Origin of the sequence: Laceyella tengchongensis (assembly GCF_900182735.1) — a bacterium.
GTDB lineage: Bacteria > Bacillota > Bacilli > Thermoactinomycetales > Thermoactinomycetaceae > Laceyella > Laceyella tengchongensis.
Genome location: NZ_FXTU01000004.1, coordinates 230687 through 286824, shown reverse-complemented (window position 1 = coordinate 286824; position 56138 = coordinate 230687). Strand labels below are relative to the sequence as shown.

Here is a 56138-nt window from a genome sequence, read left to right as displayed (position 1 = left end):
GGCCCGATTATTTCAACTTGGGCCGCATCGTCACCCAAGCGACGCCATTGATCGAAGCCGGAGAACTTACACCCTTCGCCATGATGGCGATTCCGGTGAACAAAGAGCGCCGCACCAGCGAATATTCACCGATCGGAGAGCGGCAAGCGTCGCATATGAGCATGGTGGTTGAAGAATTGCTTCCCTTGGTGCGGAGCCGTTACCCCATCAGTCCGAAACGGGATGACCTGGTGATAGGCGGCTCCTCTCTTGGCGGCACCGTCTCATTGCATTTGGCGCTTCAATATCCTGATGTCTGTTCCCGCGTTTTATCCCAGTCAGGAGCATTCCTGCAACAAACCATTGATGAAGTGATGCGGCAACCCAGCCTCTCACACCTTCAGATCTATCAATCGATCGGCTTGTCGGAGATTGCGGTTCCCACACATATGGGCACCCTTGACTTGGTCGCACGCAATCGCGAAATGAAACGCCATTTGCTTGAAAAAAATGCAAAAGTGGCCTATTACGAGGAAGAGGGAGACCATACATGGGGGTTCTGGCAACGTGAACTGCCCCGTGCCTTGCGCCTATTTTTCGGGCAATAACAAAAAATCCATGACAAGTTTGCTCACTTGTCATGGATTTTTGTTTATGATGAGCTACCGCAACTAGAGCTGGAACAGCTGGAACTGGAGCAACTAGAACTGGAACTTGAGCAACTGGAGCTCCCAGAATCAGAATCACCAGAACCACCAGAATCTCCCCCGTCGTCGATGCTGGCACATCCAAATTCATCCGAACCGGAGGTCGAATGATTGGCTTTCGCGGACTGTGATTGGAGCCGTGCCAGTTGCGTTGCAAAGTCCTCATCATGATAAGCGGATAAAAACAAGACGCTTGTCAACATGAGCAACGCCTCATTCGATTGCGGTACCAAGCTCTTTCGGTAGCGCTTGAATTTCGTCACAGTGTGTCCTTCTTTGGCGACCGCCCCATCAATTTTGGCCAATTGCCCTTTCAGATACGCGATCAAGGATGAAACCAGCTTAGCCACATGCGGTACCTGTTCTTGAGTACGAGTATTGAAATAGCGGCTCGCAATCTCTTCCACATCATCTTCCTTTAACGCCCAGATCAGCTCACGGCGAAGCGGGTGACGCAAAAAGGCGCCCCATGTTTGCGAACTGTATTTGGTCGGTTTGAACAGGCAGACATAGATCACATCAAACCATGCCCGCTCGTAGGGGTCAGGCGCTTGATCGCCATCATTTGGGGAGTGATGCAAGGTGGTTCTTAAGAAACGGCGTGAGAAATCTTCGTATTCGCGGGTGAACATCAGCATCTCATGCCACACTTCATCCACTTCCCGGCTGTACATGGGAACACTCTTCAACAACGCGGTCATCACCAAGTACCGTTTCCACTCAAACCAGCGGTTTTCCCATTCGGTCAAACCCACTTTATGCTCGCGGAAAACGCGTTCCTTTACGCGCGCCACATAGGTTTCATCTAACGCGTTGTCCAAGTGGCCGATGAGCGCTTTCAATTCTTGCGCAAACTCTTCACTGTGCTCTTGCATCCCCAAGTCGGGTAAAATATACGACTGGCTGGGGCGGGGCTTTTTAGCTGAGCGGTACAGCGCATTGACCAAAATGATAATCGCAATGAAAAAGGCCAGTAAAATAAACGCTACTACCTCCACGTGAACCACCCTTTCGCTTTCACTGTCAAGGCTCCCTCGTCCTGGGGCTTTCAAAAAAGAGAGCACTCCCCGAAAAAACAGGGGAGTCCTCACATCAATCGCAATATTTGTCGTAAGCGTTGGTCAGATTGGCCGCAATCTGTTCAAGCGGCACATTCTCAATCTCATGACGGTGAACCATATGTACCAGTTGGCCGTCTTTCAACAACGCAAACGACGGAGATGACGGCGGTTGACCTACCAAATAGGAACGGGCCCGCTCCGTCGCTTCGCGGTCTTGGCCGGCAAACACCGTATACCAATGATCGGGAACTTTATCATGCTTCAACGACAGCGCGACGGCAGGACGAGCCAAACCGGCGGCACAGCCACACACCGAGTTGATCACGAGCAAGGTGGTTCCTTTGGCCCCTTCCCCTTTCAGCGCCTCATCCACTTCTTCAGGGGTGCGCAACTCCTTCACACCGATCGAAGTCAACTCATCGCGCATATGTTGAACCATTGTCTGCATTTGTTGCAAGTAGAAGTTTTCAGTCACTTATTCTTCCCTCCTTTGCCCTTATTGTATCCCATCCCAGCTGGAACTTAAATCCCTTTGATCACTGCCATGGGATGACATTTGGCCACGACCGACGCCAAACCTGCGCCAACGACGGAATCGATGATTTGATCCACATCTTTGTACGCCTGGGGGCATTCATCCAAGATGTCGCGCAACGTGCGTTGATTCACCATAATCTCCTCTTCCGTACCTACTCTCATCGACTGGGCAAATTGGTCGATAGTAACCACCTGTTTGGTCGCTTTGCGTGAGCGGACACGGCCCGCTCCATGGCAAATCGAATAGAAATTCTTTTCTCCCGCCTTTTCCCCGACCATAATGTAAGAAGCCGTTCCCATCGACCCGGGGATGAGTGCAGGATGACCCGTCTCTTTGTACGGTTTGGCGTTGAGGAAATGACCGGCCGGCAAAGCGCGGGTCGTCCCCTTGCGATGTACCAGCATCGCTCTGTTGCGATGAAACTCTTGCAAGGCATAATTGTGCATCAAGTCATACAGAACCGGCATCTCAAGTGCGGAGCCAAACACATCTTTCAAACCTTGACGCACACCAAACGCGATCATGTGACGGTTGACGACTGCATAATTCAAAGCCGAATACATCAGGTTGATGTAGCGTTGCCCCTCAGCGCTCTGGATCGGTGCGTATACCAAGGTAGGATCAGGATTTTCAATTCCCCATAAATCCATCGCGTTGCGGAAGTCGCGGGTGTACTGTTTCCCCATCATCCCACCCCAGGCACGAGAACCGGAATGGATCATCACCACCACTTGCCCATCAAACATCCCCCACTTGGCGGCGATGTCACGCTTCGCTTCATTGATTTCCAAGGTTTGAATTTCGACGAAATGGTTGCCGCCCCCTAATGTCCCAATCGTTTGCCAAGCGCGTGCCCACACCTTGTCCGAGACGTCGGACAAGTAATCTTTGTCAAACTTGAACTTGGCATGTTCCACATGGGTGAGGGATCTGCTTTTTTTCGACGGCTTTTCGTCGGGGATGTAGGAGACCGGCAGGCCTTCAATCCCCTCGGTTACCACCTTTTCCACCTCTATATCGCTATAGGACGAAGATTGCCGTTCATTGACGGGTACGTATTTCTCGATTGACTCAATCATTTCACGCCGCAACGACTTCGACTGGATGTCGGCCTTGGTGAGCGGTGTCAGATGCACCCTCATGCCGCAACCGATATCGGACCCGACGATGGACGGAGAGACAAATCCATCCTTCATGTTCCAGACTGCCGTTGTTCCGATGCACGTGCCCACCCCCACGTGGGCGTCGGGGGTGTAGCTCATATAGACATTGCGCGGAATGCGCAAATTGTTGTCAGCCATGTCGTAGACGCGTTGTTCCAAGGATGCGAATACTTCATCATTGGCAAACACATGTAATGTGCCGTGCGCCAATGACAGTTCGCGATGATTGTTTCCATGATGTTTAATCATACCTTTTCCCCTTTGCACCAGTTGCCGCTGCGACCAGACGGGTGAGAAACACCCCTGGCCCGGCTTATCGCGTAAGGGGCAACCGGTGATTTGAATAATTATGCGTGAGCTTTTGTAAAGAACGATATTTTCCGATGATTTTTTTAAAAGTAAAATAGCCGGCGAGTCAAAAAAATTTTTTTTCAAAAACTACGATTACCCATGAAGAACGTCCACATGTTCCCCTCTGGTTTTCCACGTGCATCCACTTTTGAAACGTCTAAAGCAAAAACAAAATCACACAAAAAACCCCCGAAGCTGGCTCGCTCCGAGGGTGACATCCTCACCGGTTATCCACGCGTTCAGGATAGAGATCATGTTGCGCCAATCGTTGTTCGGCGATCCGTTCCCACCGCGTCCCCGGTTTGCCGTAATTGGCATACGGATCGATGCTGATCCCGCCCCGCGGCAGGAATTTTCCCCACACCTCAATATATTTGGGGTCCATTTTCTTAATCAAGTCTTTCATGATCGTCACGATGCAATTTTCATGAAAGTCTCCATGGTTGCGATAACTGAATAGATACAGCTTAAGCGATTTGCTTTCAACCAGTTTCTGGTCCGGCACGTAACTAATATAAATCGTAGCGAAATCCGGCTGGTTGGTAATGGGGCACAAGCTGGTGAATTCCGGGCAATTGAATTTCACGAAATAATCCGTGTCCGGATGCTTGTTGTCGAAGGTTTCCAACACATCCGGATTGTATTGGAACACATAATCGGTTTTAGCGCCGAGGGCATGGAGCTGGAGCTCCTGTCGCTTCTCACTCATCTAGTTGCCTCCTTACACCCGTTCATAACGGGCAAACGCTTCATTGGTTTCTTCTACTTCCACCCATTTCACAATGGGGCGATTTGATTTTTGCTCGCATAATTCTTCAATCGCTAAAAAGAACACTTCCGCCACTTTCTCCGTGGTCGGGGCATGTCCCCCTTGCGCGGGGTCAAACTCAGGGAACTCATTTAACAGATGATGATCATATTTCTTCTCGATGGCGTGTTTCACTTGACGAAAATCAATCAACATCTGCTGTTCATCCAATTGCGTCCCTTCTACGCAAAAAGTGATTTTGTAATTGTGCCCGTGCAATCGATCACACTTGCCCGCACCAGGCACGCGGTGGGCGCAAGAAATCCAAAAGTGCTTGACCAACGTATATTTCCCAGGCATGATTCTCACCCGATCTTCGTTTTATATGGGATAGGATCTTGTACGCCGTTCTCCTTAAAGCCCTTCAATCGCAAGAGACAGCTGTCACACTCCCCGCAAGCCTCCGCTTCCCCTTGGTAGCAGGAGGTGGTCAATTCATATGGGACGCCTAGTTCCAGGCCCCGCGCGATGATTTCGCCTTTGGTCAGCGAAATGAGCGGCGTCGCGATCCGCAATTTCTCATCTGAGGTGACGCCCAGCTTGGTAGCCAGGTTAATGGTTTCTTCCATCGATTTGATGAATTCCGGACGGCAATCGGGATAGCCGCTATAATCGACGGCCGTGACGCCGGTGTACAGCACTTGCGCACCGATCACTTCCGCATAAGCCGTCGCCAACGACAAGAAGATCAAATTGCGGGCAGGCACATAGGTGGACGGAATCCCCTCACCCACTCCCTCCGTGGGCACTTCCATCGCCGTGTCGGTCAGGCTGCTTCCGCCGATCTGGCCGAGGAAGGAAACATCCACCACCTTGTGGCGTTCTGCCACCCCATAGTGCGCCGCAACTTTGCGGGCATGCTCCACTTCCTTGTCATGGCGTTGGTTATAATGAAACGTGATGGGGTACAGCTCATATCCTTCCGCCAAGGCTATCCCCATGCAAGTGGTGCTGTCTAACCCCCCGCTCAACACGATGACCGCTTTTTTGCTCATTCCTGCTCACACTCCTCTAGCATTTGGGTCCCAAATCACTTTATGCAATTGCAAATTCAATTTCACTTGCGTCAAACGCTCTGCTAACATCCGCTCGACCAAGCGGGCCGGCGGCATGCTCTCCCACACCGGGCTGAACAGTGGGACGCCCCGTTCCATCCGCCGTCTCACCACTTCAACCGCCACGTCAAAATCCGTATCGTCGGCGATCACAAACTTCACTTCGTCCGTATCGCGCAAAAAAGTGAAGTTTTCTTCGATCATCTTGTCCTGTTCCCCGCTGGCTGGCAGTTTATAGTCGAGGACAAACCGCACCTTTTGCCCCCACTCGGGATTGGCTTCCCGCCAGGCATGAAACGGAGCCAAATGAATGGCGCCATTGGTCTCGATGTGGATGTCCACCACTTCTTCTAGCTGCGCCAACGCCTCAATGAGCAAAAGCGATTTCTCCCCGTAGATGAGCGGCTCCCCGCCAGTCAAGCAAATACGGGGGTGACCGTACCTTTTCACTTCTGCCACAATCTCGGCAATGGTAGCGAAAAACTCCGGCTTGGCCGGCGCATAACTGTAAGGCGTATCACACCACGTACAGCGCAGGTTGCAGTTGAACACCCGCACAAACGTCGTCGGATACCCAGCCTGTGTCCCTTCCCCCTCTACGGTCTCAAACAATTCCACCATAGGGATTTTCACTTCATCTATCGTTTGATGCGCTTGTGGCACGAATGCACCTCTTCTCTTTTACAACAAAATGGGGCAACACCCTGCGGTCGCCGCTATGAAAAACATCTACTAGCCATGCTAGCAAAAGGGCTTCCCTCTTAGCAATAGGAAGATGATTGGCAATGCCAAAAAAGAAAAACAGCGGGCCGTAGCGATCTCTCGTCATACATTAAGCAAACTATACCACTTGCTTCAACACGCGAGCGATCTCTTCCTCCGGTGGTGTGGAAATACCGGACAGGAGAAACATCCCTGGCACACGGGTAGCCGCTCGGATGCGCTCCAACAGTTGAAATCGATTTTGCTCGCGCCTGGGGGAAACGAGCGGCACATGAACCGACAATCGCGGATTAACCACCGTACCATGGCGGGGGGCGGCTGATGATCCAATCTTCCTCTTGCAAGATGCGGTAGGCTTTTTGCACCGCTAGAGGAGGAAAGCACATGAATCCCAATCGGTCTACTTGCCCCTTTCACGCGTTGCTCAACAAAGAAACAAGCCGCCCGATCCGCCGCAAAACCAAACGTTTGCATGACGAAGAGCGGGTGCGGCAACTTCTTCATTCCACCCGCGTCGGCTATCTGGGCCTCGTCGATGCGGAAGGGACGTATGTCGTTCCGCTCAACTATGTCTGGTATCAAGATGCGATTTATTTTCATGGAAGCGAAATCGGTCGGAAGGCGGATGCGCTAAGCACCGCCGCCGGCCCGCTCTGTTTCACCGTAGCCCAAGAGTACGGAACCATCGTGTCCACCGTCCCGGCCAAGACCGGCACGTCTTACACCAGCGTCATGTTGTTTGGAAACGTTGCTCCCGGCATCGATCTCGCCAAAGCCACCGCGGCGCTGAATGCCATGCTAGCCAAATACGTGCCGGGGTATTTCCCAACTCCCTTGCGTGAAGCCCATGTGGAAAGATACCGTTCGACCATGGGTAGCAAAACCATCGTCTACCGCCTCGTACCAGACAAAATCATAGCCAAGCAAGACGTCGCAGAACCGGAAGCGCTTTTCTACGGCGGTCGTACCCAGCGAGATGACCTGAAAAAATCTTGACCGGCATGGCTAACTGCCCACTTCCTTGTCCAGACTGAAAAAGAGGAGGGAGTCAGGTGGAAAAAACGACCGATGATATGTATACATGGACTTTTACCGCCGATGAGGCTGAAGTGATCAAGTTCGCCTTGGACCAAACTTACAAACAACTAAAAGACCATCGTGATGAATGGCACCAGCAACAGTGCCAGCGCATAAAGCAATTACTGTTAAACCGGTTTGAAGCCGAGCTGTAACGATGATAGGAACGCCGCTTTGCCAGGCGTTCTTCTTTTATTTTTACGTGGAATCGCGCCATGCCCATGGCTATCTTCCTCAGTCATCGTCGTTGTCATGCTTGCGCTTTTTTTTATTCTCATCTTTATCGTGCTTGTCGTCATCCTCAAGATCATCGCTAGCCGACGTCCCTTTTGCGTCGATATCCGACTGGGAAGCGGGTGGATCAGAAACAGCCGGTTTTGCTTTGCCGTCATCCATCCCTTTGGCCGCTAGCAACGCGATAATGAAAATACCAAGAAACACAAAAGATGAGACATACATTTTACGGTATTTGGCCTTGCTCAAGGAAGGAAGTTTCCCATGTTTCGCTTTTTCCACTTGGGACCTGTACAAAGTGAAAAGAAAAGTGAAGATAAATCCCAAAAAGCATCCCATCGCCGCCACTTTCATAACGCCATGTTCCCCTTTCCCTTTTGCTCTCTAGTTTTTATATCACAATCGAAGCGCCTCTCTTCCCATTTTTCACGAACCCTCACCACACTGTCACAAGTGCGTGAGGCCCCTTTGTGTTTTTAAGGGGCCTCACGCACGCACCAACTTGCCCATCCGCTGGGCTGACTCTTTGAGACTGGGAACACACTGCACCATTTTTTTGACATTCATGCGGGAAACAGGGCCGGACACCGCCAGCGCCGCCACCAATCTCCCTTGCCGTGAAAATACAGGCACACTGACCGCCGCGGTGCCCGCTTCCCGCTCTTCAACACTGATGGCGTAGCCGTCGTCGTGGATGCGCTGCAATTGTTCCAAATACACTTCCTTGTTGACGCTGTCGGGCCAATCGGGATCGGCCAGCAACTCCTGTAGCTCTTCCTCGCTGGCGTAAGCCATCAGCACTTTGCTGGAAGCCCCCACATACAATGGCAACCGCGCCCCGACCGGCGCCACGCGGCGAATGGCTTGTTTGCTCTCGATCGCCTGGACGCGGACTCGCTCTTTGCCGATACGGTAATACAGGCTAACCGTTTCATCCAACTCATCTCGCAACCGTTCCATCTCCGGTAAAAACAGAACGGCCGGCTCGTCTGATTGGTTGAGGCTAGTGGCTAGTTCCCACACGCGGAAACCGAGCTGATACTTGTCCGTCTCCGAATCCCGCTTCACAAACCCCTTACCTTCCAGCGTCGCCAGCAAGCGAAATACTGTGCTTTTATTCAATCCGGTACGCTCGGCGATCTCCATCATGCCCAGGCTCCCTTCATCCACAAAGCAGAGAAGGATATCCAAAGCTCGTTCCGCCGCGCGCACGGTTGACTTTTTCTCATCACTCACCGTTTACCCCTCCGGTTTCACTCTACGAAACAACTTTTCACCCATTATACCAAAAACGCGGGATAAACCTACAAGCATGTTTAAGACCGCAAACAATCTCCTCAAACGGGCAGGATAATTGCGAAAACCCTTGTCAATACTGCATTCCGACCTTCTGAAAATAAAGGCCGCTCGTCGCTTGCACAAAGATTCCGGGATTTTTCAATGAAAGCACTCTATACAACTTTTCAAAACCGTTGTATAATGAAAGCGAATTTAGAAACTGAGTTTCACTAGATGAAACTCGCCTGCATCATTTTGCGTTCGCTAAAAGGAGGTTCCACGATGACAAACGACCTGTTTCACGTTCGTTCCAAACTGAAAGTCGGGGAGCAAGAGTATGTTTACTATCGTCTGAACGGATTGGAAGAGCAAGGAATCGGCCCTGTCTCCCGCTTGCCTTTCTCCATCAAAGTGTTGCTGGAAGCGGCCGTGCGTCAATACGACGGCAAAGCTGTAACCAAAGAGCACATCGAACAATTGGCCACTTGGGCCGACAAGCGCTCCGACAAGGAGATCGCATTTAAGCCTGCCCGCATCGTATTGCAAGACTTCACCGGTGTTCCGGCCGTGGTGGACTTGGCCGCGCTCCGTTCGGCTATGGCGCGCGTCGGCGGCGACCCAGAACGCATTAATCCGCTTATTCCCGTTGACCTGGTGATCGACCACTCAGTCATGGTTGACAAAGCGGGAACCCAAGACGCACTTGAGTACAACATGAATTTGGAGTTTGAGCGCAACGAAGAACGTTACCGCCTGCTCAGATGGGCAGCTGAATCGCTTGACAACTTCCGCGCCGTACCGCCGGCAACCGGGATCGTGCATCAGGTCAACTTGGAATACTTGGCCAATGTAGCAGCTACCCGTGAAGTCGACGGTGAAACTGTCGTTTTCCCTGATTCCCTAGTCGGAACCGACTCCCATACGACGATGATCAACGGCTTGGGCGTCGTCGGTTGGGGTGTAGGCGGAATCGAAGCAGAAGCTTGTATGTTGGGGCAACCGCTGTACTTCATCACTCCGGAAGTCATCGGTTTCAAACTGACCGGACAATTGCCAGATGGTGCCACCGCCACTGACTTGGCACTCACAGTAACCGAAATGCTGCGTAAAAAAGGAGTCGTTGGTAAGTTTGTCGAGTTCTACGGACCGGGACTTTCCAATCTCAGCCTAGCAGACCGGGCCACCGTCGCTAACATGGCTCCTGAGTATGGTGCGACCATCGGCTTCTTCCCCGTCGATGACGAAGCGTTGAACTACCTCCGCAACACCGGCCGGGATGAAGAATTGGTCACCTTGGTGAAAGAATATTACCAAGCGCAAGGCTTGTTCCGCACCGACGATACGCCAGACCCAGTCTTCACCGACACCGTGGAACTGGATCTCAGTACCGTCGTCCCCAGCTTGTCTGGACCAAAACGCCCGCAAGACCGCATTGAACTTACCGCTATGAAAGAAGCTTGGAATGAAACATTGCGCAAGCCTATCGATCAACGCGGCTTCGGCTTGAGCGAAGAAGAATGCGCCAAATCAGCGCAAGTCAGCCTGCCGGACGGTTCCACCTATCAATTGGATCAAGGCGCAGTTGTGATCGCTGCGATCACCAGCTGTACCAACACCTCCAACCCGTCCGTAATGGTCGGCGCCGGCTTGGTGGCGAAAAAAGCGGTTGAAAAAGGACTCACTGTTAAACCATTCGTCAAAAGCAGTTTGACACCTGGTTCCAAAGTGGTAACCGATTACCTCGATAAGGCCGGTTTGATCGAACCATTGGCCAAATTGGGCTTCACTGTCGCTGGTTACGGTTGCGCCACTTGCATCGGCAACAGCGGCCCGCTGTCTGATGAAGTGAGCAAAGCGATTGAAGAAAACGACTTAACTGTGGCATCGGTCCTGTCCGGAAACCGGAACTTTGAAGGACGGATTCATCCGCTGGTCAAAGCCAACTATCTGGCATCCCCACCACTGGTAGTTGCTTACGCGCTCGCGGGAACGGTCAACATCGACTTCGCTACGGAGCCCATCGGCCACAATGACGCGGGTGAAGCCATCTATCTGAAAGACATCTGGCCAAGTTCGCACGAGATCAGTCAAGTGATGAACTCCGCTATCAGCGCCGAGCAGTTCCGCAAACAATACGCGCAAGTCTTTGACGCCAACGAACGTTGGAACCAGTTGCCAACCCCCAAAGGCGTGCTGTATGAATGGGATCAAGATTCAACTTATATCCAAGAGCCCCCATTCTTTGTCGACATGTCCGCCGATGTGGAAGAAATCAAGCCGATCACGGGTGCGCACATCCTGGCGCTGCTCAACGATTCCGTGACCACCGACCATATTTCTCCCGCCGGCAGCATCGCACCGACCAGCCCAGCTGGACGCTACTTGCAAGATAAAGGCGTGGCCATCAAAGATTTCAACTCGTACGGTTCCCGTCGCGGTAATGACCGGGTAATGACACGCGGAACCTTCGCCAACATCCGCATTCGCAACCAAATGGTACCGGGGTCGGAAGGTGGCGTAACCAAACACGTGCCATCCCAACAAGTCATGTCCATCTACGATGCAGCGATGGAGTACAAAAAGTCAGGCACGCCATTGGTCGTGATCGCGGGCAAAGAATACGGTACTGGCTCTTCCCGTGACTGGGCCGCCAAAGGTACCAACTTGCTCGGGGTAAAAGCCGTCATCGCGGAAAGCTTTGAGCGGATCCACCGCAGCAACCTCGTCGGCATGGGCGTGTTGCCGTTGCAGTTTGCCAACGGAGCTAACTGGCAATCGCTCGGCCTTGACGGCACAGAGAAAATCGATATCGCCGGCTTGAACGACGAAGTGACTCCAGGTCAAACGCTCACCGTGACCGCAACCAAACCGGATGGCTCTTCCGTCCAATTTGATGTGACTGTGCGCCTGGACAGTGTTGTGGATATTGAGTACTACCGCAATGGAGGCATTTTGCAAACGGTATTGCGCCAAATCCTGGCCAACCAAGAAGGAAGCAAAGCGTAACCATGGAGATTCGCGATCTTCACCACGCGCAAATCACGATTCCCAAAAGCGGGGAAAAAGATGCCCGACACTTCTACTGTGAAATCCTCGGACTACCAGAACGCGCCAAACCAGCTTCCCTTCAAGGACGCGGCGGCTTCTGGCTTCAGGTTGGCTCCAAAGAGGTACATGTGGGCATCGAAGAAGGGGTGGATCGAAACCGCACCAAAGCCCATCTCGCTTACCTTGTTGACGATTTGGCCGCGTGGCGCGCGCATCTTGAGCAACACGGGGTCAAGATCTTGGATTCAATACCCATCCCCGGGTGCGATCGTTTTGAGTTTCGCGATCCATTTGGGAATCGCGTTGAGATGATACAAATGCTATGATAAAAGCAGTGCCGACATGGCACTGCTTTTTTCTATATGCAATCCATTTGAGATGACAGGTGATAACCATGGATTTTTTGTCTTATTTCTCAGCCACGCTCAATCAATTGCCGTTTTTGCTGACAGCGGTATTGATCGGGTTAACCGTGCATGAGTTCGCTCACGCTTTTGTAGCGACCCGCTTCGGGGATCCAACCCCCCGGAACGATGGACGCCTAACTCTGAATCCGGCCGCCCATCTCGACCTGATGGGAACATTATTCTTCATCTTCTTCCATTTTGGTTGGGCTAGACCCGTCTTGGTCAACCGCCGCCACTTTCGCCGACCGCGACTGTACAGCATTCTCGTCACCTTTGCTGGCCCATTCAGCAATCTTCTTGTCGCATTGATCACCATGGCGCTCTGGATGGTAGCCACCGCCGCGGGCCTAATAGAAGGGATGTCTGCGCAAGTCGGTTATATCGTCAACACCCTGTTCGGCACCATCGTCCATATCAATGTGTTGTTGTTCTTCTTCAATCTATACCCGTTCCCACCGCTGGATGGCTATCGCATCGTGGAAGACTTGGTCTCTCCCCGCCTACGAGCCAAGATGGGACAATATGAACAGTGGGGCATTTTTGTATTTCTTATCTTGGCCATCACACCGCTAGGTCAATTTGTCTTCGGACCTATGTTCAACTATGCGATCCCCATGACCATCGAGGCGATGGGTAATCTCCTCTCATTGCTGTTCGCGTGAACAACCTTCGCTATGGAAATCCAGCTTGCTTTCTAAAAAACAAAGCCTTGCGCGAGCCAATTCACCAGTCAAAAGGCAACCCTCCCCCCCTTCACGCACACCGTCAAGTGGGGGCGTTGCCACACCTTGCATATTCGCCGTCACCATGCCTTCGCCAGCTCTAACTCATCGCGCAAAGGAATCCCATGGTGCCCGATGACCGGAATGGTCGGCTTCATCCGGCGTGCGGCATCGACAGCCCCTGGAAACAGGCGCACCAACCGATAGCCCTGCTTTTGATAAAAAGCAAGCGCATGCAGATTGTCATTGGTGGTGATCAGGTACAGGCGCGTCGTCCCCATGGATTTCACTTCCTGCTCTGCGCGTGCCAGCAATGCCCCGCCGATGCCTTGACCTTCCCGAAAGGCATTGAGGCTCATCAGTTCGGCATCTTGTTCGTCCATGCGCCAAGTGACCGCTCCCACGGGTTCCCCGCCACTGTAGGCGATCACTGCCTGCACATCCGCCAAAGCGGTGCTACGCCCGCGCGTGATCATCGTCGTTCCGCCCCATTCCTTTTTCCATAACGCTTCCAGCCACTGTCTTTCCTCATCCGTCTCCGCCAGCCTTAATTCCAATTCTGCCATGCTGGTTCCCTCATCCCGTTATCGTTCTTGTTGATAGGAAAAAGTCTGCATCGTCCGATACCATGCACTAACCGTGCCTTCCTTAACACCAGCAGTCAGCCATTTTCGCTTGCCGTGACGCCGGCATTGGCCACATTCCATCAAAATCAATTGATCGGCCAGTTCAGCCAAAGCCATATCCCGTTCTGTGGCGATCAGCGTAATCCGGCCTTTGGACGGGTGCCGCAATTCTTGCCACAACAATGCCCGCCCCAAAGGGTCCAGCCCCTCTGTAGGCTCGTCCAAGATCCATATGCGCGGCTTGCCGATCAATCCGTGCGCCAATAAAAAGCGCTTCAGCGCCCCACCGCGCAGTTGGTACAACGGCGTATGGCGCACACCGGCCAATCCCCAACGCGTCAGCAGTTCCATCGCCCGTTTGCGAGACCGCAACACCCGCTTGCTCCGCGCTTGCATGATCAGCGACTGTTCCACGGTCATGTCATTGTCAAGCTGCTTAGCATGCGGAATATAGCTAATGATTTGTTTGAGCGGCGACACACTGGATATTCCCGATGCCATCAAGCGTCCCCGCGACCATTCCACCGTTTCTTTGTCCGTCAGTTGATACAGCACATTGCCATCATCCGGCACCATCACTGTCGCCGTCACCCGGAGCAAAGTGGACTTGCCCGCTCCCCGCGGCCCTAGAACCACTGTGATCCCTTCACTGACCGATGCTGAAAAATCAAGTAAGCCGATGTTTTTCATTTGGTTCCGAGCTGGGCGGGTCCGTGTATCAGATATTTCATAACATTTTCTGACATGAGACCATTCAATCCGCATGATTCACCCATCCCTTCCTAACCCAATTACGCTGAAATTCCATGTATGATTGTGTATGTTTATGTTCTAATCCCAGAATAAATTTCACTCTCCAACCAAACACTTACAATTTAAGTATAGCTTGATAAAATCAGGCACCAACCCGCTTTTTTCGCAAAATAATGACAAATATGTGAACGGCATACCTATTCTTTGTTGACAGAAAATTATTGTCATGATACTTTAATTTTGGACACCTTCATATGTGAAAGACGGGAGCTTGGAGTAAGCCAGGCTGAGAGGGCGGAGCACTCTGCCGCCGACCGGTTAACCTGATCTGGGTAATGCCAGCGTAGGGATGGGTTGGAACCGCTTCATTGTGGGATCCTTGTCGGGACAAGACCGCTTGTCGACGGATTTTCCGCTATGATGCGCTCCTTCACACTTTGACCATTCAAGTCATACGCGCTGGGCGTATGGCTTTTTCTATGCACACATACACACCACCGCATTCTCCTCACGGCGCATCGACTCGCCGCACAGGTCGGATGCGCTTGCACGCACCGCCATTTCCAATCGCCCCCCGACCATCGCCTCCGTTTGCCCCTGCGCGCCAAACTCCTGTCCATATGACCGTCCGAACAAGAGCGCAAGGAGTGTTGTGATATGGAACGATATTTTTTTCCAAATAGCCGCAAGGTATATGTGCCCGGTTCACGCCCGGACATTCAGGTGCCAATGCGGGAGATTCGATTGTCACCGACCGCCCATGCCCAGGGAGAAACCCCAAATGAACCGTTGCGCGTCTATGATACCAGCGGCCCGTACACCGATCCAGACGCTCCGATCAATTTGGAGCAAGGTTTGCCCAAACTGCGGCGGCAATGGATTCTGGAACGCGGGGACGTGGAAGAATACGAAGGCCGCAAGGTGCAACCGATTGACAATGGGTTCAAATCCGAGGAAAAAGCGAATCTCTTCCGCACCTTTCCCCAAACGGGTTCACACCCATTGCGCGCGCGCCCTGGCCAAAGCGTAACCCAGATGCACTACGCGCGTAAGGGCATCATCACGCCGGAGATGGAATTTATCGCTATCCGTGAAAATGTGACGCCTGAATTCGTTCGGGAAGAAGTGGCTAGCGGACGCGCAATCATTCCGAGCAACATCAACCATCCAGAAGCGGAACCGATGATTATCGGCAAAAATTTTCACGTCAAAATCAACGCCAACATCGGTAACTCCGCCGTAACCTCTTCCATTGAAGAAGAAGTGGAAAAAATGACTTGGGCTACCCTGTGGGGTGCTGACACGATCATGGATCTATCCACAGGGAAAAACATCCACAACACCCGGGAATGGATCATCCGCAACTCACCCGTGCCAGTGGGCACCGTGCCTATTTACCAAGCGCTTGAAAAAGCGGGTGGCGATCCGGCCAAGCTCACTTGGGAAATGTACCGCGACACGCTGATCGAACAAGCCGAGCAAGGCGTTGACTATTTCACCATTCATGCGGGTGTATTGTTGCGATACATCCCGCTCACTGCCAACCGTACGACAGGTATTGTGTCTCGCGGCGGTTCGATTATGGCAGCTTGGTGTCTCGCCCATCACCAGGAAAACTTCTTGTACACGCATTTCCGGGAAATCTGCGAGATCCTGCGGAGCTATGATATTTCCGTCTCTCTCGGAGATGGATTGCGTCCCGGATCGATTGCGGATGCCAATGATGAGGCGCAGATGGCTGAACTGTATACCTTGGGCGAACTGACCAAGATCGCTTGGGAATACGATGTGCAAGTGATGATTGAAGGGCCTGGCCACGTGCCGATGCATAAAATCAAAGAAAATGTGGACATTCAACAAGAAGTGTGCCAAGAAGCTCCCTTCTACACGCTAGGCCCATTGACGACCGACATCGCGCCAGGCTACGATCACATCACTTCAGCCATCGGCGCGGCAATGATCGGTTGGTTCGGGACAGCCATGCTTTGTTATGTCACCCCGAAAGAGCATCTGGGGTTACCTAATAAAGAAGACGTCAAAGAAGGGGTAATCGCGTACAAAATCGCCGCTCATGCCGCCGATCTGGCGAAAGGCCACCCTGGCGCCCAAAAACGGGACGATGCCTTGTCCAAAGCGCGGTTTGAGTTCCGCTGGCGCGACCAGTTTAACCTCTCTCTCGATCCCGTACGGGCGCAGGAATACCATGATGAAACCTTGCCAGCGGAACCGGCCAAGACGGCCCATTTCTGCTCCATGTGCGGCCCCAAGTTCTGCAGCATGCGGATTACGCAAGATATTCGCGAATATGCCGAGCAAAACGGGTTAAGTCTGGCCGAAGCAGCGGAAGTAGGCTTGAAGGAAAAAGCGGAGGAATTTAAAGAGAAAGGTTCCTCTTTATACCAGTAACCCTGCCAACAACAAAGAAGAAACGCTGATCACGGCGTTTCTTCTTTTTTATGTTCAAATGGATACCAGCCGATTGCCTCATACATGGGAATGCGACCCAAGTGGGAGCGGTACAAGACCACGCCCTCTACCAACCAAGGCTCTTCAATCTCTGGCGACAAGCTTATTTCGTTCAGGCGATCATAGGGAAACCGACTTTGTCGGTATTTACGGGCCAAGGTGATGTGTGGGCGGTATGGACGATCATCGGGCTTAAAGCCGAGTGGACGCATTCTAGCTGTCACCAGCGATTGCAGAGCATGCAAGCGCTCCAGCTCACCTGTTGCACCTACCCATAAAATGTGGGGGCGATCTGGACGCCCAAACGTTCCGATCCCCTCCATTGCCAGCCGAAACGGAACCGTTTCCCGTGCCAACAGCGTTAACGCTTCTTTGACTTGATTTAGTTGCTGCGCAGCAACATTCCCCAAAAACTGAAGGGTGAGATGATAATCCGCCTCGTGCACCCATTTGGTAAACGGCCATTCTTCCTTCTTTTCGTATACCCACGCCTTCAATCCGGCTCGTTGTGCCGCCGGGATGGGCAAAGCCACAAAATACCGCTCAGTGGATGCTTCCTTCATCGCTCTTCCCTCCTGTTTAAAAACAAAGCCCAGCTATGCGGGTAGCTGGACTTTGGGTGCATATGTAGATTATGCATTTAATGCTTTTTTAGCCGCCAACACAGGCGCCTCATAATCAGGATGGTTGGTCACTTCTGGTACATACTCCACATAAACGATCTGATCGTTGCGGTCAACGACAAATACCGCGCGAGCCAACAGGCGCAGTTCTTTAATCGCTACACCATATGCGGTACCAAAAGAGAGGTCGCGATGGTCAGACAGGGTTTGGACGTTTTCCACTCCAGCCGCACCGCACCAACGCTTTTGGGCAAATGGCAAATCAACGCTGACGGTCAGCACTTTTACCCCATCCAATTTGGCGGCTTCTTCATTGAAACGGCGTGTTTGCATATCGCACACGCCCGTGTCCACAGAGGGAACGACACTGATGATGCGCACAGAACCCTTGCTGCTGTCCAGCGTCACCGGGCTCAGATCATTGGCCAACACCGTGAAGTCCGGCGCTTTGTCACCCACTTTTAATTCCGGTCCCAACAGGGTCACCGGGTTTCCTTTAAAGGTCACTGCTGCTTGGCGTTCAATCGTCATGGTATATAGCCTCCTTTTTTTTGGCTCGTCTCCATCTTACCATGAGGCCGAGATCAGGAAAATCCCCCACCCAAGGCGGATAAGCCCACCCCACTTGAATTCATCTACAGGATATCCACTTTTCCTTTGAACATGCCTGTTGCGCCCCCATTTTTCATTCTTCTTCATCCATGCTATAGTGACAAAGAAAATGATCTAAAGGGGAGCGATACCGGAATGAATATCCAAGTGAGCGAATTGGCATTGGCAAAGATGAAATGGCTGATCTGGCAAGAACAAAGCACGGCGCCGCTGGTGTTCCGGGTCATTTCCCTGACCTCGGGTTGCGGTGCACCAACGTTTGCCTTGGAAATGACCGAACCCACACCTGCCTTTCACACCAAACGCATCGACGGCGTCCTGTTCGCATGGTTGCCGCAAGACGCCAAGTGGATGGATGGCTTGGTCATTGACCTCAATCGGGAAAACGGCAAATTTTCCATTTATCATCCCCACCCTTCATTCATGTCTTCGTGCCCATTTGAATGAAATAAATAGAAAGGGAAGCGGCCTAGTCAACGAATCGCTATTCCCCGTCAACAGATGTCAAATAGGAGTGGATAAAAGATGCTGGCCAATAAATGGATGATCAGCGGAGCGATTACGCTCATCGTCTTACTCATCCCATTTTGCACTTTGTGGAACCTCGTCTCGCGTTATGACCATTCAGAACCGAGTGCAGAGCATCACCGCATCGCCATTGTCCTAGGAGCCGCCCTTTGGGATCAACAGCCCAGCCCCGCCCTCAAAGAACGGTTGAACCTGGCACTTCGCTTGTACAAAGAAAAGCGGGTTGATTATCTCTTGCTATCTGGAGGATTGGGCGTGGGCGGGATCACTGAGGCGGAAGGCATGAAGCGTTACCTCGTCGCACGCGGAGTGCACGCTGACCACCTCATATTGGAAGACCGATCTAACAACACCAAGGAAAACTTAAAGTACGCCGCCGAATTACTAAAACAATCAAAGGGGGAAAAAATCGCCCTCATCACCCACGATTACCACATGTACCGAGCCCTCAATTATGCACGGCAAGCGGGTGTGCGCGCCACTCCTGCACCGGTTCATTCCCAAGTGCTGTTCACACCTTACCACAAAGCGCGTGAATGCCTGGCCTTAATTAAGCAGAAACTGCTGCGGATGTAAGCTTGGCGCGGGTTCCACCATAACGGGGAACCCGCGCTTTTTCACATTCCGCGCTCGGCTGTAGCCTTCCGTCACTCGCCTTCCTCCGCCATGAAACGTTGCCTTACTGCGCTCCGCAACCTCTCATCAACGATGCGGATTTGCATCGTGCCACATGTGCCAGGACGTCCTTCTTTGATAGCCGCCAACCGCGCTTCGGTCTCTTTTATCACCCCGGCCATATCAATTCCCATCCACTCCGGCTCAGGGTACGCCGCCAGCTTTTCCAGCGCCGCCGTCCACAACTTAACCGCCCCTCCCAGATTTCCGTTGCGTTGGTGGTACAAACCGACAGCCACTTGCAACAACCCTTGGTAAAAACGTTCCCGTCCTTCCTCTAGCCAAAGCTCTTCCAACACTTCATGACACTCATAATAATCTTGTTCCACGTTAAAATAATAAAGAAAATCAACATACAATCGCGGATAAGCCATCTGTTCACCTCTCGTGGGAGCAACCACCAATTGCTCCTATGTTTTTGCCCACGCTTCCGCTAGAATAGATAATAAGCGAACGACAGAAAGGATGGCGTCTACGTGAATTTGGAAACAGCCACGCGCGAAAATCTCGAACACATCGTTAAGGAGATCAAAGACAGCCTGAAAATCGTCAACGCCGCAATCATCACCGCGGATGACTTTAAGCTGGAACAATACGAGGAATTGCTAGACATCTATCGCATGATTGAAAAAAAACAGGGCCGTTTAACCATGATGGAAATCGAAGGCGTCTTGGACGAATTGCGAGATCTCAAACAAAACGGATAGCCCTGCTTTTCACACCATTGGCGCGCGAGCCGTTAAGAAAAGCCCCTCTCCAACCGCTGACCGGTTTGGGAGAGGGGTTTATTTCATCTATTTCATTTAGGCAAAGCATTGCGCCAAGGCATCCGGCAACGGCACTGCCTTACGCTCTTTCAAGTCGATGGTGCAACTGATCACTTCCGCATCAGCAACCAATTCTTCACGCTCATTCACAATCTCGTGCTTCAGCACAAAGCTGGTGCGCCCTTTGCGGATCGGCTCAGTGCTGACAGTCAGTTTCTGGCCCAACCGCGCCTCTTTTCGATAATTGATGTTGATGTTGACCGTGACCGTGCCCACGTTCTGCTCCGACAAAAGATCAAAGGGCAAGCCCGCCCGGTTGTACCAATCTTCCCGGCTCCACTCCATGTATTCCAGGTATTTGGCATTGTTCACATGCCCCATCACATCAATCTCCGTTGGACGAACTTCGATTTGAATCACCGTTTTCATATCGCATGCCTCCGCTTTCTCGCTTCTCACTCGTATCCGGCCTGTTCCAACGCATCCAGCAAATCAAGCAATTCCACCCATCCTTGCCGGTCGCGATGTGCCCCCATCTTTTCCGTCAGGTGTTCTTGGTTCCACAAAAAAGCCCGCAAAGTGAAAATGTTCATTTCCAACCCCACTTCATGGTACTCCTCATGGAAACAAGCCTCAAATAGGCCGGCCAGCTCCGCATACGCATCATGCGGCGCCAGACGCTCCAAGTAGAAAGCCGTTCGAATCTTGCGCCAACCATGCAGTAGCCGTTGCTTCAAAAAGCTTTGCCGATAGCGCGACCATTCTCCATGCAACAACATGTCCGTCTCAGGTTGGTGGTCTGCGATTTCATTGATGATGTGAAAAACGGTGTGCATTTGGTCAGGATTTAATTCCATTGTGCTGATTGATTGTACTTTAATATTCAACTTCTTCAACGATGGAATCAATTCCCTCATTTTCATTATGGATGCCCCCTATAATAAAACCGAAAACCATGTCACCATTTGCTTCATCTCTTGCGAATGCAATGTGCGGCTGCCAAGTCGGCCCCGGATGAATGAAAATGACAAATACAAGGGACGCCGACGGCAACCGCTTTATTCGCCCTGACTTTTTGCCTCAATATCCGCTTCGCTTATTCGTTCCGATGTATTCGTTGTTTTCGTTGATTTGCGTTAAGTTGAAATGAACAGGGAAGCTGAATTTTTTCCCTGTTCAATTTATTATTATATCTGAAAACCTTTCCAATAAGAGGAACGGGGGATTATTTTTAAATTTTCGTCAAATGTGCAAAGGAAAAAGCCCCCAAGACAGGTTGGGGGCTTGTTTTGGCGCTGTGCGTTACTTCTTGTTCACCATGTGAATAGCGTGTCCCAACACACCTTCCGCCGCTTCCATGATCGTCTCTGGCAGGGTCGGATGAGCATGGATGGTCAGCGCGATGTCTTCGGCGTTTGCACCCATCTCCACCGCAAACACAGCCTCGCCAATCAAAGTGGACGCTTCTGGACCGACAATTTGCACACCCAAGACTTGCTTGGTTTCTTTGTCCGCCACGATTTGCACGAAGCCGTCCGCATGGTTCATGGACAGAGCCCGACCGTTAGCCGCAAAGGCGAAACGGCTTACCACCGGATCATACCCTTCCTCCTTGGCTTGTGCCTCGGTGAGACCGGTATAAGCGATTTCCGGATCGCTGAAAATGACAAACGGCATCGCTTGATAATCGATCACGCTGTTCATTCCGCACATCACTTCCGCCGCGATTTTCGCTTCATAGCTCGCTTTGTGAGCCAACAGCGCGCCACCTGCGCAATCGCCAATCGCGTAAATGTGCTCTACATTGGTGCGGCATTGTTTGTCGATTTTGATGAAGCCGCGTTCGTCCGTCTCTACTCCCGCGAATTCCAAACCTAATTCATCGGTGTTGGGTTTGCGGCCGACGGCAACCAAGCAATAGTCAGCAGAGAATGTTTTTTCTTCGCCATTCACGGTTGCGCGGACAACAACTTCGTCGCCAGTGTTTTCCCCACCTTGCACCATCGCTTCGGTGATCACGGTAACACCCAGTTTTTTCAGCTTGCGGGTAACCATTTTGGTCAAAGCTTCATCCGTGCCAGGCAACAACGATTTGGTTCCTTCCAGAATCGTTACCTCTGCGCCAAGTTTGGCATAAGCGGTACCCAGCTCCAAACCGATGTAGCCGCCACCCACCACGATAAAGCGTTTTGGCACTTCTTGCAGGTTGAGCGCTTCGGTGGAGGAAAGAATCCGCTTGCCGTCAAAAGGCAGGATTTTCAGTTCGGCTGGACGGGAACCGGTAGCGATGATCACATCATTAAACTTGTATGTTTGGCTAGCATCTTCGCTCACCACGCGCAGGGAGTTAGGTCCGCTGAAATAAGCTTCCCCGCTGATGATCTCCACTCCATTGCCTTTGAGTAGGCTGTTCACGCCGCCGGTCAATTTTTTGACCACGCCGTTTTTCCACTCGATCAATTTCGGCATGTTGACGTTGACGTCGCCGGACACTTCAATGCCCATCTCACCCGCTTCTTTGATCCCCATATACCGCTCAGACGCGGAAATGATCGCTTTGGAAGGGATACAACCGCGGTTGAGGCAAACGCCGCCAACCGTATCTTTATCTACAATCGCTACAGAACGTCCCAGCTGGGCCGCACGAATGGCCGCAACATATCCTCCTGGGCCGGAACCGATGACGAGAACATCCACTTCTTGTGCCAAATCACCTACTACCATCTTATCTCATCTCCATCATCAAGAGTTTTGGATTTTCCAAGAGCTGTTTCAAGCGGCTTAAGAACCGGGCAGCGACATCTCCGTCGATCAGGCGGTGGTCAAAGCCCAAGGAAACGTGCAGTTGCGGACGGATGACGATTTCTCCGTTATGCACAACCGGCTTTTCTTTGATCGCTCCGACACCCAAGATGGCCACTTCCGGATAGTTGATAATCGGGGTGAACAATTGGCCCCCTAGATTACCCAAGCTGGAAATGGTGAAGGTGCTTCCTTTCATCTCACTTGCATCCAGCTTCATTTGGCGCGCGCGGCTCGCTTTGTCAGCCGTTTCTTCCGCCAAGTCAAACATGGATTTGCGATCCACATCTTTGATGACTGGCACCAGTAGCCCATTGTCGGTCGCCGCGGCCATACCGATGTGGTAGTAATGCTTAATGACGATCTCTTGGTTTTCATCATCAATCGAAGCATTTAAGGTCGGGAACTCGCGCAGGGCCGCAACGACCGCTTTCATGATAAACGGCAGATATGTCAATTTGATGTTGCGCTCTTGCGCGATGCTTTTGCCCCAGCTGCGCAACTCAACCAGTTCGGTCACATCAAATTCATCCATGATGTGCACATGCGGTGCGGTGTGCTTGCTTTCCACCATGCGTGTCGCGATGGTGCGACGAATACCACGCAATGGGATGCGCTCTTCTGTGCCGACGGTTTCGATGGCTGTTTTGGACGGTGCCACACCAGATGCCGCTTTGGTCGCAGGCGCTTCAGCAACTGTTTCCGCCGGAGCAGCTGCTTGTTTGCCGCCAGCCGCAAAGTTGCGCACATCTTCAGCCGAGATACGTCCATGTTTGCCCGTTCCCGGCACTTGTGTGATGTCTACGCCCAATTCGCGCGCCAGCTTACGCACGGACGGCATAGCCGACACATTGCCGCGTTTAGCCGGTGTTTCCGTTTTGGCCGACTCCACTTGAACCGGTTCAGCCGGAGCTTTTTCCGCTTGCGCCGCTTCCTCTTTAGCAGGCGCTTCGGTTGCCGGAGCCGGTTCGGCGCCTTCCACATCGATCAGAGCGATGGTAGAGTGAACGAGGGCAATATCCCCTTCTTTCACTTTCAGTTCGCGAACCGTGCCCGTGACTGGTGAAGTGATTTCCACTACCGCCTTGTCGGTTTGCACCTCAGCGAACACGTCAAACTCTTCGATTTTGTCTCCCACATTGACATGAAGCTTTACTATCTCACCTTCGTGGATTCCTTCACCAACATCAGGCAATTGAAATTCGTATGCCACGAGAGCAACCTCCTATCTGACTCAGCTACTTAGTTTTGTTCAATCTCGTCATGAAAAAGAAGGCGGTGACCCGACCACTGATTTCGTGGCGGGTATGACCACCGCTCATTGCTATGTACCATGCCAAACATGCAACAGTACACAGGTTGTCCGTTCCAATCTCATCAGAAGTCGAGCACTTCGTTGATCGCCTTCACAACGCGCGCGGCATCCGGCACCCACTGATCTTCGATCAATTGGTAAGCCAAATGCGTATCCGGCGGTGTCACGCGTTTTACCGGCGCTTCCAATTTGAGAATAGCGTGCTCGTTGATCAGCGCAATCACATCTGCGGCCACGCCAGCAGAGTATGGCGCCTCTTGCAAGACGATGGCACGGCCGGTTTTTTCAACCGAGCTGACGATGGTTTCAACATCCAGCGGGCTCAGGGTGCGCAAGTCAATCACTTCTACTTTCGTGCCACGCTCTTTTTCCGCTTGCTCTGCTGCTTTCATCGCAGTATGCACCATCGCACCGTACGTGATCACGGTGATATCTGATCCTTCCCGCACAACGTTGGCTTTGCCAATCGGTACGGTGTATTCGCCTTCTGGCACTTCACCTTTCAATGCGAAGTACAATTTCAAATGCTCCATGAAGAAGACCGGGTCGTTGTCGCGGATCGCCGAGATCAACAATCCTTTGGCATCATAAGGGTTGGATGGGCAAACCACTTTGATCCCCGGAGTTTTGGTCAACCACGCTTCCAAGCTGTCGGCATGCAACTCTGGCGCCTTCACACCCGCGCCAAATGGCGTGCGGAATACGATTGGAGCGGAATAACGGCCACCGGAGCGGTAACGCATCCGCGGAGCTTGCACCGCGATAGAGTCAAACGCTTCTGGAGTAAAACCGATGAACTGAATCTCAGCAATCGGACGGAAACCTTGGACAGCCAGGCCTACAGCCAGACCGCCGATGCCAGACTCCGCCAGCGGGGTGTCAAGCACGCGGTGTTCACCAAACTCTTTTTGCAAACCGTCGGTTGCACGGAAAACGCCGCCGTTGGTTCCCACATCTTCACCAAATACCATGACGTTTGGGTCGCGCTTCAGTTCCACGCGCATGGCATCATTGATCGCTTTCACCATTGTCATTTGTGGCATGGTTTATTTACCCTCCTTTGCGAACTCTGCTTTCTGTTTTTCCAGATGCGGAGGAGTAACTTCGTACATCGCATCGATCAATTGATCCACCGTCATCTTCTCATAAGACTCGGCTTTCTTGATCGCATCTGTTACAGCTTGTTTCGCTTCTTCAATCACTTGGTTTTCATCCGCTTCCGTCCACAGACCTTTGGATTCGAGGTAACGGCGGAAACGAACCAACGGTTCTTTCTCGTCGTACTCAGATGGCTCATCTTTGGCGCGGTAGCGGGTTGGGTCGTCACCCGACATCGAGTGCGGTCCAAGGCGGTAGTTGATCGCTTCGATCAATGTTGGGCCTTCACCGTTGCGGGCGCGTTCTGCTGCATCGTGCACAGCTTGGTACACAGCCAGCACGTCAAACCCGTCTACTTGAATGCTGCGAACGCCGGCGGCTACCCCTTTTTGCGCAATAGAAGCAGCATTCGTTTGTTTCTTGAACGGTGTGGAGATCGCATAACCGTTGTTTTGCACCACGAAGATAGCAGGTAGCTTATAGACGCCAGCAAAGTTCATTGCTTCATAGAAATCCCCTTGCGAGCTACCACCGTCTCCGGTGAAGGTGATGGCCACACGTTTCTCACCGCGCTGTTTGAAAGCCATCGCTACGCCGGAGGTTTGCACGTATTGTGCACCGATGATGATTTGCGGCATCAGCACATGCACATCTTCAGGGATTTGTCCGCCGTGGATATGCCCTTTGGACCACAGGAACGCCTGGTACATCGGATAACCGTGCCAGTACAATTGCGGAATGTCACGATAGCCCGGCAGGATGAAATCGTCTTTGTTAAGCGCGAATTCACTACCGATCATCGTCGCCTCTTGACCCGACACAGGCGCATAGAAACCAAGACGCCCTTGTCGAGCCAGGTTGACCGCGCGCTGATCCCAGACGCGGGTAAACACCATGCGTCTCATCAATTCCCGCAGTTGCTCGTCGCTCAACTTTGGCATTGCATCTTTATTCACCACTTTACCTTCTACAGACAGAACGGCAAACGGCTCAATCGGTTGTAACCGAACTTCAGCATTTCCAAACATGTTGCGTTGTTTGGTCTTCGCCATGGTATCACCCCATTTTATAAGTCTCAGTGAAAACGTTTCACTGTTATAACTATAACCGCAATCTGTTTTAGTACAGGATGAGGATCACTCCGGAAATCAATTGCTATTCTTCAATTTCCCCTGTTGAAACAAACGCTCATAATTCAATAATACAACTGATAAAAAATTTGTCAATCAACCTCTCTCCTTTAAGATGTACATTAAACTTTTAAATCATGACATGACTGTTTTCTGTTTCACCCTCTTGAATAAATTTACCAACCATAAAAGATTCCCTGCTCTTTTATTCTTCCTTAAACCGCTTCGCTATTTTCGCATAAACGCAGAGAAAAATAAATACAGAATAATCATAATAATACAATTGCATTTGCACGATAAAGTAATAATTAGAAAAATGGATTGTCGCTATATAAAATGCATTTACTAATTATATTGAAAATTTGTTTCGAATTGAAGTACAATTACATAACAAAGACATAATGGATGTATTTCGCAGCAAAAGAGGTGACGTTAGATGAATTTTATTTTAGAAGCAGACCCTCCAAGCAGTTAAAACAATAAATGAACGGGTGTAGCCAATCAGCGCCATCTCCCTAATAATTACCAAGCCAAACTCAGGAGCCCTTTCCTGAGTTTATTATTTTATGGGATATAAAAAAAGGAACCCAAACTGGGTTCCAAACATCCCCCTAGGAAGAAGTCGGCAACAACTTCTCATCGGGCGCTTGATCCTCTTGCGTCAGCGGTGACGCCATAATTCGGGAGATCCGCAACTGATCCATTTCTTCCACAGTGAACAGCCATTCTCCAAAAGCGACCTGGTCACCCACGCTCGGCACCTTCTCCAATTCCGAAAACAACCAACCACCGATCGTGTCATTATCCTGGTCTTCAATCTGAATGTGAAGCAATTCATTCACATCTTCAATCAACAACCCCGCATCAATGGACGCATTACGTCCCTTCCGCAGGATATGAGGCCGTTCATTGTCAAACTCGTCTTGGATCTCACCGAAAATCTCCTCTATGATATCTTCGGTAGTCAAAATGCCGGCCGTTCCGCCATATTCATCAACGACAATCGCCATCCCCGCGCGATTTTTTTGCAATTGGCGCAAGATGTCCTTCACTTCCATCGTTTCTGGCACAACGGTAGCCGGCCGGGCCAACTCCAAGAGATTCGGCTCTATTCCTTCTGTCATCAGCTGATACACGTCGCGAATGTGCACAATCCCCTTGATGTCATCCTTGTCCCGGCCGCATAATGGGAATCGCGTATGCGGCGTCTGTTTGATCCGCTCCAGATTGGCATGAAACGGCTCATTCTCATACAGACAGACGATTTTGACGCGCGGTACCATCACTTCCCGGGCAACCCGTTCCGTGAAGTCAAACACGTTATCAAACAGGGTCAACTCGGTTTGATCAATCACGCCGCTCTTATGGCTTTGCGCGATCAGCATCCGAATTTCCTCTTCGGTGTGCGCCTGGTGGGTTTCATTGGATTCGACGCCAAACCACCGCAAACACAAGTTGGATGCATTGTTCAGGACGTAGATAAAGGGTCGGAAAACGACATAAAACCAGTTGAGCGGCATGGCCGTCCACAAGGTGACGGATTCCGCTTGGCGAATCGCCCAGGACTTTGGCGCCATCTCACCCAAGACGATGTGCAAAAAAGTGATGAGGGTGAAGGCGATGATCACCGCCACCGCATGAATCATCCATTCGGGCATGCCCAGATAGATGAACAGCGGCGAGATCAATTTGACGATGGCTGGTTCCCCAATCCAACCCAACGCCAAGGAAGCCAGTGTAATCCCTAGTTGCGTCGCCGACAGATAGGCGTCCAGATTGGCCAGGATTTTCTGCGCGACCCGGCCGCGCCGGTCTTCCAATTGGGCGATCCGTGTCGATCGCACCTTGACTATGGCGAATTCGGCCGCGACAAAAAATCCGTTAAGGAATACAAAAAACACTACCAAAGACATCATAAGAAGCGGTTCTATCACGTCTTCCAATCAAGTTCTCCTCCTAAGAGCGCGAAAAGATATGTTTTCTCTGTATTATATCACCTTTTCTCAAGGTATGTTCAGTCCCCAACAAACTTGTGAATCGCATGCGCCACACCGTTTTCCGTGTTGGTTTTAGTCACGAAACGGCAGATCTGTTTCACTTCGTCCTCAGCATTGCCCATCGCCACCGGAACACCTGCCACTTTCATCATGGATCGGTCATTCTGGTTGTCACCGATCACCATGACTTCTTGCATGGGCACACCGTAACGCTCCGCCAGCTTTTGCACCGCGATCCCTTTTTGCGCCTTTTGATCGTTCACTTCAAAGTTGTAGACAGAAGAAGCAGAAACCGCTACACCTGAAACGGCTTCGGCACGCTGCCTGACTCGCTTCAATTTAGGTAAGTCACTCGACAGCGCCACTGCTTTGTAGATGCCGATTGAGGGATCAGCCAGAATGTCTTCGGCGTACCGCCCTTTCACCCGATCTTCGATCCGATTACGCCTGCGTTCAGTGAAACTCTCCAACCATTGGTGCAATGAAGTGTCAACATGTTCAAGCTTGTCCATTTCCGCTTTGATGATCTCAATCCCGTCACGGTTGCGATAAATTCCATCTCGAGTGTAAAACTCATAATATGTCCCACCGTCTTTAAGCAAGTGCGCCAGTTCGTCTACTTTGCCCGGGGGCATGAAGATCTCTTCAACCAATTCACCATCTGGCAACTGAGTGCAGGCGCCATTCAAATAAATGAGCGGTCCCATAAATTCGATTTCATCCAACACCCTGCGGGCACCATGATACGAACGGCCCGTCGCGATGGCCACCACCACGCCTTTGGCCTGCGCCGCGGCGATTGCTTGCCGATTGGCCTCACTTACCCGCCCTTCATGGTCCAACAGGGTTCCATCCATATCGATGGCGATTAACTTCACCATACCATCCACCCTTTCCCTTCTTTATAACAAGCGTTTCATTCCCTTGTTTCATTCCGACTAAACAGCTTTAACGCACAGCGCGTCGCTGTTTAATCTTTCCATTCTGTCAGGAGCCGATGTGCTTCATGGTTTTAAACCGCATGGGCCGGGCAAATTGTGTATAATAGGGACAGACCTTTAATGGACAAGGATGAGTGCAATGCAAACGACAGAACAACAAACTCCCCGCCTGTGGGGAGATAAACGTTTTCATACATGGAACCACCATCTGCGCCAAGTATTCGGCGAAAAGATCTTCAAGGTGTCCTTAGATGGCGGGTTCACCTGCCCCAACCGCGACGGCAAAGCCGCTATCGGAGGATGCACCTTTTGTAGCGCCCGCGGTTCGGGTGACTTCGCGGGGAATCGCCGCGATGACTTGCTCAAACAATTTCACGATGTAAAAGAGCGCATGCACACCAAGTGGCCCGACGCCAAGTACATCGGATATTTCCAAGCATTTAGCAACACGTACGCGCCGGTGGAAGAACTACGGGAGATGTACGAAGTGATTCTGGAGCAAGAAGGGGTGGTCGGCTTATCGATTGCCACGCGCCCCGATTGCTTGCCGGACGATGTGGTCGAATATCTGGCCGAACTGAATCAGCGCACTTACCTGTGGGTTGAGCTGGGCCTGCAATCGATCCACGAAGAGACATCTAAACTCGTCAACCGCGGGCATGATTACGAATGTTTCCTAGAAGGCGTAGCAAAGTTGCGCAAGCACGGCATCCGCACATGCGCCCACATCATCCACGGCTTGCCGGGCGAAACAGAAGAAATGATGCTCCAGACAGTGGAAGCTTGCGCCAACATGGATATTCAGGGCATGAAAATCCACTTGTTGCACCTGTTGAAAAACACCCCTATGGTCAAGCAGTACGAAGCGGGGCTAGTCCAATTTTTGGAGCAAGACCAATATGTCCGGCTGGTAGCTGACTCCTTGGAAATGCTGCCTCCCGACGTGGTGATCCATCGCGTGACTGGGGATGGCCCGCCTGATTTGTTGATCGGCCCGATGTGGAGCCGCAAAAAGTGGGAAGTGCTCAATGCGATCGATGCCGAGCTGGTGCGGCGCAACTCCTGGCAAGGCAAAAACGCCCAACCCCGCAACGCTGAGCGTCTCCATCCGAATAGGGTGTGATGAGCTATGATCCTACCTTCCATCCTGGCCAGCGCCCATGCCGCAGTGAAAGCCGCCTGCCCGCCTGGCTCCATCGCCGTGGACGGCACGATTGGCAATGGCCATGATACCTTATTTCTGGCTGAATGCGTGGGCCCAACCGGCCATGTTTACGGATTTGATATCCAACAGGCGGCGATCGACCGCACCCACACCCGGTTGCAACAAGCCGGCCGACGCGAGCGGGTAACTTTATTCCACACCAGCCACCATTTATTGGCGGAACAGCTGCCCGATGATACACGCGGACTTGTTCGCGCCTTCATGTTTAACTTAGGGTATCTCCCGCACGGAGATGAACAGGTGATCACCCAACCGCACACCACCTTACACGCGCTGGAAGCAGCGACCTCGTGGATGGCAACAGGGGGCATTCTCAGCGTAGCCCTGTACACCGGCCATCCCGGTGGGGCGGAAGAGGCACGCGCTGTCATCGATTGGGCCCGTTCCCTCCCCGCCCACGCCTATCAAGTGATGTGGCAACAAACCATCAACCGAAACCAAGCACCTTCCCTGCTATTGATCGAAAAAAAGCACGTGAAAAAAAGGGGTGACGGTCTTTCTTGACCATCACCCTTTTTTTCCTGCTTGGGCTCAATCCACGCAAGCTTTTCATGCCACTAAATGCACAAAAAAACATCTCCCATCTGGAAGATGTTATGTTCAAATATTGAACTGCCGTCGCGTTAACGATTCCGTTTTTGTTTTGCCGCAAGTGCACTCAAGCGCTCTTCGCTGCTCTTCATCCATTTTTTCATCATGTCCTCGAAATCGCCCGAGTTTTTGTTGCGGCCGCCACCTCGACGGTCCCCGCCCCTTTTCTCGCGCGGCCGATCATCGCTCAGTGCTTTGATCGACAAGGAGATTTTGCCTGACGGATCAATGGACAACACTTTCGTTTTTACTGTAGCACCTACTTGCAATACATCTTCAACTTTTTCTACATACTTTGTCGAAATTTGAGAGATGTGAACTAAACCTGTTTCTCCTGATTCTAATTTAATAAAGGCTCCGAAAGGTTTAGTGGAAATCACTTCTCCCTGTACGACGGCCCCTTCCTTTAACTCGCTCATTATAACACTCCCGAAGTGGAATTCATTCTGTACAAAAGTACCATTTATTTTTTGAAAAGTCAACGGGTATTTATCCCAGCAAAGAATATGATTCGTAGAGTTATCAAGGCTTCGTGCCCTCTCCCCTACCAACAATATATGGGAAAATAGGCGGGAAATATGCCTCTACCCTCGGCCTTCCTTTAGTGTAACCCGTTTCCGCCAACGCCATGAACCGTTGAGTGATGTTTGCAAATCACTCAATTTTCATAATGAACCCTGCATATTTAATCATTTATACCAACCTCCTTCACGAATGACAATCAATTATGTTATACTTTTTAACGATTGATACACCACATATGAACGAAAAATTAATTCGGGGTTTGAATGAGTTTATTTGCAATCGGGTCGTGTTTGTTTTAGCCATTATTGAAATCAACCACTTTATCCCATTTGTATGGTTACCAGACACCCCTTTTGTAAGCTCACTCCCCAGAAAAAAAGGTGGATGCTTAAGAATGAGTATCGTCATTCCTACAGAGAAACCGGCACTTCAACTGTTGCGTAGCCAACAAGTGCACATGAATCTGTCCGTCGCAGAACTGGTTGAACACGCCGTCACCCGTGGAGAAGCCATCTTGACCAAAGAAGGAGCATTGCGGGCGACCACGGGTTCATTCACTGGACGTTCCCCCAAAGATAAATACATTGTCAACGAGCCTACCATCACGAATAAGATTGACTGGGGCACGGTCAATCAGGCGATGGCGCCGGAGCAATTTGCCCACATTCTAAAACGCTTACAATCTTATTTGAAAGAAAAAGAGCTCTTCATCTTTGACGGATTCGCCGGAGCCGATTCGACCTACCGGTTGCCAATCCGCGTGATCAATGAATATGCATGGCACAACCTATTTGTGCGCCAATTATTCATTCGTCCAGAGAAGGAAGAATTGGCCAACCACCAACCGGAATTCACTGTCGTCTGCGTGCCGCATTTCGAGATCGATCCTGAACAAGACGGCACCCGCTCCAGCACACTGATCGCCATCAGCTTCGAGCATAAGATGGTTATCATCGCCGGCACTGAATACGCTGGTGAAATGAAAAAATCGATCTTCAGCGTGATGAACCACTTATTGCCAGAATACGGTGTAATGCCGATGCACTGCTCAGCCAATGTGGGGGAAGATGGGGATGTCGCCCTGTTCTTCGGTCTGTCCGGCACCGGCAAAACCACGTTATCAGCTGACCCTGAACGCCGCCTGATCGGTGATGACGAGCATGGCTGGTCCGACCATGGGGTGTTCAACTTCGAGGGTGGATGCTACGCGAAATGCATCGGCTTAACCAAAGAAAAAGAGCCGCAAATTTGGGAAGCGATCCGGTTTGGCACCGTTTTGGAAAACGTGGTGCTGGATGAGACGCGCCAAGCGGATTTCAAAAACAACAGCCTGACGGAAAACACCCGAGCCGCCTATCCGATCGATTACATTCCCGGAGCGGTGATTCCTGGAGTGGCCGGGCATCCTAACGTCATCCTCTTTTTGACTGCAGATGCGTTTGGCGTCTTGCCACCAATCGCCAAATTGACACCAGAACAAGCCATGTATCACTTCCTGGCTGGTTACACCAGTAAGCTCGCCGGTACGGAACGCGGCGTCACCGAGCCGGAAGCGACCTTCTCCACTTGCTTCGGTGCTCCATTCTTGCCACGTCCGGCCCATGTCTATGCTGACATGCTCGGCAAGAAAATCGAGCAACACGGAGTGGACGTCTACTTGGTCAACACCGGGTGGACCGGGGGCCCTTACGGTGTGGGTCAACGCATGAACCTGGCCTATACCCGCGCCATGGTGCGTGCAGCGATTAATGGTTCGCTCAAACAAGCCGACTTCGAGACCGATCCCATCTTTGGCTTGCATATCCCGACCTCTTGCCCCGATGTGCCTGCTGAACTTTTGAATCCGCGGCACACCTGGCAAGATCCCGCTGCTTATGACCAAGCGGCGCGCGAGTTGGCCGAACGTTTCCACCAACACTTCGACAAGTTCACTGGCGTCAGCGAAGCAATCAAGCAAGCAGGCCCCATCCGCTAAGCCTGACACTTCTATCCTCATCCCAAGCCCGGCTCCAAGAGCCGGGCTTCTTCTTTGCAAGAAGCCATTTCCATGATGTTTCACTTGAAAACGACCAATAATACTGGTATCATCACGAAAGTGAAACCGCACGGAGCAATGATAGCATGAAGGGAAGCATATGCCATGAACAAACCTGTAGTGATCGGCGTGGCGGGCGGATCAGGTTCCGGCAAAACCACTGTCGCGCGCAAACTGGTGGAGCAATTCGCCGATTCTGTCGTCTATCTAGAACAAGATTCCTATTACAAAGACCAATCGCATTTAACCTTAGAGGAGCGCCAAAAGACAAACTACGATCATCCGCTCTCCTTTGACACCGACCTGTTGATCGAACAATTGTCGCAACTGCTCCAATACAAATCCATCGACAAGCCGGTCTATGATTATACCGAGCATACGAGAGCGCCGGAAACGGTTAGGCTTGAACCGAAGGACGTCATCATCTTGGAAGGGATTCTCATCTTAGACGATGAGCGTTTGCGTAACATGATGGACATCAAAATCTTCGTCGACACGGATGCCGATGTACGTATTTTGCGCCGGATTGAAAGGGATATCAAAGAACGCGGGCGCACGTTCCAATCGGTGATGGATCAATATCTTAACGTGGTTCGTCCCATGCACTTGCAGTTTATCGAACCCAGCAAACGTTACGCCGACTTAATCATTCCCGAAGGCGGACACAACCAAGTCGCCATCAATCTTTTGATCAACCACATCCGTATGTATTTGCACACAGCCAACACCCGTTGACCGGTCTTCCAGGAGCCGATGCCCTGGAAGATTTTTCTTGTTTTCGGCCTCCTGTTTTCAAAAATTTAAGAATAATGTTCTTGTTTTCAGCAGGGGAATGCAGTAAAATAAGCGATAGTTTATTTTATAATTCTTTCCAAAACAGGAGGAATTTATGGTGAATGCCATATATTCAGAAACGATTCAAACCACACGGGAAGATCTTCTTACCCACCCGGTTTATACGATGATCAATTCGCCCGAACGTATTAAAATCTTCATGAAACACCATGTTTTTGCCGTTTGGGATTATATGAATGTGCTCAAACGGCTCCAACGACAGCTTACTTCCCTCACCATCCCTTGGATCCCGCGGGCGCACGCCGAGTATGTCCGCTATATCAACGAGATGGTGCTGACGGAAGAAGCCGACGAGGACGGGCAAGGAGGCTACGCCAGCCACTTTGAAATGTACATACAAGCCATGGATGAAGCTGGAGCCGACATCACCCCGATTCAGCAGTATGTGGAAATGGTTATCGCAGGATACCATCCGATTGAATCTCTATATTCCAGCGAAATCCCCCCCACCGTTGCCGACTTCGTCAGACAGAGCCTGGAATTATCGCTGAACGGTAAACCCCATGAAGTCGCCGCTTGGTTTATTTTCGGGCGTGATGATCTGATCCCCGACATGTTCGCAGCCTTATTGCGTTCTCTGGAACAGCAAGGAATCCACAACCGGTTTACCTCTTATTTGCGACGCCATCTCGCCGTGAACGGCATGCGCAACGGCCCACTCGCCGAAAAACTGCTGCAATCCTTGTGCGGCAACGACCCCTTGAAACGCGAACAAGCCTACCGGATTGCGCAATCGGCGTTGGAAGCGCGCCTCCGCCTATGGGACGGCATCACCGACGAGATCAAGCGCACCGGACTCTAACTACCGCACAAAAAAGCCCGGGCAGCGAAACTGTGCCGGGCCAACATTTATCGGCTTTCTTCTTTTTGTTGTTCCAATTTTTTAAGTTGTGTGGTTAGCACGCTGAGGCGGTGCTTCAATTCTTCGCCCCACTCTTTATCATTTAACACTTTGGATACTCTCAAGAGATCGAGTGAATGGTCGATTTGTTCGCGTAGGATCGGCTCCAGATCATCCGTTTCTTGGAAACTGATCCCAGCCTCTTTCCATTCTGCGATCATTTCCGGAGTGATCGTTTCACGGAGGGTGACCTCTCTCACACGGTCTTCCAGCGCATATTCAATCACCAATTCAACCTCTTCCTTAACCGCAGGATGCACTTCCATCGAATGACAGACTGGACAAAACATTAACGGAACCTGATGCACCATGATGGACTGCTGCCGATAAGATCCAATTAATCCAATCATGGAGGCGCCACAGCAGTAACCCATGGGCTTTCCCTCCTCTTCCCACTCATAATCGACCACATGTTTTAGGACATTTGATGGAAAAACAAAGAAGCTTGTGTATATATTTTACCACAAATCTGAGTAATCCAAACCATAAGACCAAAAGAAAAAAACATAGCGAATCTTACTCCGCTATGTTTTTTCTCTCACTGGCACCAATCCACATCACAGTTATCAGCATATCGCGGTTGTAATTTTGTTTTATTATCAGCGGCAAAAATTTGCGCGCCATCCATCATGTATCCTTCGCGCAGGCTCATCTCTTTGGTTCGCAAATCCATTTCGGCTACCGGTTGGTGGTTGTGATAAAAGACCAACCGACCTGCTTCCAAGCGCCCCGTCACTTTGTCGCTGATATCAGCCCATCCCATAAAAAACATCCCCCTCCTTGCACCTTTTGGTTGTCCATAGTCTGTCTCGCACCGAAAGGCGATATGCAAGGAGGGGGATCGGCATCACTTTACTCGCTTATCATTTCTTCATACTTTTCTGCTGACAGAAGCTTTTCCAATTCAGCCTCATTGGACATTTCGACAACGATCATCCAGCCTTCTTCGTACGGCGAATCGTTCACGTTCTCCGGAGAATCGGTCAGCTCTCCATTGACTTCCACGACTTTTCCGCTAACTGGAGCATACAGCTCCGAAACGGTTTTCACAGACTCAACACTGCCGAATGGTTCATCGACGACAAGTTCTGTTCCTACTTCTGGCAATTCCACAAATACGATGTCACCCAATTCGGATTGCGCGAAGTCGGTGATCCCGATACGGGCCAAGTTGCCCTCCGTTTTTACCCATTCATGTTCTTTGGAATAACGCAGCTCTTTTGGCAAGTTCATGTCGATTCCCTCCGGATCTTAAGCTTCTGTTTCAGCCAGCACCCGTTCCAACGGGCGTTTCAGCATCGAGAGCGCTTTCTCGCCAGCTGAACGGTGACGCAGCAGGCCGTTTGCATCGAATAAGTAAAATGCAGGCACAAATTCGTTTTCGAACGCATCCACCACACGATGTTCGTTGTCGATGCCTTGTGGATGTTTCAGTTCGTATTTTACTATGGTTTCTTTCACCGCGTCCACATCTGTGTCTTTCTCCGAGCGAGGCATATGAATTCCGACCAGTTTCAGATTAGGGATTTCCTCCCGCATTTTGTTGAGTTCAGGCAAACTTTCTTTGCACATGTGGCAACTGATCGACCAAAAATGAACGAGCACAGGGCTTCCTTTCAACTCTTCCTTCGTCACCTCTTGATTGACCCATTCCGTCACACCATTGATTTCAGGCATTTCTGTGCGTAAACGAAGCGCCATGTTCTCCATCCTCCTGTCATATATGGAAAGAAAGGACCTAACGCGACTGACGTTAGGCCCTCTACTCACTTATCTTAAAGCGTTTTTTGCCCCGGTTTCCAGTTGGCCGGGCACAAGCCGCCGGTTTGCAGAGCTTGCAGTACGCGCAGAGTTTCATCCACGTCACGACCGATGTTGTTGTCGTTTACCACTTGGTAACGCAAAATGCCGTCCGGATCGATGATGAACAAACCGCGCAGGGCAATGCCTTCCTCCTCAATCAGCACGCCGTAGTCACGGCTTACTTTATGAGTGGTGTCAGCAGCCAATGGGAAGTTGATGTCACCCAAACCGTTTTCGCTGCGAGGCGTGTTGATCCAAGCGCGGTGGGAGAATTTGCTGTCGGTGCTCACACCGAGGATCTCTGCATCGAGATCTTGGAACTCTTCATAACGGTCAGACAAAGCTGTAATCTCGGTTGGGCAGACAAATGTAAAATCAAGTGGGTAGAAAAACAGAACCAGCCATTTTCCTTTGTAATCGGAAAGAGAAACTTTCTCATCCAATGTTTCCAGATTTTTGGTACTCTCCATTTCAAAATCTGGAGCTGGCAATCCTACAAGACGTTGAGCCACTTGAACAACCTCCTCAAGTTATGAAACTAGCCATTGCTATTTCATGCCACATTCTTTACCTTGCCCATCATAAAAGGGTCTTAAACAATAGGTGGCAATGCTTGGCACATATTTAACTTACCATGCTCCTAGATTATAGTCAATACTATTTTATATTAATTATAAAGTGAAAACAATTTTCAATTACGCACCTTGGTTTCCCATCTATTTATTTCCTATCCTTACCGATTTATCCTGCTGCCGCGCGAATCAGCACACACACCACAGAACCACAGACCCTTGCCACTCTATGGAGAAAGGGCTAAAGAACCAGGCAACGGCTACCGCTATGCCATTAACCGACGCTTGCACTAACAACTTGAGCAAGCTCCCTGACTAAGCAAGAGGTGGAGGCGTCTACCTCCACATATGTCTTAATTTTTCGTCATCCCTTACACGAACAAACCGATCTTCCCCACCTGTACAGAAGGGAAGGTCGGTCTACTACTTATTCACACCCACGTCTCTTTAAATTGCTCTTCCTTAAAGCCGACGGTCACTTTCTCCCCATCGGTGACGATCGGGCGCTTGATCAACATCCCGTCGGAAGCAAGCAAGTCTAGCTTCTCATCGTCGCTCATCTCTTTTAATTTCTTCGACAAGCCCAACTCGCGGTACTTTTGGCCGCTGGTGTTGAAAAACTTTTGGATCGGCAATCCACTTTTCTTAACCAGATCTGCCAACTCTGCTTTGGACGGCGGTGTTTCGACGATATGTTTCTCTGTCACCGCCACCCCGTGTTCCTCAAAAAACTTTTTCGCTTTGCGGCACGTTCCGCATTTGGGATACCAATACATCACTAACGCCATACCTGTGTCCTCCTCACATCTCACTTTCGCGCACTCCGCAGTTTACGTTGTGCCCTGATCCTTTTTCTCGTCCGTGTGAAACACCCGCACGCCGCGCTTATATTCCACATCTGCCATTCCTGCCCGCACATTGGCCACCCGCGCCACAGTGAAGAAGAAGTCCGATAACCGGTTCAGATAACGCCGCACTTCGACGTTTGTTTCTTGCTCCCGGCACAAGCTGACAACCAACCGTTCTGCCCGGCGCGTCAACACGCGGCACACATGCAAAGCGGCCGATAGCGGGGAGCCCCCAGGCAAAATGAATCGTTCCAGTGGTGGGCATTCCTGCTCATACCGATCAATCAATGCCTCCAACCGGGTCACCATCTCCGCTGTCACCCTATAGCGACGATTTTTACCCGCTTGGGCCAAGTCTCCCCCGGCATCAAACAATTCATGCTGAATTTCGGTCAAATCTTGGAGCAAATCGGCATGGATCGCCGGGTCCAACCTGACGATTGCCTCACCGACAAACGCATTTACCTCATCCACCGTACCATACGCTTCCACACGGATATCATCTTTCGACACACGTCCGCCAATGACTCCTGTCTTGCCTTCATCACCCGTCCGGGTATAGATTTTCATCGTTCGCGCTCCTCCCCGTTCTCCTGTGCTTGCATCGCTGTCAATAACACTTGCGGAACCCCGAGCAACGGATGTTCCACCACAATGGGAGACATGCCATAAACCGCTTCGACCATCTCCGGCACAATCACCTCGTGCGGAGTACCCTGGCGCACGATTCGTCCCTGCTTCAACACCAGCAGGCGGTCACAATATTGCGCGGCCAGATTTAAATCGTGCAAGACCATGATCACGGTCAACCCGCATGACGCCTGCCACTGTTTAATCCAATTTAACAAGGCGAACTGGTATTTCAGATCGAGATAGGCGGTGGGCTCATCCAGCACGAGCAACACCGGCTCCTGTGCCAGCGCCCGCGCTAAGGACACCCGTTGTTTCTCGCCGCCGCTAAGGCCTGCAAAAATCCGCTCGGCCAAATGTTGGCTATCGGTCTGACGCAACACATCAGCCACGATACGCTCATCCCGCTCCCCGAGCCACGGCCAGCGCCCTAGATGGGGATGCCGCCCCATCTCCACTATTCCTTTGACAGTGAAATAGATTTCCCCTACCTCTTCTTGGGCCAAAACCGCGATTTGCCGCGCCCGCTCCTTGGCTCCCATCTCCGCCAATGGCCGGCCTCGCAACCACACCTGTCCGGTGTCAGCCTTTTTCTCCCCCACTAAGCACGAAAGGAGGGTGCTTTTGCCGCTTCCATTTGGGCCAATGATGCCGACCATCTCCCCCGACGCCACTTCTAAGCTGATTTCATGGAGCACCCAGCGGCCGCCCAAGCGCTTGCCAAGCCCTTCCGCCCGCAACAACATGGTCTTCCCTCCTCTCTTAGCCATGCCATTTATGTTGGTGCTTGCGCAGAATCACCGCAAAAAATGGGGCTCCCACAAATGCAGTAATGACACCCAACGGCAATTCGCGCGGCTCCAGAACCACCCGGGCCAACGCATCAGCCCAAATGAGGAAGATGGCTCCCGCCAGCAGGGAGAGCGGAATCAGCGTCCGATGATCCCCTCCGGTCAGCATCCGCATGATATGCGGGATCACCAGCCCAACAAACCCAATCATTCCCGCCACTGACACCGCCGCCCCTGTCATCAGCGACGCGAGCAAAATCAACCCCAAACGAACTTGACTGACAGACAGTCCCAAATGCGTGGCCGAACGATCTCCCAGCGCAAACAAGTTCAACTCCCTGCTGAACAGCCAACACAGCGCAAAGCCACTAACGCAAAACGGCAAGACCGCTTCTACATGCTGCCACTCACGTAGCGCCAAACTCCCCATCAACCAAAATTGAATCCGATTGAGCTCTTCTGGGGACAGCGAGATGATCAAGGTGAGCACCGCGCCGAAAAACGCCTGCACCACCACTCCCGCCAGAATCAGCGAAGTCACCTGAAGATGTTTCCGAATCTGCGCCAAGCGCAACACAAGCAAAACAGAGACTGCGGCTCCGGCAAATGCGGCCAGCGGCAACGACCAACTGCCCAACAAGGACAGCCCCCAGCCCGTGATCACAATGAGCGCGCTACCAACCGCCGCCCCAGACGAAACGCCCAAGACATAGGGGTCAGCCAGCGGGTTGCGCAAAATCCCTTGAAACACGGTTCCGGCAACAGCGAGCGTTCCACCGATCAACGCAACCAAAATCACCCGAGGCAACCGCAATTCCCATATGATCACCGCATCCGGGTCCATGCTTGCTCCATTTCCTGTTAGGACATGATCGACGATCACCCGCCAGACCGTGCCGATTCCGATCTCCGCGCTTCCCACCGACACGGCGGCGGCCAAAGAAAAAAGAAGGCAGAGGAACAATCCTCCGCCCCAAACAAACGCTTGCCCCTTACTCACTTCTGTTCACCGAATCTTTCAGGGTAAAATTGCTCGGCCATTTCCTTCACCCCTTGAAAGATCCGCGGACCGGGGCGGTTGGTCAGATTCGGGTCAACCACATAGACGCGTTTCCCCTTGACGGCATTCACCGTCGACCAGCCTTGGCGTTTCAGGATTTGGTCTGTGCTTCCATAAGAAGAAATGATAATATCAGGATTCCATTTGACCACTTGTTCGGCCGACACTTGGGGCCATCCTTTCAACCCGGCCGCCACATTCACGCCACCCGCGGTTGTGACCAATTCATTCATAAATGTGTCACCGCCGACAGTGTACAGTGTCGGGTCCAACTCCACAAACACTTTCACCCGTTTATCCTTGGGCACATTGACCACTTTGGCGTAAATGTCGCGATGCTCTTTCTGCATTTTGGCGATCAACAAGTCTGCTTCGCGCGCCGTATTGGTCGCTGTGGCGATGATTGCGATCGAACGGTAAATGTCTTTAAAACTCTTAGCGTCCAATACAAGAACAGGAATGCCCAGTTTTTTCAACTGCTCCAGCGTCGCTTTGTCATTGGCGCCGTTGGCCAGCACCAAATCCGGCTTCAAGCTAACCACTTTCTCCACATTGATCTTAAAGTCGCCCACTTTGGGCAATTTCTTCACTGCGGCCGGATAATCATCATTGGTCGTAACACCTACCATTTTTTGATCAAGGCCGAGCGCGTAAGCGATTTCCGTGTTGCTGGGCATCAATGAAACAATGCGTTTGGGCTCTTGCTTGATAGTCACCTTGTTGCCCGCTTGGTCGGTCACCTCTACCGGGTATTTCACCGCTGCCGGTTTAACCGGCGTGTTGAGGCGTCCCTCCGTCCCGCCGGATGGCGCGCAACCCACTGCGCCAAGCACTAGCAACAGGCTCAGGCACAGCAGTCCCCATCGTTTTTTCCACTTCACACTCATGACTTCCGCTCCTTTCTTGATGCACACATAAAAACCTGTGCTTCCTTGAGGGCACAGGCTGGAGAAAGGCATGCGAAACAACGCGGGACACTGACCCGCCACGCACGCGGTTCTCCTTAACCCGCGAAGGAGAACGCAAGTGGACGTCTGGAAAAGGCAGGTCTCCTGGCTTAGGGTTCATCGTCCAACTGCGCCTTCCCATCGACGAAGCGACAGTGGCTAGCATACGCTTGCAGTTTTCCTCTCCCTTCACAGTGGCGGGACCGCGCCGGATTCACACCGGTCTTCCCTCTTCGCTCTCTTATATAAGAAAGACCTTTTCCCTTATTCACTTCGTTCGTTATCATTATAATGGAAAGGGAAATCCGTTGCAATTTTGCAATTTCAGGCATCTTATCTGATTCGACCATCACAGGAGGAATGTTATGAACCGCATATCATTTGCGCTCGACCTGGGCAAAGAAGAACGCGTCATCCGCGGAGATTTGTTTCTGCCGGAAGACACCGGTCGGCCCGCTCCTACCGTGCTCGTCTGTCATGGATTTAAAGGGTTCAAAGATTGGGGCTTTTTTCCTGAGTTGGGGCGAAAACTGGCGGAAGCTGGATTGGCGGCCATCACGTTCAACTTCTCCATGAATGGCGTTGGCAAAGACCTCGAACATTTCACTGAGTTGGATAAATTCTCACGAAACACCTTTAGCCGCGAACAGGAGGATTTGGCCCGCCTTGTGCAAGCCCTGCGGCAAGGAGAAATCCCACAGGCAACACGATGCGACCTAACGAGATTGGGCATCATGGGCCACAGCCGTGGCGGCGGCAATAGTTTGCTGTACGCATTGGACCATCCCGAGGAGGTGAAAGCAGCTGTCGTCTGGAACAGCATTCACCGCGTTGACTTCTTCCAACCTGAACTGCTGGTAGAATTGCGAAACAAAGGCATTACCCATGTCATTAATGCCCGGACTGGCCAACGCTTGCCGATTCGGCGCGAAGTCTTAGATGACATTGAAGCCAACCGCGACCGTTTTGATCTATTGGGACGATTGCCTCAACTCACCCAACCGCTGTTGCTGGTGCAAGGAGGCCAAGATCTGCCCGGCTTATATGAGGGAGCCGTGCGGATGGCTGAAGCCGCACCACAAGCCACACTGCATGTGATCCAAGAGGCCAACCACACCATGGGCGCTGTACATCCGTTTGCTGGAATGACCCCCGCGCTGGAAGAAGCGATCCGAGTCACCACCGAATTCTTCACGCAGCAATGGGGGAAACAAGAATGAGTTGGGATTTCCAAGCCCGCAAAATTGCGCTTGCCAAGCAGGACGGGTAGACTAATATATAGGAAGGGCCATGGACTCACCGCCGTGAACGAGTCAAACGGCTTAACTACAGGAAGCGGGTGATATGAATGGAACCGCGTCAACCGGAAGAGCATCCCGCCTGTGCCAACCCAACCGAACGGAAAAGCCATCATTCCGAGAAAGTGAAAACCAACCTCACTTCCCGCCTAAATCGGATCGAAGGACAAGTGCGCGGGATCAAAAAAATGATTGAAAATGATACGTATTGCGATGATGTGCTTAATCAGATCTCCGCTGTACAATCTGCATTGAACAGTGTGGGCAAAATCCTCTTGGAAGGGCATTTGCGCAGTTGCGTCACGGAACGGCTCCAAGAAGGAGACACGGAAGTGATTGAGGAACTGCTCACCACCGTAAAAAAACTGATGAAATGAACGAAGCGGCTTGCTCCCAAAGAAGCAAGCCGCTTTCGTTTGCACCCATGCAATATATCACAACCGCGGATCGACCGGTTCCGATTCCAGCGCCATAACGCCAAATGCGCACGCATGGACGCGATGGAGCGGTTCCCGGTCGACAAAGCGCATCAACCCCTCCAAGCCAAGTGCGAATTCGCGCAAAGCGAGGGAGCGCTTCTGTTTCAAGCCCCGGTTTCTCAATCGAGTCAGATTGGCTTCTTCTGTATAGTCCGGGCCATAAATAAGCCGCAGATATTCCCGACCCCGGCATTTGACGGCAGGTTGTAGCAACCCTTTGCCATTGGCGGCGATAAAGGAGAGCGGCTTGACCACCATCCCTTCTCCGCCCGATTCAGTCATCTCTAACCACCAAGCGGTCGCCGCTTCCACTTCATCCGAATTTTCCACATTGACCACCAGGTAACGGGTGGCCATCAATATCCCCGTATCCTCACGGCAAATCCGCCCGATCGTCTCCATGTGCCACAAGTGGTCGCGATCAGTGTAAACCCGCCCCTCTGTTGCCAACAGGTGGAACGGCGCCAATTTATAATCGTTCAGATCATTGACCCGCCAGGAGTAGCGTCGGTACGACGCCACAAACTCTCGGCTGTTCTCCTGTTTCTCTTGAAAATGAGACAACAGCTCCTCGACACCCCGCCCGGCGGCGGCCGCCTGTTTCAGCAGGGAGACGGCTCCTGCCAACGCCTGGCGGCTAGCGGCTCCTACCAGGGCGTACTGTTGTCGGATCAACTCCTGCGCTTTGGCGGACCACGGCATCAATTCACAATCCAAGCACATCCAATCCGTCTGCAATTCATCCCACAAACCAGCACGGGTGATCGCTTGCTGTAACCGCTCAAGTATTGCCTGCTCCACCGAAGCATCCTCAAAAAAACGGCGCCCGGTTCGGGTATAGACGACACCCCAACCCGCGTCGGCCACATCAAAACGATTTAACGCCGTTTCTTTGTCGCGACACACAATCACCACCGCGCGTGATCCCATATGCTTCTCCTCACATATGACCTGCTTCACGCCGCGTTGCGCATAGTAACCAAAAGCTTCTTCAGGGTGTTCTAGATACCCAGGTTGTTCCGATGTTTCCGACGGGGACATCGTCGGTGGAAGATAAATCAGCCATTTGGGATCGATCGCAAACCGGCTCATCGTCTCCAAGGCGGCCGCAGACTGCTCTTTGCGGATGTGTACTGGGCGTCTCAACAATCGGGTTTGAATCCGATCAGTCAGCACGTCCTGTACATCGATGCGTGTTTCATCCCGATGCGAATTTGAAACCGCCGGGGACGCTTCCAGAGGACGCACCGGCTCCGCGTACACTTGCTTCGCCGCAACAGACACCAGCTCATTCTCAGGATAGCGGAGCGCCGTCAGCTTTCCGCCAAACACGCACCCTGTGTCGATGTTGAGCGTCCGATTGAGCCACGTTGGTTCTTTAATCGGGGTGTGCCCATATACGACCGTAGCCGATCCTCGGTACGATTCGGCCCAATTCAGCCGCACAGGCAGGCCGAATGCATCGATTTCGCCCGTCGTTTCGCCATACAAAGCAAAATCGCGGATCACGCCGGAGGCCCGTCCTTGATACTCTTCTTTCATTCCGGCATGGGCGACCACCAAGCGACCTTCATCCAGCACATAATGGCTAACCAAACCACGCAGGAAATTACGCACCTCTTCAATCCATTCCGGAGGTTCCTTGTCCAATTGGGCCAAGGTCACTTCCAAGCCGTGCTTAACTTGCACATTTCGTCCGTCCAACTTTTTCAACAGCTTCACATCATGGTTGCCCGGCACACACAATGCTGCTCCGCTCTCCACCATACTCATCACCAGCCGCAACACCGACGGGCTATCAGGACCGCGGTCGACCAAATCACCTAAGAAGATCGCCTTCCGCCCCACCGGCGGCTCCACGTGCACCTTGTCCCCCTTGTCTACCACGCGGTAACCCAGTTGTGTGAGCAACTCCACCAATTCCGCATAGCAACCGTGCACATCGCCAATGATATCGAACGGCCCCGTCTCATCGCGTTTATCGACCCATAGCCGCTCCCTGACGATCTCCACCTGCATCAGCTCTTCGGGCTCTTGCGCTTTATAAATGTAACGGAACCCTTCCTTTTTTAGATTGCGTAACGAACGCTTTAACGCTTGATGTTGCCGCTTGATCACATGCGAGGGCAACTTCCGTTCTCGCATCGCATTATGTTCGTGGCAGACGCTTTCCGCCATATTCATCACAAACGCCACTGGGATCATGTGATATCTTTTGGCCAGCGCAATCAGTTCTTTGCGCCCGTCGGCTTGTACATTCGTCGCGTCGATCACAGTGAGCCGCTTTCGCTCCAGCCGCTTGGCCGCCACTTGGTGCAACAATTCAAACGCAGCGCTGGATGCCGACTGATCCCCTTCATCATCGCTCACCATGGCGCGAAAGAAGTCCGACGACAACACCTCTGTCTCTTTAAACACCCGTCTGGCAAACGTAGATTTCCCCGACCCCGATGCACCGATCAACACGACCAGCGCACACTCTGGAATTTTCCATTGCATACTGGTCACCTCCTCGCCTTCCCGGCTTTTCATCATGCTTCAATCTCCTTTCGAAATAGAGCCAGCTGAGTTGGGGCGCCCACAGCTTCGTCAAGCGGCCCGACCGGATGAAAAGACACCGTATAGCCGTTCCGTTTTGCAAGCAGTTCAGCCCACTCCGCAAACTGTGCCCGCGTCCACTCAAACCGATGGTCATGATGACGAAATTTCCCTTCCTCCAACCCCTCAAACAGGTCGTTGTACTCGCGATTGGGCGTCGTCACGATCACGGTGGCTGGCCCCAACTCACCAAACACCAACTGTTCCAGCAGAGGCAGACCATCCGGTTCAATATGCTCAATCACTTCCACGAGGCTAACCGCCTCAAAGCCTTGCAACCGCTCATCCCGGTAAAGAAGTGATCCCTGAAACAGCTCTACCTCTTCTGGCAACCGCTCCCTGGCCCGTCGCAAAGCTTCAATGGACACATCCATTCCCGCCAGCTTAGCGAATCTCCGCTCCGAAGCGAGCAACCGCAACAACTTCCCTTCACCACATCCGAGATCCAAGATGCGAGATGCCCCAGATTCGCGCAACAGCTGGGCCACCGTTTGCAGGCGGATGTCATTTAAGCGCTGGGGTTTTTCGACTTGCTCTTCCCCACCTTCCTCCAGCGCGGACGATTCCGACCACTTAGCCAAGGCTTGGTCTGCCAACCTGCGCTGGTATTTCAGATAGCGCATCGTAATCCACTCCCGCTCCGGATGTTGCGGCAACCACTCTTCGCCGTGGCGCAACAGTTTGGCTACCTCGTCTTCCCCCACCCAATAATGCTTTTCATGGTCAATGGCTGGGATCAGCACGTAAAGGTGGGACAACAAATCCTTTAGCCGAACCGTGCCACGCAAAGTCAATTGGACATAAGGGCTGTTCCCCCACTCCGGATATGCCTCATCCAATGGCAGAGGAGCAACTTCCACTTCATACCCCAATGGCGCGAACAACCGGCGCACGCGTTCGCATCCTCCAGAAGCGGACAACACCGGCAAGCGTGCTTCCAACGGAACCGCTTGCTCCACCAACTCCGGTCGCTCACTGGAGCGCCCCGCCAACGCCGATGAATACACCTGGCTCAAGGCTACACTGAAGAAAGAAGAGGCGACATATGGCCGGTCATTAACATACTGATCCAAAGCGAAGCCGGAACCATGCGGTCCCCGGCCACGAACCAATTTCACCGGGTCCAGTTCCATCAACAGCACGGCCGTGCAACGTGTTTCGCTCACTTCTGGGTAAAACACATGCGCTTGCCCATACGACAGCGCAAAGGTGTGCACGCGTTCGGGATGCTTGTGAAGCAAGTAGCCCAAATCAGTGGCCGGCTCCCTCTGATATGTAATTTCCAGATACATATTACCAAATCTCCTAAAATTCAATTTATAAATAAGATAAACTATTCACTTAATCATCTTATATCCTTAAATATATCAACACAACTCTTTTTCATCCAGAAAACGACAAACCGCCCTCCCGCGAGGACGGTTTGCTTTACCCATTATGAACGGCGCAACACCTGTTCTTTTAATCGGTGCTTCATTACTTTGCCCAAGCCGTTTTTGGGCAACTGCTCCACAAACATCACTTCCGGCACTTTGTAAGCCGCCAACCGCTCGCGGCACAGATGAATCACCTGCTCTGCTACAAGCGCGCTACCCGGTTTTTTGATAATGCATGCGCATGGCGCTTCTCCCATCACTTCATGCGGAACGCCAATCACCGCCACTTCTAACACATCTGGCAACTGATGGATCACTTCTTCGATTTCACCGGGGTACACATTGTCCCCACCATACACAATCACATCTTTATAGCGGCTCGATATGTACAAGAACCCCTCTTCGTCCACATAACCGGCATCGCCCGTATGAAACCAGCCATCGCGCAACACCTTGGCCGTCGCCTCTGGATTGCGCCAATACCCTTGGAACAGATACGGACTTCTGACCACGACCTCCCCTATCTCACCCGGCGGCAACGGCGCGCCCGTTTCGGGGTCGGCAATTTTCAGTTCCACGCCAGGGGCCAGTTTGCCGACTGAATCGGCTTTGTTCAGGCCCATAGTCGGATTCCACCCGCTGATGGCCCATGCTTCCGTGCTACCATAACCTTGCCCCATCACCAACCCCAGCTGGCAATATTCTTTGATAAGCGAAGCGGGCACATGCGTCCCACCGGAGGAGAGAAAGCGCAAGGAAGACAAATCCCGGTGTCCACGCTTCAACTCTTCCAGCATGTAGCGGTATACCGCCGGAAACGCGAACATAACGTTGATCTTCTCCCGCTCGATCGTATCCAAGATGGCAACTGGTCGATCATCGGCCAAAAATACCATGGTGACGCCATGCTTGACATTGCTGACCATCATCATGGTGCTACTCATGTGGAACAACGGATGCACGGCCAAAAACTTCGTTCCTGGTGGAAAGGTCTGCCGAATCGGTTCGACGCTAAAGTAAGCGTCCACTCCCTTATGTGAAATCATGCAGCCTTTAGGCAATCCCGTCGTTCCCGACGTGAACAGCATAAAAGCGAGATCATCATCAGCCAGCAAGACATCAGGTGGTTCCGTGACCGGATACTCCGTGAACACTGCCGCAAAACTCTCCACCAACGACAAGCCCTCACCCACCGGCAACACATGAGGCACGGTGGCTTTCTCTTTCACAAACTGCAACGCATCTGCATACTCTTCATCATAAAACAAAACCTTTGGCTCAGCGCTCTCCATAATGTTAGACAGTTCATATGCCGTCAATCGCCAATTCAGGGGGATCACCACCGCCCCCACCCGAATGGCGGCAAACAGAATCGTTGGAAAAGGATGATGGTTTTTGCACAAGATACCAATCCGATCCCCTTTTTCCACACCCAGTTCGAGTAAGTAATGTGCCAATTGGTTAACCCGCTCATAAAATTGCCGATAGGTAAACCGTTCTGCTCCTCCGACTACCGCTTCCACTTCCGGTGTGTGCTCAGCGCGTTCTCTTAAGTATGATTGAATGGTTCCCATCGCCCATGTTCCCCCTTTATCTAATCTACTCCCTGTTCTATTTTAATAAACGAACCTCTGTATGTATATTTTAGATTGCCGAAATAAATGCAAAACAAAAGACCGGCCAGGAAAGCGCCGGTCTCTTATGCGATAGGGGTTATGGCGTATTCACATGCGTGTGCATCTCCACCTCACTATAACATAAAACTCTCATTATAAAAATGTATTTTCATTAAAACATCACTGAAGAGCTGGTACTTTCAAAAATTTTGATCGCCGTTTTCTCCCGCATGTAGACAAGGTACCTCGTGTACAAACGCCAAATGGCTTGCCACACTTCATCATTGTACGGCATGTAAGTGATCTTCAGCCCGATCGCCCTGGCTTCTTGGTAATTGATCACCGACCCGTGATTAGGGTACTTTTCGATGTTGGTCAGTGTTTCGGCGATCCGCTTAGCGGCGAGCGGGTTGTTTTTGTACATGGACCGGGACAACCACTTGACAGCCAAACGTTTTGAATGTTCAATCGATTTATAACAAAAATCGATCAGGGCGGCATCGACGCCTTGCAAAAACGGTAGATACGCCGCATTGAGAGGTTGTCCGGCCGCATGCTCCCGCTTGATCATTTCCAGTCCGTTCAAAAAAGCTTGAGCCGGTCGATACTGATACCCAAAAGCCGTGGGTATGGAAATCTGTGGATCGATCGGCCCCAATTCCGAAGTGTTGCTCATCACGATCTCATCACCGGCGAGGCTGATCAACGTCGCTGCGCTTTTTGCCGCTTGCGGCACGATCACGCGCAAATGGCTCGTCTTGGACAACAACGTATGCACCAGCGTCTCCGCCGCATTCGGGTCCCCGCCCGGACTTTCAATAAGCAAATCCACATTGCAATCATCTTCCAAAGAAGCTACAATTTCATGAAACGGCGCAATATCCTCCCGGGTGATGGCACTTTCCGGATGTGTGATATTCGCGATGTACACCAACAGCCTGCGCCCCGTCACCGTCTCGATCTCTTTGATCAGCTCCTGCCGCTCATAGCGATCGCGATGGATAGCATGGAACAAAGGCGTTTGCTTCGGCATATGAAGTTGACTCATAGATTGGTAGTCTCCTTCACTTCGATAATCTATTCCCCTCTAAACGGTCTGCCATATAACTTCTCCTTACTGGGCTTGATCCCCAGCACTTCCATATCCTTCTTCAGCTTCTGTACGGACTTAGCGAACATCTCGTACTCGTTCTCTTGGTTGTTATGGCGTTTGGACAACAGCTCATCTCTGGCTGCCAACAGGGCGTGAAACATCATCATCTACCCTCCTTACCTCGTGAGCAACACTAATTACATTATACTATATGCGCACCATATCCAAAAGATACAGACAGTTGACATGGAGGATCAGCATGAACTTTTCCTTTCGCGCCATATCCGGGATCAATGCTAACCTCCCTACGATTGATCAAACAAAGTGTCACAAAAAAATGAATCTTTCATTCTATTATCACTTCCAAGTTATCCCAACCTTGCACCTTACAATAGCCTTCTGCTAGACTTGATGAATGATAGAGTCAAACCTGTCGCAATTTCTGAAGGCCTCCACTCTATAAGTAGCACATCCCAATGCGACGGCCACATTTTGCATACAGATGAAAAGCACAAAGGAGACATTCCCTTGAAACATATCGGATTTTTGCAAGCACTGGAACACGAGCCGGCTGATCCGATCGAATATCAGTTGCGGCTCGACGATGAAAAGATCGCCCTTAACGAACTGTTGGGGCAATCCATTGAGCTCTCCTTCTTGGACGAGCTTCAATGCATTTACTGCGGGCGCATAACCAAAAAGTTTTACGGCAAAAACAATTCCTGCTACCCTTGTTATCGCGATCTGCCAGAAAACGACTTGTGCATCGTCAAGCCGGAGTTGTGCCACTACCATCAAGGCACTTGCCGAGACGCATCTTTTGGTGAACTCCATTGCCTGCAACCCCACATCGTCTATTTGGCTTTGAGCAGTGACGTCAAGGTCGGTATCACCCGCAAAACCAACATGATGAAGCGTTGGATTGATCAGGGTGCTTCCCAAGCCATGGCTATCATGGAAGTACCCAGCCGCAAAGACGCTGGAGACATCGAGATCATCCTCGCCCAATACGTCAAAGACAAAACGAATTGGCGCAAAATGTTGAAGAACGAAATCGCCGATTGCGATTTGCTCGCCATCCGGGAGGATCTTATCACCAAGTTGCCCGAACCTTACCACGCTTATCTTATTCCCGATCCTGAGATTGTCCCACTCACTTATCCATCCTTGTCCACTTTGGAGAAAATCACTCCTCTCAGCTTAGATAAACAAGCCACCATCAGCGGCAAACTGATCGGGGTGAAAGCGCAGTATCTCATTTTGGACACGGGTGTCTTTCAAGTGCGCAAACATGCTGGGTACAAAGTAGCGTTCGCGGTGTAAACCAACCATCGATCCCAAGCCATGTTGTCAACAAGCTAAAAAGAAGCCGTTCGTTCGGCTTCTTTTTTGTTCATATGACTCTCTCCTTGTCTCCCTCACCACCGCTTGCGCCACGGCGGTTTCTTATATCGAGAATAGCTGCGCGGCTTTTTTCCCCACCATCGCGACCAGATCACCACACACAACACCAACACGATCAGCCACACCATCACATGCGTCGCCAACACCATGCCAAACAAGAACAACGTGACCCCTGTCAACAGTGTTGCCACAAACAAGCTTCGCACCAACAACATCGCCAATATGAAGATCATCACTCCCACCACGACCAAAATGGGGCTCAAGATCAACAGCACCCCCGCCGCCACGCCTAAGCCGGTTCCGCCGCGGAAATCGAGAAAACAAGAATACACACTGCCTACCACGACCAAGATCGCCGCCAGATAAGCGCCCACCCAGCCCAATAGCGCAAATCCGAGCAAAGTTGCCGCCATCCCTTTCACCAGATCGATCACCAAGAGCAAAAACGCCTCTTTGAGGGGAAGTTGCGCGTATCCCACTCCATTTTGTTCTGAATGGGGGCGGGAACACGCCCACCAATGGCAAGGAAAAGCCCCAATCACATAAGCTAAGCCAAGGACAAGCAACCAAGTCATGTCCGCTTCCCTCCCCTATCCCGCCGGCATCCGGCGAAAGACCATAAAGCCGAGCACGACCAAGCCGCAATAGCCAAACAGGGGATACAGATAATGCACCAACGTGGGAAAGCCGATCAAGGAAAACACATACCCCATCCCAAATATCAGCAGCATGATCAACGGCTTACGCAACGGCACCACCTGGCTCAGATTGGCGGCCAGTCCGTAGACATTGCCGATGAGCGATGTGAAAATCTCTGCCCACATCATCGCCAAAAAGAAAAATTTCACGCCTACCCCGAGTGTGCTAATCACATGGCCCATGGGGATATCCAACCGCGACACTTCCTGCCAGTGCAACTGCAACGCCAGATTGCAGGCGAACAGCATAACCCCTAGCCCAATGCCGCCAATCCAGCCCCCCAGCTTGATCGTCCGCTCATCGGCGACTTCCGCCCCTAGCGGCACCAACACCGCCTGCGTCAACACCAGGTTAAACGACACATAAACCAAGGCTGACGGCAACCAGTGGGCGTACCGGGGCTCGGGAATCAGCGAAACCACAGATGCCAGCTCACCCGCCTGCCACGCATGGGATGCCACCATCACGATAAACAAAAACATGACCGGCACCACCAACGAATTGACCGACAACACTCCATCGATACCTCGCAAGATAAAAAAAAAGGAAAAAGCCACCGTAAAAATCACGCCAGCATGGAACGACAACCCCAACTGTTCTTCAAACAGCGAGCCCGTCCCCGACATCATCGCTGCCGTGACTCCCAGCAACATCACACTGATCAGCGCTGCCATCATCGGGCCCCAGCGCTCTCCAAATAAATATTGGTTAAAATCTTCATACGACCGCGCCTGCAACCGGCATCCCAGCAACATCATCCGTGTCCCCAACCAGGCAAACAACACCGCAGCCACGAATACACCCCAGACGCCCCGCTCCCCAAACAACGTGAAAAACTGCATGATCTCCTGCCCAGAAGCAAAGCCCGCGCCCACCACTGTCCCGATATAAGTAAAGCCGATGCGACTGGCGAGCACCCACCGCTCCATCCCCAACACACGCCCCTTCTTGTCCTTCTGTTAGGACTAGTCTATGGGAGGAAGTGCGAGAATAGAACATATACCAGTCATCGCTAATGAACATGAGCGTGATATAAAGCGGCTACAGCCCAATACGAAAAGAGAGACCCCAGCATGAAAGCTGGAGTCTCTCTTTGTTCACTTACGATGCTGACTCATTAAAATGGCCAACCACCGGTATTACCATTGTCATTGCCATTGTTACCATCATTGTTATCGCCATCGTCTCTTCCGGGACGACCATTGCCGTTATCGCCATTACCGCCGCCGCCATCTTGTTCCTTACCCGTTCGGGTCGGATCGTTCGGGAATTTATCCTCATGGTCATTGACGCCGTCACCATCGCTATCTTGCTGGCGGTCATCGATGCCATCATTGTTTTTATCGAACTTCGGTTTCTCTTCTTTCTTCCCAGACTTAAGCTCCACGGTGATCTCACTTGATTTCTCTTTGTTGGCCGGATCGGTCGCCTGCGTATCAATTGCCACCACTTTATAGCGGTAGACTTTCTTCTTCTCGCCACCGCCACCAAAGAGGTCGCCCAGATCAAAGCCGTCATCTTGCGGAGGCAAGGCAGACGAGTCTTTCCAGGATGTGGAGCCAGCTGGCAGATCAGCCACTTTCACGAAATTGCCGCCCTCGGCACGGAAGACTTGGTAGGTCACTTGCTCTGGTTGCTGTTGCCATTTCAACAGAACACCGTCTGGATGCGATTCATAAGACAAGTGTGGTGCTTGCAATTCGAATGGTCGTTTCGGCTCTTCAACACCCGGCGGTTTTTTGAATGAGTGTGGTGGAATTCCTTGGTGTGCCTCAGACATCACATAGCTGAAAATTTTAGCCGGTACACTACCACCCGTCACTTTTACAATCTCTGCGCCTTGTATTGGATACATAACATTGACTGCTGCCACCAGATCAGGGGTGTAACCAACAAACCAAGCCGCTTTTTCTTCCTGGATCGTCCCAGACTTACCAGCCACATCCCGACCATCTCTCAGTCGCGCATTATGACCCGTTCCATCATCATCGGCGATGACATGCTTCAACATCCGTGTCATATACCAAGCCGTTTTTTCGCTGAATACTTGTTTCGGCTGTTTATATTTATCCGGATTTTTAGGTTCAACGACTTCATCGTTTTGTTTTACACTGACAATCGTGCGCGCTTGATAATATTTACCGCCATTGGCAAACACAGCATAAGCTTGCGCCATTTGTTTTGTAGTCACCCCGACGGATCCGCCGCCAAGCGCCAGAGCCGAGTACGACGCTCTGTCTCTCTCTTTCAATTCCAATCCCAGCTTTTGCGCATACTCGTAAGCTTTATCCAGGGTAACCACTTCATGTAACAGCCGTACGGTTGATTTGTTAAGCGACTTCTTAACCATTGTCAGCATAGGAATATTCCCCTGCGGCGGCATACCACCATAGTTAGACGGATTCCAATTTCCCGCAAAGTCAACGGGAATATCCTTAACGATCGAGTATTCATTGTAATCATGATCATTCACTGCAGGAGCATATACAGTTAACGGCTTAATGGTCGAACCCGGTTGCACGGGCAACAGGGCACGCTTTTGATATCCTGGTTGATAATGGCGACCGTTTCCAACTGCGACAATCATCCCGTTTTTCGGGTTTAGCATCACTATACTTGCATCCGCGTCTTTCATATACTGGCCTTTATTCACAAAAAGCGATTTGTCCTGCAATGCTTTTTCAACAGCCGTTTGTGCTTGCTGATTAAGAGACGTTTTAATCACATATCCACTTTTCCCTAGTTTTTCCGGGTTAATACCATAGTCTCGTTTCAGTTCCTCTTGCACAAAAGCTTTATAATGATCAAATTTGCCCGCTCTCAGCAGTTTATTCCAACACTTTGTTTTCGGGCATGTCTTGACTGGCAATTTGGCCCTCTCCTCGGCCGTCTGTTTATCCACAATCGGTGGGATCACATCATCGACTGGCAATACTTGAGTTAAAACCACATCGCGCCGCTCTTTGGCACTTTCCGGGTTTTTTAGCGGATTATATTTATATGGTGCTTTCGGCATTCCTGCTAACAAGGCGATCTCTTCGATTGTCAATTGATCCCGTGTGGGGTCCTTGCCGAAGTACACCTCGGAAGCAAGTTTGATGCCATTGACGCCACCAAAATCAATAAAGTTTAAATATGCTTCCAGAATCTTGTCTTTGCGCTTTTCACCCAGTTCTTTCTCCAAGTTTAGCGCACAGCCGATCTCTTTAATCTTCCGGGTATAGGTTTTATTAAAATCACCCAGTACAATGTTTTTACAAACCTGCTGGGTAAGGGTACTCGCCCCTTGGGCATTGCCCATCGCGATA

Annotated in this window: 60 protein-coding genes and 2 riboswitches (2 of these 62 running past the window's edge); of the genes, 18 read left to right on the top strand and 42 right to left on the bottom strand. The window is 51.5% G+C overall.

Going from position 1 to position 56138, the window contains the following annotated elements; all coding sequences use genetic code 11:
* On the top strand, window positions 1-587 hold the 3' portion of the coding sequence (locus tag QQZ12_RS10840) for an alpha/beta hydrolase (protein ID WP_102993242.1). Its footprint begins 130 nt before the window's first position; only the last 587 of its 717 coding nucleotides appear in the window; its start codon lies beyond the left edge, outside the window; it ends in the stop codon at window positions 585-587.
* 44 nt (window positions 588-631) lie between these two features.
* Here the strand turns inward: QQZ12_RS10840 and QQZ12_RS10835 are convergent, their stop codons facing one another.
* The 8 genes from QQZ12_RS10835 to QQZ12_RS10800 form a co-directional block, all read right to left on the bottom strand.
* On the bottom strand, window positions 632-1684 hold the full coding sequence (locus tag QQZ12_RS10835; protein WP_102993243.1) for a glycine-rich domain-containing protein: 1053 nt from the start codon (window positions 1682-1684) through the stop codon (window positions 632-634).
* 94 nt (window positions 1685-1778) lie between these two features.
* Window positions 1779-2195 (bottom strand): BrxA/BrxB family bacilliredoxin, encoded by a 417-nt coding sequence (locus QQZ12_RS10830; RefSeq protein WP_102993901.1) that lies wholly within the window; start codon window positions 2193-2195, stop codon window positions 1779-1781.
* Window positions 2196-2269: 74 nt separating this feature from the next.
* Window positions 2270-3697: an RtcB family protein gene (locus QQZ12_RS10825; protein WP_284724421.1), complete on the bottom strand. Its 1428-nt coding sequence runs from the start codon at window positions 3695-3697 to the stop codon at window positions 2270-2272.
* 322 nt (window positions 3698-4019) lie between these two features.
* Entirely contained in the window at window positions 4020-4508 is a 489-nt protein-coding gene (gene queF / locus QQZ12_RS10820; RefSeq protein ID WP_102993245.1) for a preQ(1) synthase, read from the bottom strand.
* A 12-nt stretch (window positions 4509-4520) separates the two neighbouring features.
* A complete protein-coding gene (locus tag QQZ12_RS10815) occupies window positions 4521-4907 on the bottom strand; it encodes a 6-pyruvoyl trahydropterin synthase family protein (RefSeq protein ID WP_022736974.1) in 387 nt (128 codons plus the stop codon).
* A 5-nt stretch (window positions 4908-4912) separates the two neighbouring features.
* Window positions 4913-5602, bottom strand: a complete 690-nt coding sequence (queC, locus tag QQZ12_RS10810) for a 7-cyano-7-deazaguanine synthase QueC (RefSeq protein WP_102993246.1) — start codon at window positions 5600-5602, stop codon at window positions 4913-4915.
* Window positions 5603-5608: 6 nt separating this feature from the next.
* Complete coding sequence (locus QQZ12_RS10805) at window positions 5609-6283, bottom strand: 7-carboxy-7-deazaguanine synthase QueE (RefSeq protein ID WP_102993902.1); 675 nt, start codon at window positions 6281-6283, stop codon at window positions 5609-5611.
* Window positions 6284-6503: 220 nt separating this feature from the next.
* The gene (locus QQZ12_RS10800) at window positions 6504-6668 is read right to left on the bottom strand and encodes a hypothetical protein (protein ID WP_181352881.1); all 165 of its coding nucleotides are present in this window, start codon (window positions 6666-6668) and stop codon (window positions 6504-6506) included.
* Window positions 6669-6769: 101 nt separating this feature from the next.
* Between QQZ12_RS10800 and QQZ12_RS10795 the strand changes: the two genes are divergently transcribed.
* Window positions 6770-7381, top strand: a complete 612-nt coding sequence (locus tag QQZ12_RS10795; protein WP_284724420.1) for a pyridoxamine 5'-phosphate oxidase family protein — start codon at window positions 6770-6772, stop codon at window positions 7379-7381.
* Between the two features lie 56 nt (window positions 7382-7437).
* The gene (locus tag QQZ12_RS10790; protein ID WP_102993248.1) at window positions 7438-7617 is read left to right on the top strand and encodes a hypothetical protein; all 180 of its coding nucleotides are present in this window, start codon (window positions 7438-7440) and stop codon (window positions 7615-7617) included.
* Window positions 7618-7696: 79 nt separating this feature from the next.
* On the opposite strand, the gene QQZ12_RS10785 is transcribed toward QQZ12_RS10790, so the two are convergent.
* Window positions 7697-8050: a hypothetical protein gene (locus QQZ12_RS10785; RefSeq protein WP_102993249.1), complete on the bottom strand. Its 354-nt coding sequence runs from the start codon at window positions 8048-8050 to the stop codon at window positions 7697-7699.
* Window positions 8051-8182: 132 nt separating this feature from the next.
* The gene (locus QQZ12_RS10780) at window positions 8183-8932 is read right to left on the bottom strand and encodes an IclR family transcriptional regulator (protein WP_102993250.1); all 750 of its coding nucleotides are present in this window, start codon (window positions 8930-8932) and stop codon (window positions 8183-8185) included.
* Between the two features lie 324 nt (window positions 8933-9256).
* Between QQZ12_RS10780 and acnA the strand changes: the two genes are divergently transcribed.
* The 3 genes from acnA (at window position 9257) to QQZ12_RS10765 (ending at window position 13091) form a co-directional block, all read left to right on the top strand.
* The gene (acnA, locus tag QQZ12_RS10775) at window positions 9257-11980 is read left to right on the top strand and encodes an aconitate hydratase AcnA (protein WP_022736982.1); all 2724 of its coding nucleotides are present in this window, start codon (window positions 9257-9259) and stop codon (window positions 11978-11980) included.
* A 2-nt stretch (window positions 11981-11982) separates the two neighbouring features.
* Window positions 11983-12348, top strand: coding sequence for a VOC family protein (locus QQZ12_RS10770; protein WP_022736983.1), 366 nt, complete (start codon window positions 11983-11985; stop codon window positions 12346-12348).
* Window positions 12349-12416: 68 nt separating this feature from the next.
* Window positions 12417-13091 carry a site-2 protease family protein gene (locus QQZ12_RS10765; RefSeq protein ID WP_284724419.1) on the top strand — a complete coding sequence of 225 codons (675 nt, stop codon included), beginning with the start codon at window positions 12417-12419 and terminating at the stop codon, window positions 13089-13091.
* 140 nt (window positions 13092-13231) lie between these two features.
* Here the strand turns inward: QQZ12_RS10765 and QQZ12_RS10760 are convergent, their stop codons facing one another.
* Window positions 13232-13717, bottom strand: a complete 486-nt coding sequence (locus tag QQZ12_RS10760) for a GNAT family N-acetyltransferase (protein WP_284724418.1) — start codon at window positions 13715-13717, stop codon at window positions 13232-13234.
* Window positions 13718-13735: 18 nt separating this feature from the next.
* Window positions 13736-14542, bottom strand: coding sequence for an ABC transporter ATP-binding protein (locus tag QQZ12_RS10755; RefSeq protein ID WP_102993252.1), 807 nt, complete (start codon window positions 14540-14542; stop codon window positions 13736-13738).
* Between the two features lie 241 nt (window positions 14543-14783).
* A riboswitch (TPP riboswitch) is annotated at window positions 14784-14897 on the top strand.
* Window positions 14898-15187: 290 nt separating this feature from the next.
* Between QQZ12_RS10755 and thiC the strand changes: the two genes are divergently transcribed.
* Window positions 15188-16936, top strand: a complete 1749-nt coding sequence (gene thiC / locus QQZ12_RS10750) for a phosphomethylpyrimidine synthase ThiC (RefSeq protein ID WP_022736987.1) — start codon at window positions 15188-15190, stop codon at window positions 16934-16936.
* Between the two features lie 29 nt (window positions 16937-16965).
* On the opposite strand, the gene thpR is transcribed toward thiC, so the two are convergent.
* Both thpR and tpx read right to left on the bottom strand, forming a co-directional pair.
* Window positions 16966-17559: an RNA 2',3'-cyclic phosphodiesterase gene (gene thpR / locus QQZ12_RS10745; protein WP_054096266.1), complete on the bottom strand. Its 594-nt coding sequence runs from the start codon at window positions 17557-17559 to the stop codon at window positions 16966-16968.
* A 69-nt stretch (window positions 17560-17628) separates the two neighbouring features.
* A complete protein-coding gene (tpx, locus tag QQZ12_RS10740) occupies window positions 17629-18150 on the bottom strand; it encodes a thiol peroxidase (protein ID WP_022736989.1) in 522 nt (173 codons plus the stop codon).
* A gap of 216 nt (window positions 18151-18366) precedes the next feature.
* On the opposite strand from tpx, the gene QQZ12_RS10735 reads away from it, so the two are divergent.
* Complete coding sequence (locus QQZ12_RS10735; protein WP_284724417.1) at window positions 18367-18678, top strand: hypothetical protein; 312 nt, start codon at window positions 18367-18369, stop codon at window positions 18676-18678.
* A gap of 78 nt (window positions 18679-18756) precedes the next feature.
* Window positions 18757-19335 carry a YdcF family protein gene (locus tag QQZ12_RS10730; protein ID WP_284724416.1) on the top strand — a complete coding sequence of 193 codons (579 nt, stop codon included), beginning with the start codon at window positions 18757-18759 and terminating at the stop codon, window positions 19333-19335.
* Window positions 19336-19406: 71 nt separating this feature from the next.
* Here the strand turns inward: QQZ12_RS10730 and QQZ12_RS10725 are convergent, their stop codons facing one another.
* Window positions 19407-19808: a DUF309 domain-containing protein gene (locus QQZ12_RS10725; protein ID WP_102993255.1), complete on the bottom strand. Its 402-nt coding sequence runs from the start codon at window positions 19806-19808 to the stop codon at window positions 19407-19409.
* A gap of 102 nt (window positions 19809-19910) precedes the next feature.
* On the opposite strand from QQZ12_RS10725, the gene QQZ12_RS10720 reads away from it, so the two are divergent.
* Window positions 19911-20141, top strand: a complete 231-nt coding sequence (locus QQZ12_RS10720) for a DUF1128 domain-containing protein (protein ID WP_102993256.1) — start codon at window positions 19911-19913, stop codon at window positions 20139-20141.
* Between the two features lie 96 nt (window positions 20142-20237).
* Here the strand turns inward: QQZ12_RS10720 and QQZ12_RS10715 are convergent, their stop codons facing one another.
* The 8 genes from QQZ12_RS10715 to QQZ12_RS10680 form a co-directional block, all read right to left on the bottom strand.
* Window positions 20238-20630, bottom strand: coding sequence for an acyl-CoA thioesterase (locus QQZ12_RS10715; protein WP_102993257.1), 393 nt, complete (start codon window positions 20628-20630; stop codon window positions 20238-20240).
* A gap of 26 nt (window positions 20631-20656) precedes the next feature.
* Window positions 20657-21124 carry a hypothetical protein gene (locus QQZ12_RS10710; protein WP_102993258.1) on the bottom strand — a complete coding sequence of 156 codons (468 nt, stop codon included), beginning with the start codon at window positions 21122-21124 and terminating at the stop codon, window positions 20657-20659.
* 379 nt (window positions 21125-21503) lie between these two features.
* Window positions 21504-22925, bottom strand: a complete 1422-nt coding sequence (lpdA, locus tag QQZ12_RS10705) for a dihydrolipoyl dehydrogenase (protein WP_284724414.1) — start codon at window positions 22923-22925, stop codon at window positions 21504-21506.
* 1 nt (window position 22926) lies between these two features.
* Window positions 22927-24216: a dihydrolipoamide acetyltransferase family protein gene (locus tag QQZ12_RS10700; RefSeq protein ID WP_102993260.1), complete on the bottom strand. Its 1290-nt coding sequence runs from the start codon at window positions 24214-24216 to the stop codon at window positions 22927-22929.
* A 164-nt stretch (window positions 24217-24380) separates the two neighbouring features.
* Window positions 24381-25361 carry an alpha-ketoacid dehydrogenase subunit beta gene (locus tag QQZ12_RS10695; RefSeq protein ID WP_022736998.1) on the bottom strand — a complete coding sequence of 327 codons (981 nt, stop codon included), beginning with the start codon at window positions 25359-25361 and terminating at the stop codon, window positions 24381-24383.
* 3 nt (window positions 25362-25364) lie between these two features.
* Window positions 25365-26444, bottom strand: coding sequence for a pyruvate dehydrogenase (acetyl-transferring) E1 component subunit alpha (gene pdhA / locus QQZ12_RS10690; protein ID WP_223248120.1), 1080 nt, complete (start codon window positions 26442-26444; stop codon window positions 25365-25367).
* Window positions 26445-27157: 713 nt separating this feature from the next.
* Window positions 27158-28480, bottom strand: a complete 1323-nt coding sequence (locus tag QQZ12_RS10685; protein WP_321195648.1) for a hemolysin family protein — start codon at window positions 28478-28480, stop codon at window positions 27158-27160.
* An 80-nt stretch (window positions 28481-28560) separates the two neighbouring features.
* Window positions 28561-29424 carry a Cof-type HAD-IIB family hydrolase gene (locus QQZ12_RS10680; RefSeq protein ID WP_284724413.1) on the bottom strand — a complete coding sequence of 288 codons (864 nt, stop codon included), beginning with the start codon at window positions 29422-29424 and terminating at the stop codon, window positions 28561-28563.
* Window positions 29425-29623: 199 nt separating this feature from the next.
* On the opposite strand from QQZ12_RS10680, the gene mnmL reads away from it, so the two are divergent.
* Complete coding sequence (gene mnmL / locus QQZ12_RS10675; protein ID WP_431606308.1) at window positions 29624-30607, top strand: tRNA modification radical SAM protein MnmL/YtqA; 984 nt, start codon at window positions 29624-29626, stop codon at window positions 30605-30607.
* A gap of 6 nt (window positions 30608-30613) precedes the next feature.
* Window positions 30614-31213 carry a tRNA 5-(aminomethyl)-2-thiouridylate-methyltransferase MnmM gene (gene mnmM, locus QQZ12_RS10670; RefSeq protein WP_284724411.1) on the top strand — a complete coding sequence of 200 codons (600 nt, stop codon included), beginning with the start codon at window positions 30614-30616 and terminating at the stop codon, window positions 31211-31213.
* Between the two features lie 119 nt (window positions 31214-31332).
* On the opposite strand, the gene QQZ12_RS10665 is transcribed toward mnmM, so the two are convergent.
* Complete coding sequence (locus QQZ12_RS10665) at window positions 31333-31719, bottom strand: S1 RNA-binding domain-containing protein (RefSeq protein WP_022737004.1); 387 nt, start codon at window positions 31717-31719, stop codon at window positions 31333-31335.
* 500 nt (window positions 31720-32219) lie between these two features.
* Between QQZ12_RS10665 and pckA the strand changes: the two genes are divergently transcribed.
* The 3 genes from pckA (at window position 32220) to QQZ12_RS10650 (ending at window position 35517) form a co-directional block, all read left to right on the top strand.
* A complete protein-coding gene (gene pckA / locus QQZ12_RS10660) occupies window positions 32220-33800 on the top strand; it encodes a phosphoenolpyruvate carboxykinase (ATP) (protein WP_284724410.1) in 1581 nt (526 codons plus the stop codon).
* A 165-nt stretch (window positions 33801-33965) separates the two neighbouring features.
* On the top strand, window positions 33966-34595 hold the full coding sequence (gene udk / locus QQZ12_RS10655) for a uridine kinase (protein WP_022737006.1): 630 nt from the start codon (window positions 33966-33968) through the stop codon (window positions 34593-34595).
* Between the two features lie 157 nt (window positions 34596-34752).
* Window positions 34753-35517, top strand: coding sequence for a DUF3050 domain-containing protein (locus QQZ12_RS10650; protein WP_284724409.1), 765 nt, complete (start codon window positions 34753-34755; stop codon window positions 35515-35517).
* Between the two features lie 47 nt (window positions 35518-35564).
* Here the strand turns inward: QQZ12_RS10650 and QQZ12_RS10645 are convergent, their stop codons facing one another.
* The 10 genes from QQZ12_RS10645 to QQZ12_RS10600 form a co-directional block, all read right to left on the bottom strand.
* On the bottom strand, window positions 35565-35990 hold the full coding sequence (locus tag QQZ12_RS10645; RefSeq protein ID WP_284724408.1) for a hypothetical protein: 426 nt from the start codon (window positions 35988-35990) through the stop codon (window positions 35565-35567).
* A 164-nt stretch (window positions 35991-36154) separates the two neighbouring features.
* Window positions 36155-36379 (bottom strand): DUF2553 family protein, encoded by a 225-nt coding sequence (locus tag QQZ12_RS10640; protein WP_284724407.1) that lies wholly within the window; start codon window positions 36377-36379, stop codon window positions 36155-36157.
* A gap of 89 nt (window positions 36380-36468) precedes the next feature.
* Window positions 36469-36849: a glycine cleavage system protein GcvH gene (gene gcvH, locus QQZ12_RS10635; RefSeq protein WP_102993268.1), complete on the bottom strand. Its 381-nt coding sequence runs from the start codon at window positions 36847-36849 to the stop codon at window positions 36469-36471.
* An 18-nt stretch (window positions 36850-36867) separates the two neighbouring features.
* On the bottom strand, window positions 36868-37317 hold the full coding sequence (locus tag QQZ12_RS10630; RefSeq protein WP_102993269.1) for a TlpA family protein disulfide reductase: 450 nt from the start codon (window positions 37315-37317) through the stop codon (window positions 36868-36870).
* A gap of 74 nt (window positions 37318-37391) precedes the next feature.
* Window positions 37392-37931 carry a peroxiredoxin gene (locus tag QQZ12_RS10625; RefSeq protein WP_102993270.1) on the bottom strand — a complete coding sequence of 180 codons (540 nt, stop codon included), beginning with the start codon at window positions 37929-37931 and terminating at the stop codon, window positions 37392-37394.
* A 491-nt stretch (window positions 37932-38422) separates the two neighbouring features.
* On the bottom strand, window positions 38423-38779 hold the full coding sequence (locus tag QQZ12_RS10620; protein WP_022737013.1) for an arsenate reductase family protein: 357 nt from the start codon (window positions 38777-38779) through the stop codon (window positions 38423-38425).
* A 42-nt stretch (window positions 38780-38821) separates the two neighbouring features.
* A complete protein-coding gene (locus tag QQZ12_RS10615; protein ID WP_284724406.1) occupies window positions 38822-39409 on the bottom strand; it encodes a cob(I)yrinic acid a,c-diamide adenosyltransferase in 588 nt (195 codons plus the stop codon).
* On the bottom strand, window positions 39406-40215 hold the full coding sequence (locus QQZ12_RS10610; RefSeq protein ID WP_102993273.1) for a heme ABC transporter ATP-binding protein: 810 nt from the start codon (window positions 40213-40215) through the stop codon (window positions 39406-39408). Before QQZ12_RS10610 ends, QQZ12_RS10615 begins: the two co-directional genes overlap by 4 nt.
* A 16-nt stretch (window positions 40216-40231) precedes the next feature.
* Complete coding sequence (locus QQZ12_RS10605) at window positions 40232-41260, bottom strand: FecCD family ABC transporter permease (RefSeq protein WP_102993274.1); 1029 nt, start codon at window positions 41258-41260, stop codon at window positions 40232-40234.
* Window positions 41257-42207 carry an ABC transporter substrate-binding protein gene (locus QQZ12_RS10600; RefSeq protein WP_189318888.1) on the bottom strand — a complete coding sequence of 317 codons (951 nt, stop codon included), beginning with the start codon at window positions 42205-42207 and terminating at the stop codon, window positions 41257-41259. The genes QQZ12_RS10605 and QQZ12_RS10600 overlap by 4 nt, the downstream gene beginning before the upstream one ends.
* 138 nt (window positions 42208-42345) lie before the next feature.
* Window positions 42346-42542: riboswitch (cobalamin riboswitch) on the bottom strand.
* 90 nt (window positions 42543-42632) lie between these two features.
* Between QQZ12_RS10600 and QQZ12_RS10595 the strand changes: the two genes are divergently transcribed.
* Together QQZ12_RS10595 and QQZ12_RS10590 are read left to right on the top strand one after the other, a co-directional pair.
* Window positions 42633-43487 (top strand): alpha/beta hydrolase family protein, encoded by an 855-nt coding sequence (locus tag QQZ12_RS10595; protein ID WP_284724405.1) that lies wholly within the window; start codon window positions 42633-42635, stop codon window positions 43485-43487.
* Window positions 43488-43615: 128 nt separating this feature from the next.
* A complete protein-coding gene (locus QQZ12_RS10590; protein WP_102993277.1) occupies window positions 43616-43942 on the top strand; it encodes a metal-sensitive transcriptional regulator in 327 nt (108 codons plus the stop codon).
* A gap of 57 nt (window positions 43943-43999) precedes the next feature.
* Here the strand turns inward: QQZ12_RS10590 and QQZ12_RS10585 are convergent, their stop codons facing one another.
* From QQZ12_RS10585 to QQZ12_RS10565, 5 genes are all read right to left on the bottom strand, one after another.
* The gene (locus QQZ12_RS10585) at window positions 44000-46579 is read right to left on the bottom strand and encodes a polynucleotide kinase-phosphatase (protein WP_284724404.1); all 2580 of its coding nucleotides are present in this window, start codon (window positions 46577-46579) and stop codon (window positions 44000-44002) included.
* Window positions 46576-47934: a 3' terminal RNA ribose 2'-O-methyltransferase Hen1 gene (locus tag QQZ12_RS10580; RefSeq protein ID WP_284724403.1), complete on the bottom strand. Its 1359-nt coding sequence runs from the start codon at window positions 47932-47934 to the stop codon at window positions 46576-46578. Before QQZ12_RS10580 ends, QQZ12_RS10585 begins: the two co-directional genes overlap by 4 nt.
* 143 nt (window positions 47935-48077) lie before the next feature.
* Window positions 48078-49592 carry a class I adenylate-forming enzyme family protein gene (locus tag QQZ12_RS10575; protein WP_284724402.1) on the bottom strand — a complete coding sequence of 505 codons (1515 nt, stop codon included), beginning with the start codon at window positions 49590-49592 and terminating at the stop codon, window positions 48078-48080.
* Between the two features lie 214 nt (window positions 49593-49806).
* Complete coding sequence (locus tag QQZ12_RS10570) at window positions 49807-50682, bottom strand: SDH family Clp fold serine proteinase (RefSeq protein ID WP_054096263.1); 876 nt, start codon at window positions 50680-50682, stop codon at window positions 49807-49809.
* A gap of 29 nt (window positions 50683-50711) precedes the next feature.
* On the bottom strand, window positions 50712-50891 hold the full coding sequence (locus QQZ12_RS10565) for a hypothetical protein (RefSeq protein WP_022737022.1): 180 nt from the start codon (window positions 50889-50891) through the stop codon (window positions 50712-50714).
* A 364-nt stretch (window positions 50892-51255) separates the two neighbouring features.
* Between QQZ12_RS10565 and QQZ12_RS10560 the strand changes: the two genes are divergently transcribed.
* Complete coding sequence (locus tag QQZ12_RS10560) at window positions 51256-52050, top strand: DUF2797 domain-containing protein (protein WP_284724401.1); 795 nt, start codon at window positions 51256-51258, stop codon at window positions 52048-52050.
* A gap of 95 nt (window positions 52051-52145) precedes the next feature.
* Here QQZ12_RS10560 and QQZ12_RS10555 read toward each other — a convergent pair whose 3' ends face one another.
* From QQZ12_RS10555 to QQZ12_RS10545, 3 genes are all read right to left on the bottom strand, one after another.
* Window positions 52146-52706 (bottom strand): glycerol-3-phosphate acyltransferase, encoded by a 561-nt coding sequence (locus QQZ12_RS10555; RefSeq protein ID WP_284724400.1) that lies wholly within the window; start codon window positions 52704-52706, stop codon window positions 52146-52148.
* 15 nt (window positions 52707-52721) lie between these two features.
* Window positions 52722-53759, bottom strand: a complete 1038-nt coding sequence (locus QQZ12_RS10550; protein ID WP_284724399.1) for a YkvI family membrane protein — start codon at window positions 53757-53759, stop codon at window positions 52722-52724.
* Between the two features lie 188 nt (window positions 53760-53947).
* Window positions 53948-56138: the 3' portion of a transglycosylase domain-containing protein gene (locus QQZ12_RS10545; protein WP_284724398.1), read on the bottom strand. 464 nt of this gene lie beyond the right edge of the window; 2191 of the gene's 2655 nt are visible here — the last part of the coding sequence; the start codon falls outside the window, past its right edge — the gene reads right to left on this strand; it ends in the stop codon at window positions 53948-53950.

Excerpts from the sequence above, each read along its gene's own strand:
- QQZ12_RS10830 (WP_102993901.1), bottom strand. The coding sequence starts at position 2,195 with ATGCAGACAATGGTTCAACATATGCGCGATGAGTTGACTTCGATCGGT.
- QQZ12_RS10825 (WP_284724421.1), bottom strand. The coding sequence starts at position 3,697 with ATGATTAAACATCATGGAAACAATCATCGCGAACTGTCATTGGCGCAC.
- queF (WP_102993245.1), bottom strand. The coding sequence starts at position 4,508 with ATGAGTGAGAAGCGACAGGAGCTCCAGCTCCATGCCCTCGGCGCTAAA.
- QQZ12_RS10815 (WP_022736974.1), bottom strand. The coding sequence starts at position 4,907 with ATGCCTGGGAAATATACGTTGGTCAAGCACTTTTGGATTTCTTGCGCC.
- queC (WP_102993246.1), bottom strand. The coding sequence starts at position 5,602 with ATGAGCAAAAAAGCGGTCATCGTGTTGAGCGGGGGGTTAGACAGCACC.
- QQZ12_RS10805 (WP_102993902.1), bottom strand. The coding sequence starts at position 6,283 with ATGGTGGAATTGTTTGAGACCGTAGAGGGGGAAGGGACACAGGCTGGG.
- QQZ12_RS10795 (WP_284724420.1), top strand. The coding sequence starts at position 6,770 with ATGAATCCCAATCGGTCTACTTGCCCCTTTCACGCGTTGCTCAACAAA.
- QQZ12_RS10785 (WP_102993249.1), bottom strand. The coding sequence starts at position 8,050 with ATGAAAGTGGCGGCGATGGGATGCTTTTTGGGATTTATCTTCACTTTT.
- acnA (WP_022736982.1), top strand. The coding sequence starts at position 9,257 with ATGACAAACGACCTGTTTCACGTTCGTTCCAAACTGAAAGTCGGGGAG.
- QQZ12_RS10770 (WP_022736983.1), top strand. The coding sequence starts at position 11,983 with ATGGAGATTCGCGATCTTCACCACGCGCAAATCACGATTCCCAAAAGC.
- QQZ12_RS10765 (WP_284724419.1), top strand. The coding sequence starts at position 12,417 with ATGGATTTTTTGTCTTATTTCTCAGCCACGCTCAATCAATTGCCGTTT.
- QQZ12_RS10760 (WP_284724418.1), bottom strand. The coding sequence starts at position 13,717 with ATGGCAGAATTGGAATTAAGGCTGGCGGAGACGGATGAGGAAAGACAG.
- QQZ12_RS10755 (WP_102993252.1), bottom strand. The coding sequence starts at position 14,542 with ATGCGGATTGAATGGTCTCATGTCAGAAAATGTTATGAAATATCTGAT.
- thiC (WP_022736987.1), top strand. The coding sequence starts at position 15,188 with ATGGAACGATATTTTTTTCCAAATAGCCGCAAGGTATATGTGCCCGGT.
- thpR (WP_054096266.1), bottom strand. The coding sequence starts at position 17,559 with ATGAAGGAAGCATCCACTGAGCGGTATTTTGTGGCTTTGCCCATCCCG.
- tpx (WP_022736989.1), bottom strand. The coding sequence starts at position 18,150 with ATGACGATTGAACGCCAAGCAGCAGTGACCTTTAAAGGAAACCCGGTG.
- QQZ12_RS10735 (WP_284724417.1), top strand. The coding sequence starts at position 18,367 with ATGAATATCCAAGTGAGCGAATTGGCATTGGCAAAGATGAAATGGCTG.
- QQZ12_RS10730 (WP_284724416.1), top strand. The coding sequence starts at position 18,757 with ATGCTGGCCAATAAATGGATGATCAGCGGAGCGATTACGCTCATCGTC.
- QQZ12_RS10725 (WP_102993255.1), bottom strand. The coding sequence starts at position 19,808 with ATGGCTTATCCGCGATTGTATGTTGATTTTCTTTATTATTTTAACGTG.
- QQZ12_RS10715 (WP_102993257.1), bottom strand. The coding sequence starts at position 20,630 with ATGAAAACGGTGATTCAAATCGAAGTTCGTCCAACGGAGATTGATGTG.
- QQZ12_RS10710 (WP_102993258.1), bottom strand. The coding sequence starts at position 21,124 with ATGAAAATGAGGGAATTGATTCCATCGTTGAAGAAGTTGAATATTAAA.
- lpdA (WP_284724414.1), bottom strand. The coding sequence starts at position 22,925 with ATGGTAGTAGGTGATTTGGCACAAGAAGTGGATGTTCTCGTCATCGGT.
- QQZ12_RS10695 (WP_022736998.1), bottom strand. The coding sequence starts at position 25,361 with ATGCCACAAATGACAATGGTGAAAGCGATCAATGATGCCATGCGCGTG.
- pdhA (WP_223248120.1), bottom strand. The coding sequence starts at position 26,444 with ATGTTTGGAAATGCTGAAGTTCGGTTACAACCGATTGAGCCGTTTGCC.
- QQZ12_RS10680 (WP_284724413.1), bottom strand. The coding sequence starts at position 29,424 with ATGGTGAAGTTAATCGCCATCGATATGGATGGAACCCTGTTGGACCAT.
- mnmL (WP_431606308.1), top strand. The coding sequence starts at position 29,624 with ATGCAAACGACAGAACAACAAACTCCCCGCCTGTGGGGAGATAAACGT.
- mnmM (WP_284724411.1), top strand. The coding sequence starts at position 30,614 with ATGATCCTACCTTCCATCCTGGCCAGCGCCCATGCCGCAGTGAAAGCC.
- QQZ12_RS10665 (WP_022737004.1), bottom strand. The coding sequence starts at position 31,719 with ATGAGCGAGTTAAAGGAAGGGGCCGTCGTACAGGGAGAAGTGATTTCC.
- pckA (WP_284724410.1), top strand. The coding sequence starts at position 32,220 with ATGAGTATCGTCATTCCTACAGAGAAACCGGCACTTCAACTGTTGCGT.
- udk (WP_022737006.1), top strand. The coding sequence starts at position 33,966 with ATGAACAAACCTGTAGTGATCGGCGTGGCGGGCGGATCAGGTTCCGGC.
- QQZ12_RS10645 (WP_284724408.1), bottom strand. The coding sequence starts at position 35,990 with ATGGGTTACTGCTGTGGCGCCTCCATGATTGGATTAATTGGATCTTAT.
- QQZ12_RS10640 (WP_284724407.1), bottom strand. The coding sequence starts at position 36,379 with ATGGGATGGGCTGATATCAGCGACAAAGTGACGGGGCGCTTGGAAGCA.
- gcvH (WP_102993268.1), bottom strand. The coding sequence starts at position 36,849 with ATGAACTTGCCAAAAGAGCTGCGTTATTCCAAAGAACATGAATGGGTA.
- QQZ12_RS10630 (WP_102993269.1), bottom strand. The coding sequence starts at position 37,317 with ATGGCGCTTCGTTTACGCACAGAAATGCCTGAAATCAATGGTGTGACG.
- QQZ12_RS10620 (WP_022737013.1), bottom strand. The coding sequence starts at position 38,779 with ATGGCGTTAGTGATGTATTGGTATCCCAAATGCGGAACGTGCCGCAAA.
- QQZ12_RS10615 (WP_284724406.1), bottom strand. The coding sequence starts at position 39,409 with ATGAAAATCTATACCCGGACGGGTGATGAAGGCAAGACAGGAGTCATT.
- QQZ12_RS10610 (WP_102993273.1), bottom strand. The coding sequence starts at position 40,215 with ATGTTGTTGCGGGCGGAAGGGCTTGGCAAGCGCTTGGGCGGCCGCTGG.
- QQZ12_RS10600 (WP_189318888.1), bottom strand. The coding sequence starts at position 42,207 with ATGAGTGTGAAGTGGAAAAAACGATGGGGACTGCTGTGCCTGAGCCTG.
- QQZ12_RS10595 (WP_284724405.1), top strand. The coding sequence starts at position 42,633 with ATGAACCGCATATCATTTGCGCTCGACCTGGGCAAAGAAGAACGCGTC.
- QQZ12_RS10590 (WP_102993277.1), top strand. The coding sequence starts at position 43,616 with ATGGAACCGCGTCAACCGGAAGAGCATCCCGCCTGTGCCAACCCAACC.
- QQZ12_RS10585 (WP_284724404.1), bottom strand. The coding sequence starts at position 46,579 with ATGATGAAAAGCCGGGAAGGCGAGGAGGTGACCAGTATGCAATGGAAA.
- QQZ12_RS10580 (WP_284724403.1), bottom strand. The coding sequence starts at position 47,934 with ATGTATCTGGAAATTACATATCAGAGGGAGCCGGCCACTGATTTGGGC.
- QQZ12_RS10575 (WP_284724402.1), bottom strand. The coding sequence starts at position 49,592 with ATGGGAACCATTCAATCATACTTAAGAGAACGCGCTGAGCACACACCG.
- QQZ12_RS10570 (WP_054096263.1), bottom strand. The coding sequence starts at position 50,682 with ATGAGTCAACTTCATATGCCGAAGCAAACGCCTTTGTTCCATGCTATC.
- QQZ12_RS10565 (WP_022737022.1), bottom strand. The coding sequence starts at position 50,891 with ATGATGTTTCACGCCCTGTTGGCAGCCAGAGATGAGCTGTTGTCCAAA.
- QQZ12_RS10555 (WP_284724400.1), bottom strand. The coding sequence starts at position 52,706 with ATGACTTGGTTGCTTGTCCTTGGCTTAGCTTATGTGATTGGGGCTTTT.
- QQZ12_RS10550 (WP_284724399.1), bottom strand. The coding sequence starts at position 53,759 with ATGGAGCGGTGGGTGCTCGCCAGTCGCATCGGCTTTACTTATATCGGG.